We start from the raw sequence: 57,465 nt of genomic DNA on the forward strand, positions 1-57,465 counted from the left end.
CGATGACGACGGCTCGCGGCCCCCGCTCGAGCGCCGCAACTCCCCCGCCCGGCCGACCACCGACCACCTCGGCGATCCCACCGCCTTGGCCGCGACGCCGGTCCCGCGCACCGAGACGGCGGCATCCTTCGGCCAACCGGCCTCGTTCGACAGTGATCCGGTCGTCGCGGCCGGCGGCAACGGCGCGGGTGGCGAACCGCCGAGTCGGCGGCCTGCGCCCACGCGGCTCAGCGGGGCAGCGTCGACCGGCAGCGCGTCCGTCGAGAGGGTAGCGGCCGCCTCGGTCGGCAACAGGACGCCGACCAACGGGACCAACGGCGCCGCCCGCGGTGTGGCCGGTGACATCGCGTCGCCACGCAACGGCACCCCGGTGCCCGCGGTGATCGGAACGGTCTTGACGGCACCGGCTGTCGAGCGCACACCCGGACCGAGCGCGCCTGCCTCGACGAGGGCAACCGCAACGGCGCTCTCCGAGGATCGCACGCCCACGTCGGGCCCCGATGACGCCGACAACGGCGCGGCGTCGGGGAGCGACACCGCGGCGATCGCGACCCTGCCGGGAAGCGCGGATGTGAGCACCGTCGTACGCGAGGGTGACGTGACGATCGGCGGCGCCAACGGGTTCGGCCTCGGTTCCGGCGCGATGAAGGACGTTTCGGGCTCACCGGTCGAAGCACAGTCGGCGCGGACCGAGGCTGGAGACCCGCTGACGGGGGAAATCAGCTCCGATGCCGGTATCGAGCGGGCCCGCCCGGCTAAGAAGCCGACCGAGGACGAAGCCACCCGAGGCGACCGACTAGGCGTCCCGTCGCCGGACAGACTGTCCAGCAACGGGAATGGTGTCACCTCAGCGCAGGCCGGGTCCGGGGGCAACACCGCCAATGGCATCCACTGGTCCTTCACCGAGGAACCCACGCCGACGATCCCGGACCGAAACGACCACGCCCGCAACGGCTTCACCACCGGATCCACACGCCGGGCCGAATCCCTGTTCGAGGATTTCACCCCGCACGACCGCCTGACCACCGGCGAGACCCCCGAGCCGCAGATCGTCTCGGGCCCGCCTCCACGTCTCACTCCACCGACTGAACTCACCACCCAGCCGAACCACGTCTCGGTGGATCCGCCGCGCGTCGGTAGCTCCTCACACGTCAGCGGCACACCGGATATCAGTGACAGCCCGGCCTCCCCGAGTCGACCGGCGAACACCGGCGAGCTGCCCGGCCACAACGGCCGACCGGACCACGCACCGCTCACGAGTCACGCGGCGCCCACGAATCACGATCACCCCGCCGACGACCCGGCCGTCGCCGATCCCCCGACCCTCGGCCTGCCGACCGGCCGCGGCCTGTCGACGAGCCCGTCCGATCCCCTCGAACGCCCTGTGGCCGACCCGATTCCGCCGACCGCCACCGACTCGGCCGGGATCACCGTCACCGGCACCTACCGCGCCTTCGACATCGAACGCGCCCACGTCGACAAGCTGCAGGCCATGCTCGACGAGCTGAAACGCTCGGCCGGTCTCCCGCCGGGCCGCCGCGACGTCTTCGGACCGCCGACCCCGGACCTCGGCTGAGCCGGCTTCCGGCCACACCAGATCGACGAGAGCTCCGCGACAGCGAGAACTTCCGACTCAGCCTCGCGCGAACGGCTGACGAGCGCGCCGCGTGCGTCAGGCGGGCTTCGCCAGCGGGACGAGGCCCGGGTCCACGTCCGGCTTCGGGGCTTCGTGCGCGACGGCGCCGATGAGGTCGCGCAGGGCGCGATGGCCCGCGTCGGCGGTATTGCGCGGATGCCAGGCCATGGCGACGACGGGGGCCGGTAGCGGCAGCGGGATCTCGAACATCGCCAGGCCGAGCGCGGTGCGTGCGGCGCGGGACAGTAGTTCCGGTGCTGGGCAGACCAATTCGGTCGAGGCGAGGGTGAGCAGCGCGGTAGGCAGGTCGGCGACGGTGGCGACCACTCGGCGGGTGCGCCCGTGCAGGGCCAGTCGGTCGTCGATCGGGCCGTGCGTGCGACCGGTGGGGGAAACCTCCAGATGGCGCGCCGAGGCGTAAGCGGCGACGGTGGGGCGGTCGGTGGCGAACGGGTGGTCGGGAGCGGCGACGCCGATCCATCGATCGGTGAACAGACGCTTGACCACCGTTTCCGGATCGGTCTGCCCGATCATGCCGACTTCGACGTCGACCCGGCCGTCGCGCAGCGCCACCGCGCCGTCGGCGGCGTCGGCCGCGAGCAGCCGCACCGTCACCCCCGGCAGCTGGGCGTGAACCGCTGCCAGCAGTGGACCGGACAGGTGGGCGCCCACCGAATCACCCACGCGGACAACGAAGTCGCGGTGCCTGCCTGGTCCGTGTCCGTCGCGGGCGGTGAGCAACATCCGTCCCTGATCGACCAGGCTCGCCACATCGTGGCGCAGTTCCAGCGCTCGTGGCGTCGGCACCATCTGTCTGCCGGAGCGAACGAGCAGCGGATCGCCGAGCACCTCGCGCAGTCGGGTGAGGGTGCGACTCATCGCCGAGGTCGAGGTGTGCAGTCGCCGGGCCGCCTCGGTCACGCTGTTGGTGTCGAGCAGCGCGTCGAGAGCGAGCAGTAGGTTCAGATCCAGCGCGTCCACGCGAGGATTATCACCAACGCACCGATCGCCGTCGGCGTTGCCGACGGCGATCCGGCGTGTCGGCTACCGCTCGGCTACGGGCGCCGGCGTTGGCGCCGCGGGAGCTGCCACCGCGCGAGTGCGCAGCACCTCGCGGTAGGACGACGGCCGCACGGGTCGCACCCACTGTGCCAGCCTCGACATCAACGGCAGCGGCGTGCCGAGATCGTCGAGCATCTCGTCGATATTGGCCAGCGAGAACGGGACCACCGAGGCACCGTGCGCGTGGTTTCCGTCGCTGCGCTCGCGCGACCACTCCAGGCGCGCGTCGATGTCGTTGTTCATCAGCTCGGCCATCGGCGGCACGAACCTGCCCGTGAGCAGGCCGGCGATCCAGTGCGCGCCCACCTCGGCGCTGAGCGCGCTCACGTGGGAGCTGTTGTAGCCGGCGAAACTCAGGTTGGGGATCTCCACCGGCAGAATGTGGCGGTAGAGCCGGAAATCGCTCGTCTCGTCAGTGAGGGCGCGCCGCACGAACGGGGTGAGGAACGGCACCTCCTGCCGGTATCCGGTGGCGCAGACGACGATCTCGGCCAATTTCAGGCTGCCGTCGGCCAGGCGCACCGCGGGACCGTGTCGCCCACCGATCAGTTCGGTGATCTCGGTGTCGCGGTGCACGCCGATCCGGCCCGCCTCGATCTGCTCGGTGAAGCCTTCGGTGGCCAAGCTCGCGCTGCTGGTGCCGATCTCGGAGATCGGGCCCGTCGGCACCAGATCGAGCTCACGCAGCCGCAGCTTGCGCGTCACCCGCTCTTGCAGCAGGTCCATGTTCGCCTGGCGCAGTGCGAGCCGGTCGAGTAGTCGTTCGGCGCGGTGCGGGAAGCGGGAGGGGAAGTGCGCCTCACCCGCGCGGGTCAGCAGCAGGCGCTCGTAGTCGGCGCCGAAGCCGAGTTTGCGCGGCATCTTCCAGGTGAGTCTGCGCGCCACCACGGTGGTTTCGTCGGCGATATGGCTGACGGCCTCGGCCACGTCACAGGCGGACTTGCCGTAGCCGAGCACGACCACCGAGCGGTCGCGCGCCTGCTCGACATCGTGGAACTCCGAGACATGGCACAGTCGCCCGCCCGCGGCACGGAAAGCCGCGGCGCCCGGCAGGTCGGGCAGCACCGGGTCGCTGTAGACGCCGTTGGCGACGATCAGGTGATCGCAGGTGGTGCGGTGCCCGCCCATCTGGTCGCGGATCTCGAGCAACCAGCCGCTGTCGACCGGGTCGGCCGCCACCACCTCGGTGCCGAGGCGCAGGTGCGGGCCGAGGCCGAACTCCTGCACGTATCCGGCCAGGTAGGCCTGCATCTGCTGACCGTCGGGCCAGCGGGGGAAATCTTCGGGCATCGGGTGATCGCTGAACGCGTACGTGGCCTTGCTGTTCTGCGCGCGAAGTCCCGGATACCGGCGGGTGGCACTCCACACACCGCCGACGTCGGGAGCCCGGTCGAAGACTTCGACCGGGAAACCCGCCTGACTCAATACCTTCGCGCAGGCCAAACCCGCCACTCCCGCACCGACGATCCCGATGCGGCTACCGCTCGTCATGCGCAGGACAGTACTCGGCAAAGTAGGCCCGGTGCCACCGCACTGTATCGGCCCACAGTCCCGTCGCAGCTGAGGCGAGCCATGCTGTACTGGAAGGATGACCAACAGTTCCGTCGTCGTCGACCGGGCCGGGCTCTGGGACGCCGAGGCGCTCAGCGATGTCGCGGCCGCGACCTTTCCGCTGGCCTGCCCGCCCGAGGCCACCGCGGCTGACATCGAGATCTTCCTCGAGCAGATGCTCTCCGGCGAACGTTTCGGCGAATACCTGTCCGACCCGGACAGGACAGTGCTCAAGGCCGTGGAGGGCGACGAGATCGTCGGCTACGCCATGCTCGTCGCGGGCAGGCCGAGTGACCCCGAGGTCGCCGCGCGGGTGCACGCCGGGTCGGTGGTCGAGCTGAGCAAGATGTACGTGCTGCCAGGACACCACGGCAGCGGCGTCGCCGGGGCGATGATGGAGGCCGCGGTCGACACCGCGCGGCTGGCGGGCGCGGACGCGGTCTGGCTCGGGGTCAACCAGGCCAACGAACGCGCCCAGAAGTTCTACGCCAAGCACGGCTTTCGGCAGGTGGGCACCAAGACCTTCATGGTCGGCAGCCAGCTGCATTCCGATTTCGTCTTCGAACGCGTGCTGTAGCCCTGCACTGCGGCACCAGCCGCTAGACGACACCAGCCTCGAAACGCGACAGCGCGAGCAGACGCGAGATCGCGCGCAAGTACTTCTTGCGGTAGCCGCCGTCGAGCATCTCCTTGGAGAAGATCTCGTCGAGTTTGACGCCCGAGACCGTCACCGGGATGCTCGCGTCGTAGAGACGGTCGGCCAGCACGACCACGCGCAGCGCGACGGCCTGATCGGTCACGGTGTGCACATCGGAGATGAACACCGAGGCCACGCCCTGGATCAGCGCACCGAACTTGGACGGGTGCAGGGTGCTCAGATGCTTCAGCAGCACGTCGAATTCGTCGAGCGTGGACCCCGGGGTGGTCGCGGCACGCTCGACGAGCAACTCGTTCGAGGTGGGTTCCGGGGCGGGCGGCAGGTCGCGGTGGCGGTAGTCGGGCCCGTCGACGCGGACCGGATCGAAGATCGAGCCGAGCTTCTTGATCTCGCGCAGGAAGTCCGAGGCCGCGAAACGGCCCTCGCCCAGCTGGCCGGGCAGCGTGTTCGACGTCGCCACGATGGAGACGCCACGGGCCGACAACTCGGTGAGCAGTCGCGAGACCAGCATCGTGTCGCCCGGATCGTCGAGTTCGAACTCGTCGATGCACAGCACGCTGTTGGCGGAGAGCCGTTCGACGGCGTTGTTGAAGCCCAGCGCGCCGACCAGGTTGGTGACCTCGCCGAAGGTGCCGAACGACTTCGGCGCCGGGGAGCTGTGGAAGATCGAGGCGAGCAGGTGGGTCTTGCCCACACCGAAGCCGCCGTCGAGATACAGGCCTGCGCCCGACACGGCCTTCTTCTTGCCGAAGAGACTCTTCTTCGAGCCGGCCTTGTGGATTTTCGCCACCTGACCTGCGAATTCCTCCGCCTTGGCTACCGCGGCCGCTTGGCTCGGTTCCTGGGGGTCGGGGATGTAGGAGGCGAAGCTGACCTCGTCGAACATGGGCGGGGGCACCATCTGCGCGACGAGTTGGTCGGCCGGGACCTCCGGATGGCGATCGACAAGGCGTTCTTGCATGGACAAATGGTACGGACGTGGTTGCATCGATCCCTATGCAGCGTATCCACAATGTGACCCAGCTCGCAGACCTCGACCCCGACGCACTGGCCAGGTGCTATGCCTATCCGCGGCATCTGGACGGTCCTTGGGTGCGGGCGAACTTCGTGAGCAGCATCGACGGCGCGTTCACCGTCGACGGTGTTTCCGAAGGGCTGGGCACCGAAGCCGACAAGACAGTGTTCACGGTCCTGCGCGAGCTGGCCGATGTGGTCGTCATCGGGGCGGGCACACTGCGCGCCGAGAACTACGGCGGCGCGCACACGGACCCGCAACGCCGCATGGCGCACCACCGGCACGGCATCGGCGGTCACCCCGAGGGCACCCCGCCACCGATCGCGGTGGTCACCGCCTCCGCCAAGCTCGATCCCGGTTCGAAATTCTTCACCGACGCCGAGGTGCCACCGCTGATCATCACCACGAGGCATGCGGACCCGGCGCAGGTCAGCGCCCTCGAGGACGCGGGCGCGCAGGTGGTGGTCGCCGGTGAGGCCGCGATCATGCCCGCCGCGCTGATCCGGGTGTTCGCCGAACGCGGTCTGCACCGGGTGCTGTGTGAAGGCGGACCACATTTGTTCGGGCAGCTGGCCGAGGCAGGTCTGGTCGACGAACTGTGCCTGACCACCGCCCCGATGCTGGTCGGGGGCGCGGGCGGGCGAATCTCGCTGTCGGCGAGCTCATTCGACCTGCCGATGGCCCGCAAGCAGTTGGTGCTCGCCGAGGACGGCACCGTCCTGGCCCGCTGGGCCCGTCGATGAAACCTGGCGCCGAACCTGGCAGTGTGTAGCGCATGCGTTGGACTCGGGCCGCGGCAACGGCCGCGACACTGTCGATCATGCTCGCGGGTTGTGGGGCCGGACCGTCTGATCGGCCTGTCGTCGCCGTCGAGCGCCCGGGGGCCGGTGGCGCCCAGACCGAAGCGCCCGCGCCACAGGACCTGGCCAAGGCGGAGGTGCCCAAGACCGATCTGGCTTGGCGTGACTGCACCGCGGCCACCCTGAGCTCGCTCGACTTCGGCGCCGCCCCCGCGGGGCTGATCCTCGACTGCGCCGAGTTCTCGACGCCGATCGACACCGCGGGCACCGTGCTCGGCACCTTCCGCGCGGGTGCCCTGCGGGCCCGGCTGCCGCAGACCCCCGCCGACGCCGCCCCGCTGGTGCTCACCTCCGGTTCGGACCGTTCGTCGGCGTCGACGCTGGCCGGTCTGGCGATCGGGCCCAACAGCGCGTTACTGGCCGCGCAACCGATCGTCGCGGTGGACCGGCGTGGCATCGGCGCCTCCCAGCCCATCGACTGCATTCCGGCGCAGCTACGCGCGGTGATGACCGACCTCGGCCAGACCGGGGTGGGCAACGCCGATCAGGTCGGCGCCGTCGCGGGCTTCAGCCAGGACGCCACCATCGCCTGCCGGGATTTCCTGCAGCCCTACGAGGGCACGTTCGACGCACCGCACGCCGCCGACGACATCGAACAGCTGCGCAAGCAGTGGCAGGTCGACAAGATCAATCTGCTCGGCGCGGGCAACGGCGCCAAGGTGGCCCTGAGCTACGGCCGCCGCTACGGCGACCACCTGGCCCGACTCGTGCTCGACGCCCCCGAGCCGGTCGGCGCCGACGCCACCACCATGGCCGAGGCGCGCGTCACCGGCGCCGAAGCGGCGCTTACAGCCTTCGCGCAGCGCTGCAAGGCCGCCAACTGCGCACTCGGGGCCGATCCGCGCGCCGCGGTCGTGGCGCTGATGAACAAGGCGACCAGCGGCGGGCTCGGCGAGATCTCGGCCGCGGATCTGTCGACAGCGCTCACCGGTTTCCTGTCCAGTCCCCGTGGCGACCAGGCGAATCGGGTCACCGCACTGGCCGATGTCCTGGCCGCCGCCGACCGTGGCGATCGCGGACCGCTGTCGGCCATGATCGTGCGCGAGGCCGCCGCGATCACCTCCGACGGCGAGTTCGTCAACCGGTGCACCGACAGCCAGCAGCCCCCGACCGCGGACAAGGCCCGTGAACTCTCCCAGACATGGGCGAGCAAATATCCGGTATTCGGGCGTAATGCCGCCATCGGGCTGATGGTCTGCTCGGCCTGGCCGGTCTCCACCGCGGCGCCGCTGCCGACGAAACTCGACTTGCCGGTGCTGGTGTTCGCCGGTGCCGCCGATCCGATCGTCGGCGGGGCCGCCGCCTCGGTGACCGGCGCGCTCGGCTCGGCGGGCGCCCGGCACGCCACGATGACCTGGCAGGGTTGGGGGCATCCGGTCGTCACCCACTCCGGGTGCGCGCAGAAGGCCGTCACCGACTACCTCGCGGAGGCGAAACTGCCTGCCGACGGCGGCGCCTGCCCGGCCTGATCCGTTCGGGGCAACCGCCGGGTTCCGGCGCGTCATCCGGGTCCGGCGACACCATCGCAACCCGATCCGGTGTACCGTGCCCCAGTGTTGTTCCGACAGCTCGAGCCCCGTACCGCTCGCACCTCCGCCGAGGTGATCAAGTTCGCGCTCTGGCCCTTCGCGGTCATGATGGTGCTGAACCGCGTCTTCATCAAGGCGATCAACGGCTTCGTCACCGATGACTACCGGCCTGTGTACAACGCCTCGTTCGAGTTCCTGAACGGCAGGCCGCTGTACACCGCCGACTTCTCGTCGGTCGATCCGCACTATCTCTACTATCCGAGCGGAACGCTGCTGATCGCGCCGGTGGCGATCATCGACTACGAGCTGTCGCGCTGGCTGTTCATCGGGCTCAACGCCGTCGCGATCCTGCTCGCCTGGTATCTGCTGCTTCGCCTGTTCAAGTTCGGCCTCGGCTCCATCGCCGCGCCCGCGCTGCTGCTGGCGATGTTCGCCTCCGAGACGGTGACCAATACGTTGGTCTTCACCAACGTCAACGGCTGCCTGCTGCTGGCCGAGCTGGTGTTCATCACGCTGCTGCTGGCGCGTCGGGACCTCTGGGCCGGTGTGGCGCTCGGTTTGAGCATCGCGGTGAAGCCGACATTGGCGCCGTTGCTGCTGGTGGCGGCCGTTCGCGGCCAGTGGAAGGTGTTCATCACCGCGCTCGGTGTGCCGTTGACGCTCACCGCGATCGCCTGGCCGCTCTCGGCGGACCCCGAGAAATTCTTCACCCGAGTTCTGCCGTATCTGGCGGAGACGCGCGACTACTTCAACAGCTCGGTCGGTGGCAACGGGCTCTACTACGGCTTGCCGGACTGGCTGATCCTGCTGGTCAAGGTACTGATGGCCGGTGTGGTGGCGGTGTCGCTGTGGCTGCTGTGGCGCTACTACCGCCACGACGAGCTGTTCTTCGTCACCACGTTCTCCGGCGTGCTGCTCACCGCCTGGTTCCTGCTGCCCTCGCTGGGCCAGATGTACTACTCGATGATGGTTTTCCCGTTCCTGATGACGGTGGTGCTGCGCAATTCCGTGCTGCGCAACTGGCCCGCGTGGCTGGCGATCTTCGGGTTCATGACCTACGACAAGTGGCTCTCCGATCGCTGGCAGGGCGTCGGCCGCAACCTCGAATACCTGCGGGTGACCTTCGGCTGGGGGCTGCTGCTCATCGTCGTGTTCTGTGTGCTCGGCGACCGGTATCTGGCGGCGCGTCGCGAGGGCAGGCTGCAGTTCGGGATCGACCCGACCTGGATCGCGAACGCGCCCGATTCACGCGACGGCACCGACGAACCGGCGCCCGTCGCACCGGTCGCCGACATCCCGCCGCACCGCGATGATCCTGTGGCGCCGGTCGAGGACCGCGAGCCCGCGCTCAAGTAGTTATCGGCCGGTGACGCACCGCTCACGGCGCGCACCGGCCGAAACCATTAGCGTGGAGCCATGAGTTCTGATACTTCGTTGCCCACGCCGCGCATCCAGCTGACGCCGCAGCAATGGCGGGCGAAACTGGACCCCGAGGAATACGCCGTTCTGCGCGAGGCCGCCACCGAGCGCCCGTTCATCGGCGAATACACCGACACCAAGACCGAGGGCGTCTACACCTGTCGTGCCTGCGACGCCGAATTGTTCCGCAGCACAGAGAAGTTCGAATCCCACTGCGGGTGGCCGTCGTTCTTCGATCCCGCCGATTCCGACGCGGTGATCCTCAAGCCCGACGACACCCTGGGTATGCGCCGGGTCGAGGTGGTGTGCGCGAACTGCCACAGCCACCTCGGGCACGTGTTCGAGGGCGAGGGCTACCCCACCCCCACCGACCAGCGCTACTGCATCAACTCGATCTCGCTGCGCTTGCGCCCCGCCGAGGAATCGACCAGCTGAAACGCTGAGGATCAGCTGCGGGTGCGCGCGGTGCGCGCGGGGTAGACACCGTGGCCGACCTGCAAGTAGGACAGCCGATCGGCCAGTCGGGTGCTGAGCCGCAGAACAGCGTCGTAGACGTGGGCGTCCTTGCCGATCACGACACGGCCCTTACCCTTCGCGGTCGTATCCACGATGCGGCGCGCCACCTGCTCGGGCTGGGCGGAGAATCCCTTGGCGAGCCACTCGGGCGCACCCATCTGCTGGGCTACCTTGCGCACCAGGTCGGTCCAGACCGAACCCGGAAGCACCGTGGTCACCGTGACATTCGAGCGGCCACGCAAATCCTGCGCCAACCCGTAGCTGAACAGGGCGAGCGCGGCCTTCGACGCGCCGTACACCGCTGATCCGGGCACCGGAACGATCGCCGACAGGCTCGAGGTGTTCATGATGACGCCACGGGGGCGTTGCAGCAGGTGCGGGAGGAAGGCCCGCGACATCCACACCGCGCCGAAGAAGTTCACCTGCATCAGCGTCTCGATCCGGGCGTCGCTGAGGTCTGCCACGGTCTGCAGTTCCTGGGCGATTCCCGCGATGTTGAACAGGCCGTCGACTCGCCCGTGGACGGCGATCACCCTGCCGGGGAACGCGGCCACGGCGGCGCGGTCGCAAATATCGAGCGGGTAGACGGTGAAGCGCTCGCGGTCCGCGACCAGTGCGGCGGTGGCGGCCAACGCCCGCTCGTCACGATCAGCGCCGACCACGATCGCACCGCGGGCGACCAGCTCCGATGCGACGCATCGTCCGATGCCGTTCCCGGCTCCGGTGACGACGAAGACGCTGCCCTCGATCTGCATGCACGATCTCCCAATTGTTCGCTGTATGGCGGGCACGGTATGCCTCCTCCGTCGGGTGTGTTCAGCCGAGTGTCAGCTGGATCGGCTCGCGCGACAGGGTGGGGCGGTACACGCAGCGCGTGCCCGAGTAGATGGTGGGCATGCATTCGTTGCAGTGCACGCATGCCGAGCGCGTCGATTCGTCGGATTGAATGCGGCGCAACAGATTCGGTTCGCGCAGCAGGGCCCGGCCCATGGCGACGAATTCGAAGCCCTCGGTCCTGGCCAGGCGCATGGTGTCGAGATCGGTGATGCCGCCCAACAGGATCAGCGGCATCGACAGTGCGCGCCGGAAGTGGCGGGCCCGCTCGAGCAGGTACGCCTCCTGGTACGGGTACTCCTTCAGGAAGGACTTCCCGACCAGGCGGAACCCCAGGCGGGCCGGGTTGGGCAGGGTTTTCGCGAAGGAGCGGCGCGGGGGTGTGCCGTGGAACAACATCATCGGGTTCAATAGCGAACTGCCCGCGGTCAATTCGAGGGCGTCGAGCGCGCCGTCGGCCTCGAGCCAGGCGGCCACCTGCAGCGATTGGGGAACGGTGAGGCCACCGGCCTGGCCGTCCTCCATATTGATCTTGGCCGTGACCGCGATCCGATCACCCACGGCATCCTTGACCGCACAGGCGATTTCACGCGCCATTCGAGCCCGATTGAGCAGAGATCCGCCGTAGGCGTCCTTGCGCCGGTTCAGCAGCGGGCTCAGGAACGCGCTGGCCAGATAGTTGTGGCCGAAATGAATCTCCACCGCGTCGAATCCGGCCTGCTCGGCCAGGCGTGCGGCATCGGCGTGCGCGGCCACGGTTTCGGCGATCTCGGCGATGGTGGGAGTCTTGGTGAATCTCATGCCGAGCGGGTTGAACATCCGGCTCGGCGCGAGCGCGGGCACTCGATTGGAGGCCGCGTTGGCCACCGGTCCGGCATGACCGATCTGCGCGCTGGCCGCGGCGCCCTCCGCGTGCACGGCATCGGTCAGCTTCCGCAGTCCCGCAACGGCTTCCGGGCGCATCCAGATCTGATGCCGATCGGTGCGACCGCCGGGCGCGACCGCGCAGTACGCGACGGTGGTCATGCCGACACCGCCGGCGGCGACCTCCCGATGGAAGTCGATCAGTTCGTCGGTGACCAGGGCGTCCGGCGTGCGGCCTTCGAAGGTCGCGGCCTTGATCACCCTGTTGCGCAAGGTGATCGGACCCAGCTGGGCCGGTGCGAAGATGTCGTTCATAGCTGTTCTCCCGTCGGCGCGGTCAAACCGGCCACCACGAAATCTCGCAGGGTCGCCAGGTCCGGCTGCGCCATGCCGTGTTCCTCGATTTCGGGGCTGCCGAAACGCATGATGATCAGATCGAAGGCGAGCATCCACCGACGCCGGCTCTCCCGGTCACTCACCTCCGGAAGGAGCGTGACCCACGTGCCCATCCGAAACCACGGACCCCGCCACGTCGTGAGATGGCGTCCGAGCACGAACCTGGACAGCAGTCGAAGGTGCAAGCGACCCATGGGGTCGCCGGCGAGCTGGACGAAGGGGGCCAGGATCGTGTCGACGACGGCGGGTAGCGAGTCACGTCCGGCGCTCGCGCGGGCAAGACCATCGGCCCACAGTGGTCCCAGCCGGTCTTCGATCAGTGCACCGACCAGGGCTTCCTTCGATCCGAAGTGGTAGTGCACCGCAGCGGCGTTCGCACCGGCTGCGACACAGATGCCGCGCACGGAGACCTCGTCGTACGGCTCGGTCAGCAGCAATGTTTCGGCGGCGATCAGCAGTCGCTGCCGCGTCCCCGTCTTGACCTCATCGACCATACCCAGAAGTGAAACACGTTTCAATCGGTATTTCAATCACTGATTGAATGATGGCTGGATGGTCAAACGAGACCGCGCACGTCCCACACCCACACGCCGTCCACCTGCTCGGACGGGATGCCGAGCAGGTCATCCACGGTGCGACGCAGGGCGTCGGCACTCTGCGACGGCGGCAGCACCACTACATCGGCGCGCCAGTAACGCAGATCCGCGAGGGCCTGCTCGCGCAGAGCTCGATCGACGACCGGAGCCGTATCGAACATCCGGACCAGCATGAGCAGAACCGCGGTGGGCCGTGGGTCGGCGCCGTAACCGGCCCCGCGGTCCGCGCCACTCGGGCCGACGAAGTAGCCGCCGACGAGCGGGAAGGCGAAGTCGGCGTCGACCTGCCACCGCAGCGCGATGGCGTCCGCCGAGGTGGGCGGCGGCACGATCACCACCGAGCCGTCCGAGACGTACTGCCGCACAGTGCCGTCGGCGAAAAATGTGGGCGTCGCGGGGCGTTCCTCGACGGGCAGCACGGTCGGCGCGATGGGCAGCAACGCGAAGGTCAGGGCGCCGAACCAGGCAACGGGCCGCCGCATCGAGGCAGCGGCACGCCACGATTCGATCGCCCGCTGGGTGCCGATGGCCAGGATTATCGCGATGACCGGAATGGCCGCCATGGCGAACCGTGATTCGATGATCCCGTTCAGCGGCGGAATCCACCCGAAAGCCAGCCACGGCATCGGCACCATGGCGAGGTCACCGTCGCCGAAGCGCACCACGCCGTCGAACGACAGCACGATGCCGAGCGACAGCGTCGTGAACACCACGATGACGATCCCGGCGGCCCGCACGATGCGCTCGCGCCGCAGGAAGAACCCGGCCACGGCGACGAGCAGAAGTAGTGGCCAGCCGAAGTAGGCGTTGTCCTCGGTCGGATTGATGCTCACATCGGGGCCGAACGAGAACATGCTGCCCGCCGATTCCGGCGAGAACTGGAACAGCGACAGAACATCGTTGCCGACCCGGCCGATCCCGATGAATCGGTACGACTGCGGGCCGGCGAACTGCCATCACAGCCCGAAACCGGTGAGCGTCAGCGTGATCAGCGCCGCGAGCAGTACCGACGGGGCCGTCGCGCGCAGCGCGAGCACGATGGCGCGCCGGGTGCGCAGGTAGGCCAAGGCGAAGACCGCGAAGCCGAGCGCGAAGATCAGCAGCGGCTCCTCACCCAACGTGAGCTGCAGAGCGACAAGCAGTCCGAGCACGACGGCGGCGCGCGGTTGCCACACGGGTCGTGCCCCGACAGCGTTCTCCGCGTGCCGCGCCATTTTGATGACCTGCACAGCGATGATCGGAAGCAACACCAGGACAACGAAATTCGCGTGCCCATTGGTGTGCGCGATCATCGCGGGTGCGAAGCCGCAGAACACACCGCCAACGGCCGCGGCGAATTTCGAGGCCACCAGCTCGCGCGAAAATACCCAGTACCAGGCGAACGCCGTGCCGGACAGGCCGAACGTGAGCGCCGACACGAAAGTGACGGTCGGCCCGAAAAGCAGGGTGACAGGCGTGAACGGTACCCCCCAGCCGTACATGAGGGTATTGGCCATCATGTTCACGCCGTCGGGATAATTCTGCAGCTGCGTGCTGAGCGGACTCCCCAGGTGGGTGATATTTCGCGCCGTGATGGCATTGAACCACTCGAACAGCGTCTGGTCCTGATCGCTCTTGCTCAGGTACCCACTACGCGGGTTCGACCACAGCCCGGCGAGTACGAAAACCGCGAGCGACAGGTAGCAACCGGCGACGAACAGGTCGGTGCGCGCCGAGCGCAGCCACTGCGCCGGAGTGCGGCGCGACTCAGCCGTTTCCGGTGCGTTTCGATCGATAGCCGCTACAGCGGATCGGTCCTCTTCGGTCCGGTCCGTTCCCCACCCTGGTACCACGCGCGAATCTCTCTCACCCTCATAGCCACAATCGGCCCGCTCACGATACGTGAGCGCGAGACCGCTGCTACATCAGGCCGATGAGAAAGGCCCGCTTGATAATCGGGCCTTCGGTGTCCGCGTTGCTACGGCAGTGCGGTGATCAGCTGTTCGATCTCGACGCGCGGTCCGGTGAAGAACGGCACCTCTTCGCGCACGTGCAGCCGCGCCTCGGTGGCCCGCAGGTCGCGCATCAGATCGACGATCCGGTGCAACTCGGGGGCCTCGAACGCGAGAAGCCACTCGTAGTCGCCCAGCGCCATCGAAGTAACCGTGTTGGCCCGCACATCCGGGTACCCACGTGCGGCCTTGCCGTGGTCGGCGAGCATCTTGCGCCGCTCCTCGTCGGGGAGCAGGTACCACTCGTAGGACCGCACGAACGGGTACACGCAGATGTAGTTCCCCGCGTCCTCCCCTGCCAGGAACGCCGGAATGTGGCTCTTGTTGAACTCCGCGGGCCGGTGCACCGCCACGTTGCTCCAGACCGGCGCACTCGCCCTGCCCAGCTCGGTGGTCCGCCGGAAGTCGGAGTACGCGGCCTGCAAGTCCTCGACCCGCTCGGCATGGGTCCACAGCATGAAATCGGCGTCGGCCCGCAGCCCCGCCACGTCGTAGATCCCGCGCAGGACCACACCCTTGTCGGCGAGTCCGTCGAAGAACTCCTGCGCCTCCTCGGTCGCCCCGGCTCGGTCCTCACCGAGCACACCTGGCTGAATCTGGAACACCGAGAACATCAGGTAGCGAATGGAGGAGTTGAGAGCCTGGAAGTCGAGTCGCGCCATGGATCTATGGTGCCACTGCGGCGTTTTTGCCCGCCGCTGGGGCTCAGTCCGCCACCGGCCTGCTCGCCCGCCACGGCGAGGACTCGTCACTGCCGAACACCGAGGTCACCGTCGTCACTTCACCGTCGTGAAGTTCGACAGGCCCGAGGTCGGGATCGAGGATCAGGCTCCGCGCGCTGCGCTGCTCACCGGCAATGGTCACAGCGGGCGATCATGCAGCATCGCTATCACCGATGTCCGATGACACGCCGCTGGTCAGCCGGAGAAGCCGTCGAGTCCGGTGAGCTCGCTGGACAGAGTCCACAGACGCGCGGCGGAAGCGGCATCGACGGCCCACGGCTTCACGCCGCCGACGAGCATGTCGTCACCGATGGCGAGTTCGGCGACATCGCAATCCTGGCAATACGCACCGCCGTATGTGGCGAGCGGTGCAGCGGTTGCCGCCCAGACTGCTGTCGCCGCACCTTGCGCCGGGGTCTTGAAACCCACGGCCTGGCGGCCGTCCCTGCCGATCCAACCCTGCGCGATCTGTTCCGCGCGGGCGATATTGCGTTGCAGCGGCGTGAGAATGCTGCCCGGGTGCACGGAGTACGCGTGGATCCCTGTCGCCGCACCGACCACGTCGAGGTGGGTGGCGAACAGCGCGTTGGCGGTTTTGGACTGACCATAGGCCCGCCAGATGTCGTAGTCGCGGCTGAAGTGCAGGTCGTTCCAGCGGATATCGGACAGGAAGTGCCCGGACGACGCCACCGTCACCACGCGAGCCCCACTCCGGGCCAGCGCCGGTCGCAACCGGTTGACCAGTGCGAAGTGCCCGAGATGATTGATCGCGAAATGCGCTTCCCAGCCCGGCCCGACATGCTGCTGCCCGTAGGCCATGACCCCCGCGTTCGCGATGATGACGTCGATGGTCCGGCCGGTATCGAGAAACCGTTCACCGAACGTCCGGACACTCTCGAGATCGGCCAGATCGAGTTCAGCCACTTGCACATTCTCGTTGTCGCACAGTGCTTTTCGAGCAGCCTCGACGCGGCGGGCCGGCACGACCACGTGCGCCCCGGCCCGCACCAACGCCAGGGTGGCTTCTTTACCGAGACCGGAGTAGCCGCCGGTGACGAGAACCGTCTTCCCCGTCAGGTCGACGCCCTCGACGACCTCGTCGGCCGTGCTACGCGGGCCGAACCCGCTACCGATGCTGCGCTGCTGATTGATCGCCATGTGCTGACGGTAAAATCTAGAGTGCGATCTAGGTCAAGATGTGAGGACGTGCAACCGCCTCCGCGAGTCCGGAATGCCCATCGCGACCTTGCGGACCTTCGCCGGGCTCGTTCGCTCGGGGCCGGGAAACGAGCGGGAGAGGCTGGCCTTGCTCGAGGCGCACGAGCAGTCTGTTCGTGACAGGCTGGCCGACCTGACGGCCGATCTCGCGGTGATCCACAACAAGGTCGTCACCTATCGCAGGCATGTCGAAGAGGGAACCGCGGTCGGAGTCTGGTCCCCCGAGCCACCGACCTGACGACGAGTTCAGGCGTTCGCGCCGATTACTCGCCGCGTAGCTCTGCGGACTATCTCGGGCTCGGGGATGAGGAGTTCAATTCGGGATGGGTGGCGCGCTACTCGTCACCAGCGACCGGGGCGAACATCCAACTCGTCACCCAGGACGCGACCGCCCCGGAAAATCCTGTTGTTTCGGTCAAGGTCGACGATGTCGAGGCGGCGCTGGCCGCGGTGCAGCAGCGGGGATACGAGATCGTCTACCCGCTGACCACCGAGCCGTGGGGCATCACCCGATTCTTCAACCGCGCCCCTGATGGAAATGTCTTCAATATCGCCCAGCATCGGGATTAGCGCTGCGTGCTCTCGATGTACGCGGTAGCCACGCGTTCCGCGGCGGCGGTGCCCGAGGCGACGCAGGCGGGGACACCGACGCCATGGAGGTAGGCGCCCGCGACCGCGATGCCGTCGAGGGGAGCGATGGCGGATTCGAGTGTCGCAATCCGTTCGGTGTGGCCGGGAGCGTACTGCGGAAGGCCGCCGGGCCAGCGTTGGACGACCGCTTCGAGCGGGGTGATCGGAATGCCGGTGACGGTGGACAGGTCGGTGACCGCCGCTGCAACGAGGTCGTCGTCGGTCCACGACAGCGACTTGTCGTCGCCGAGGCGGCCGAAGGAGGCGCGGACCAGGGCGACGTCGCGCTCGGCCAGATGGGGCCATTTGCGGCTGGACAGGGTGAACGCCTTGGCGCGCAAGGGTTCTCCGGTGGCGACGAGGATGCCGGAGTTGTCCGGCAGTGGCGTGTCGCGCGGGAGGGCCATGGCGACGAGCGCCGAGGAGGACAGCTCGATACCGGCGGCGGCCTGGGCTGCTTCGGGCGCTAAGTAGTGCAGGAGGCGGGCAGCGACCGGAGCCGGCGTCGCGATGACCACCGCGTCGACGGCTCCGAGTGGGTCCACCACCCAGCCGCGCGGTGCGCGGGCTACGCGCGTCGCGGCCGTGGTCGTGACGAAACGGGCCCCCGAAGCATCGGCCAGCGCGGCGAGCAGCGCTCCGTAGCCATCGCGCAGACCACCGAACACCGGGGCCGAACTGGGGGCGGGCATGGCCGCGCGGACGGCTTCGGTGAGACTCGAAGCACCGTGGTCGAGCGCCTCGGCAAGGGTGGGTAGCGCGGCGCGGACGCCGATGGAAGCACTGATCCCCGCATAGACCCCACCCAGCAAGGGATCGACGCTCCGCTCGACGACCTGCCTGCCGAAACGGTCACCCACCAGGGTCTGCACGTCGACATCCGAGCGTGGCTCCCAGTGCAGCGGACGCTGCGCCTCGGCGGCGACCCGATCCAGCGTCGCATCGTCGACCAGCCCACGCAGCGACTCGGCATCGGACGGAATCCCCATCAGGGTGCGCCCCGGCAGCGGATGCGCCGACCCCTGCGCCCAGATCAGCGGCCGTTTTCCGGCAGGCCGCACCAGCTGGTCGGCCAGGCCGAGTTCGTTCATCAACTCGATCACCTCGGGCCTGCGCCCCACGAACGCCTCGGCACCGAGATCGACTGGCTCCCCGGCCAATTCGCGGGTGTGCAGCACCCCGCCGACCCGCCCGCCCTGCTCGAGCACGACGATATCGACGCTGTCTCCCAGCCGCTGCCGCAACCGATAGGCCGCGACGAGCCCGCTGATTCCGCCACCGACGACCGCGATCCTCATGACACGACCGTAGCCGCGACGTGCCCCGCCGACGACGCGCACCCTGACCGACGTCGGCCGGGCATCGACCTCTACAGCGAGTGCACCAGCTCGACCAGCGCCGTCAACACGCCGGGATCGGTATCGGGCAGCACGCCGTGGCCGAGATTGAAGATGTGCCCGGTCGCGCCGAGCGTGATCGCCTCGTCGGCTTCGCGCACGATCCGCCGCGTCTCGGCCTCGACCGCGTCGAATCCGGCGAACAGGATCGCGGGATCCAGGTTGCCCTGCAAGCCTTTTCCGGCGCCGACCCGACGCACCGCGTCGGTGAGCGGCACTCGCCAGTCCACGCCGACCACGTCGGCGCCTGCCTCACCCATGGCGCCGAGCAGCTCGCCCGTGCCGACACCGAAGTGGATACGCGGCACTCCGGCGGAGGCGACCTCCGCGAACACCCGCTCCGAATGCGGCAGCACGAACTCACGGTAATCGGCCAGCGACAGCGCGCCCGCCCAGGAATCGAACAGCTGCACCGCGTCGACCCCGGCCGACAACTGGGCCTGCAGGAAGGCGATGGTGATGTCGGTGAGGGCGCCGAGGAGGGCATGCCAGGTCTTCGGATCGGCGTGCATCATCGCCTTGGTGCGCTCGTGCTGCTTGCTCGGCCCACCTTCCACCAGGTAGGAGGCGAGGGTGAACGGTGCGCCCGCGAAACCGATGAGCGGGGTGTCGCCGAGCGCCGCGGTGAGCAGTCGCACGCCTTCGGTGACCGCACCGACCTCTTCGGGGCGCAGTCGCGGCAGCGCGCGCACGTCGGCTTCGGTGCGCACCGGCGAGGCGATGACCGGACCGACGCCGGGCACGATGTCGAGGTCGATGCCCGCGGCCTTGAGCGGAACGACGATGTCGGAGAACAGGATTGCCGCGTCGACGCCGTGACGGCGGATCGGCTGCATGGTGATCTCACACACCAGCTCCGGGTCGAAGCACGACTCGAGCATGCCGACGCCCTTGCGTAGTTCGCGGTACTCCGGCAGCGATCGGCCGGCTTGACGCATGAACCACACCGGGCGCCTGCTGGGCGTCGCACCGGTGGCGGCGGCCAGGAAAGGGGCATCGGTCAACCGGCGGCGGGTGTAAGTGCTCATCGCCGTTCATCCTAAGCATCGATCCCCGACCAACCGCACGCCCAGTCGAGGTGTGGGACCAACCACACGTTCGGTCCGCCGGATACCCGACACCCACCGGACCCGTTCGCGTCGCACATCGCGCATCACATCGCCGCCGAGAATGCACCCTCCGCAACACAGACCGCACGCAACGCGCAAGGCGGCGCGCCTCCGACGGCACCGGGCACCCACCGTCTACCGTTCCTCCTCGTGACACCGCTCGACATCCGCGACGGCGCCGCACCGACCGGGGGAACGCCCCGTGAGCCTGCTTCTTTTCGGGCGGCGGTCGATGCGATGGGCACCGCAACAGTGCACCCACAAATCGAGCTGGCGCCTATCCGGCCTCCGCAACGGTTGGCGCCGTTCTCCTATGCGCTCGGAGCGGAGGTCATCCACCCCGAGGGCCCGGTGGTGCCCATCGACTCCGAGGGCGACGCGTTCGGCAGGCTGATCCTGCTACACGACCCCGACGGCGATGAGGCCTGGAACGGCGTGTTCCGGCTCGTCGCCTACATCCAGGCCGATATCGACGCCGCGCTCGCCGCCGACCCGCTCTTACCCGAGGTCGCGTGGAGCTGGCTGGTCGACTCCCTGGAATCGCGCGGCGAACCGTTCACCGCACTCGGCGGCACGGTCACCGCGACCAGCTCGGTCCGCTACGGCGATATCGCGGGCCCACCGCGCGCCCACCAGCTCGAACTGCGCGCGTCGTGGACGGCGACGACCACCGAGATGCGCCGACACGTCGAGGCGTTCTGCGAAGTGCTGGCCTTCGCCGCCGGGCTGCCGCCCGCCGGGATCACCCATTTACGACCGGAGTCCTATACCCGCACCGATCGCCCTTGATCGCCACGTAGAGTTCACGTTTATGTCGGTCGCCGAGGAACCCACCGCAGCAGAGCCCCTGCTCGTCCCTGCCGAGGGCGTTCCACCTGTGCTGGCGACCGCCGACGAGGTCGCCGCGGCCGCCAAAACCCTCGCCGCGGGCACCGGTCCCCTGGCCGTCGACGCCGAACGCGCGTCCGGCTTCCGCTATTCGGCACGGGCGTACCTGATCCAGCTCCGCCGCGAAGGCGCTGGCTCGTTCCTCATCGATCCGATTCCCGTCACCGACGCGCTGACCCCCTTGGCCGAGGCGATCAACGACCTCGAATGGGTCCTGCACTCCGCCGACCAAGACCTGCCCGGCCTCGCCGAACTGGGTTTGCGTCCCGCCCGCCTCTTCGACACCGAACTCGGCGGCCGCATCGCCGGCTACGAACGCGTCGGCCTGGCCGCGATGGTCGAAAACCTCCTCGGCCGCTCCCTGCGCAAGGGTCACGGCGCCGCCGACTGGTCGAGCCGCCCGCTGCCCGACGAATGGCTAAACTACGCCGCCCTCGACGTGGAACTGCTCCTCGAACTGCGCGACACCGTCGCCGCCGACCTCACCGCCCAGGGCAAACTCGACTGGGCCGCAGAGGAATTCGAGCACGTCCGCACCATGGACCCGCCCTCCCCCAAAGCCGACCGCTGGCGCCGAACCTCCGGCATCCACACCCTGCGCCGCACCCGCCAACTGGCGATCGTGCGCGAACTGTGGACCACCCGCGACGAACTCGCCCGCGCCCGCGACGTCGCCCCCGCCCGCATCCTGCCCGACTCGGCCATCGTCGCCGCCGCCACCGGCGAACCCCGCTCGATCGCCCAACTGCGCACCCTCCCCGTCTTCGGCGGCCCCCGCCAACGCCGCTACTCGCGCGACTGGCTGGCCGCCGTCGAACGAGGCCGCACCCTCCCCGACAAACAACTCCCCCCACTGACCCTCCCCTTCGACGGCCCACCGCCGGTCAACCGCTGGGAACGCCGCGACCCCGTCGCCGCCGCCCGCCTCACCACCGCCCGCGGCGCCATGGGCGAACTCTCCACCGAACACTCCATCCCGGTCGAGAACCTGCTTTCCCCTGACCTGGTCCGCCGCCTGTGCTGGGATGGACTTCCGGATTACAAGAACGTCGGCACACCCGCGGAGTTGTCCGCGAGGATCGAGGCATTTCTCCTCGCAGGTGGAGCGCGCCTATGGCAGCGCACCCTCGCCGTCCCCGCGCTGACCAAGGCCCTAACGCCTACGTCCGAATAGGCCGACCACGACGCGCCGTCAGGCGCTCAGAGATCGGTACTCGCCCCCCGTCACGGCGCCGAATTGGTGTACGGGTTGCCGAGGGCGTTCCGAGAGGTCAAGCAGCACAAAATAGATCGACCCGATGTGTACTCGACGCTAGCGTTGATTCTCGCCATCACGCCGCCGTCGAAAGGTCATGCCGTGCTCGAAGCCGAAGCGATCGCCGCCAATCGGGCGAATTGGGACGACCGGGCCGACGTGCACGCGCGGTCGCGGATGTACGACGTCGACGCCTTCCTGGCCGATCCGGACGATATTTCCTCGGTGGTGCGCAACGATCTCGCGGTGCTGGCGCCGCATCTCCCGGCATCCGGGATCCGGGGGCTGTCGCTGCTGCATCTGCAGTGTCACATCGGTACCGACACCGTGTCCTGGGCTCGGCTGGGCGCGGTGGAGGTACACGGGCTGGATCTGTCGCCGAACTCGCTGCGGCACGCGGCGCGGATCGCCGAGGCCGACGGTCGCGACATCACCTGGGTCGAGGGGGACGCGCGGTTCGCCTCGGCAGTGCTCGATCAGCGCTTCGATACCATCGTGACCAGTGCGGGCACCATCGTCTGGCTGCCGGAGCTCACCGCATGGGCGCGGTCGATCCATGATCTGCTCGAACCGGGTGGGGTGTTCGTGATCCGCGACGATCATCCGATTCTGGGTGCGATGCAGTTCGAACCGTGGGAGATCGACGACGATTACCTCGGTGGCGGCGGCGCTCGGAGCTACTCGGACTCGGGTACCTACACCGAGGAGTCGGACGGACAGATCGCCCACACCACCAATCACGAGTGGCGCCACGATCTGGGCGAGATCGTCGGAGCGCTGCTGGGTGCCGGGCTCGTCATCGAAGCGTTGACGGAGCTGCCCTACATGGATTGGCCCGCGTTTTCCGATCTCGTACCCTGCGAGCAAGGGTGGACGCTGCTCGACGGCGCACCACGCATCCCGTTGAACTTCGCGGTAGTCGCTCGGCGGCCTCACCACTGAGCGAACTCGGGCCGAGAACGTCTCAGGAATCCTCGCCGAGGGCGTGCAGGATCGTGTGGGTCCCGTCGGCGCGGGCCGTCACGCCCTGGGCGATCTCGGTCGGCAGCACACGAACTCCCCTACCGATCGGACATCCCGAGTGGACCGCTCGGCAGCGAGGTACGCGGCGCCTGAGCGGGTACGGCACCCGCCACGCGGCGGGTGCCGTACCGCCCTGATCAGCGGGATTGCAGCCAGCCACCGATCCGCTGGGCGATGGCGTCGGGGGTGAGGCCGAGCTCTTCGAGTATCTCGTTGCGGGAGGCATGGTCCAGGAACTGTTGCGGCACACCGAGATCACGGGTGGGGACATCGAGGCCCGCGTCGCGCAGGCGCGCGGAGACGGTGGAACCGATCCCGCCGTGCAGGCCGCCGTCTTCGACGGTGACGACGAGGCGGTAGTTCTCGGCGAGCTTGACCAGGGTGTCGGAGACCGGGATGACCCAGCGCGGGTCGACAACGGTGACCGAAATCCCTTGCGGTTCCAGCAGTTCGGCGACCTTCATGGCGGTGTCGGCGAAGGGGCCGACGGCGACGATCAGGACGTCACCGTGCTGGGACTGCGCGGACCCCGCGCTGGGGACGGCCAGTCGCAGCACGTCCAGACCGTCGAGACGTTCTACGGCCGTGATGTCTTCGGCGACACTGCCTTTCGGGAAACGCAACACGGTCGGACCGTCGGAGACGGCGAGCGCTTCGGCCAGTTCCTCACGCAGGGTGGCGCCGTCGCGGGGGGCCGCGACACGGATGCCGGGGACGATGCCGAGCAGCGAGAGGTCCCACATGCCGTTGTGGCTGGCACCGTCGGGGCCGGTGACGCCCGCGCGGTCCAGCACGACCGTGACAGGCTGCTTGAGCAGCGCCACGTCCATCAAGAGCTGGTCGAACGCACGGTTGAGGAAGGTGGCGTAGATGGCGACCACCGGGTGCATGCCGCCCAGCGCCAGACCGGCGGCCGAGGCCATGCCGTGCTGTTCGGCGATGCCGACGTCGAACATGCGCTCGGGGAAGCGTTCACCGAACGCGGCCAGACCGGTGGGGCCCGGCATGGCGGCGGTGATGGCGACGATGTCGTCGCGACGCGCGCCGTGTTCGATGAGCTCCTCGGAGAACACCGCGGTCCAGCCCTTGGCCTTCTTGCCGGCGAGGGGGCGGCCGGTGAGCGGGTCGATCGGGTCGCAGGCGTGCATCTGGTCGGCGACGTGGTTCTCGGCGTGCTCGTAACCGTTGCCCTTGCGGGTGACCACGTGCACCACGACCGGACCACCGAAGTCCTTGGCGCGCCGCATGGCTGCCTCGAGCGCGACGAGATCGTGACCGTCGACCGGGCCCACGTACTTCATGCCCAGATCGGAGAACAGCTCCTGCGGACTCACCGCGTCTTTGATCCCGGCCTTGAGCGCGTGGACCATCGAATACGCCGAATCCCCTACGGCGGGAATGCTTTTCAGAATACGTTTCCCGGCGACCAGTGCGTGCTCGTAGGCGGGCTGGGTGCGCAGGGCGGTCAAGCGGTCGGCGAGGCCACCGATCGTGGGGGCGTAGGAACGACCGTTGTCGTTGACGACCACCACCACCGGACGATCGGGGGCGCCCGCGATGTTGTTGAGCGCCTCCCAGCACATGCCGCCGGTGAGCGCGCCGTCACCGACGACCGCCACCACGGTGCGGTCCTGGTCGGTGAGCGCGAACGCCTTGGCCAGACCGTCGGCGTAAGACAACGCGGCCGACGCGTGCGAGGACTCGACCCAGTCGTGTTCGCTCTCGGCGCGGCTCGGGTAGCCCGACAGGCCGTCGCGGCTGCGCAGCGAGTCGAAGCGGTCCTTGCGGCCGGTGAGGATCTTGTGCACGTAGGCCTGATGGCCGGTGTCGAAGATCAACGGGTCGGCCGGCGAATCGAAAATCCGGTGCAGGGCGATGGTCAGTTCGACCACCCCTAGATTGGGGCCGAGATGGCCTCCGGTGGCGGCGACCTTCTGCACCAGGAACTCGCGGATCTCGTCCGCCAGATCCCGCAGTTGCGGCACGCTCAGCCGGCGCAGATCTTCGGGTGAATCCACCCGCGACAGCACTCCCACCTGAACTCGCTCCCTCCGGACTACATTGTGATCAGCCCAGTGTATTTGCCCGCGTGACGGGCACAGGCTCGCGGGCCCTACCCAGCACGGGCACAGCGAGGTCTACGGTCGCGACGACGATACCGCCCCATGGCCGCTGAACAGGACGCGCAAGCGGAAATCGGGTTCTACAAAGGCTTACCTCACTGCGTTCTCGGCTGTGAGGACAATCTCCCGCGCGTCCCCGCCCGCACCCGGTGACGGCGCGACCTACAGTGACGCTGTGACCCGAAGCCACGGCGCGACGCGCACGATCGACCCGGGTGTGGTGGCAGGCATGCTCGACGAGGTGTACGCCGCCTGCCGCGAGGACACCTCCGGCGCGCCCGCCGACTACATCCCCGAGCTCGCCGCGGTCGCACCGGATTCGTTCGGCTTGTGCCTGGCCACCGCCGACGGGCTGGTCTACGAAGTCGGCGACACCGATATCGGGTTCACCATCCAGTCGATCTCCAAGCCGTTCACCTATGCGCTGGCGCTGGCCGATCGCGGGCTCGACGGGGTGGCCGAGCACATCGATGTGGAGCCGTCCGGCGAGCCGTTCAACGAGATCAGCCTCGAACCGGAGACCCAGCGGCCGAGCAATCCGATGATCAACTCCGGGGCCATCACCGCGGCCTCGCTGATCAACGGCCGCGACGCCGCCGACAAGTTCGAGCGGGTTCGTCGCTGCTACTCCCGCTTCGCCGGGCGCGAGTTGACGATGGACCAGGCGGTCTACGAATCCGAGGCCCGCACCGGGTTCCGCAATCGGGCGATCGGGTACATGCTGCGCTCGGTCGGCATCATCGACGACGACCCCGACGATGCGGTCGACCGCTACTTCCGGCAGTGCTCGATCGAGATCACCTGCGCCGATCTGGCCATGATGGCGGCGACGCTGGCCGACAATGGCGTCAATCCGAAGACACACGAACGGGCGCTGTCGACCTCGCTCACCGAACGGGTGCTCAGCGTGATGACCACCTGCGGCATGTACAACGCCGCCGGTGACTGGGTGACCACGGTCGGGCTGCCGGCCAAGAGCGGGGTCGGCGGCGGGATCATCGCGGTGCTGCCAGGTCAGCTCGGGATCTCGGTGTATTCGCCGAGGCTGGACGGGCACGGCAACAGTGTGCGCGGGGCCGCGGCGTGCCGGGAGCTGTCGCGGCGGCTCGAATTGCACTTCTGTCACGTGACCCGGTCCGCGCGCACCGCGATCCGCGCCGACTACTCGGTGGCGCAGCTGCCGTCGCGATTGCGCCGCACGCCCGAGGACGCCGAGGTGCTGGCCGCCCACGGTGACCGGGCGCGGGTCTACGAGCTGCACGGCGACTTGTTGTTCGCGGGCGCCGAGCGGGCGGTTCGGGCGATCGAGGCCAACGCCGACGAGCTCGACGCGCTGGTGATCGACCTGCGGCGGGTCGGCGAGGTGAGTCAGGTGGCTCGCGGCATGGTCGAGCAGTTGCAGACCGACCTGGTACGCCGGGGCAGCCGAGTGGCGCTGGTCGATCCCGATGCCAAGCTCGGGCACGAGGCGTCGAGTCTGGATCCCGACGATCCGCGGGGGCGGGTGTTCATCGACCGGGATACCGCCACCGAATGGTGCGAGGACATCGTGCTCGATCGGCGTCGACCGGCCGGGACGAGCGCCCGCACGTCGATCGACCTCGATGAGCATCCGTTGCTGGTGGGGCTGGACCCCGCCGACCGGGACCGGCTGTGCGCGGAGTTCGTCGTCCGCACGTTCGCCCGAGGTGAGGTGATCGCCGAACGCGGTGAACCACGTTCCGGGCTGTATCTGATTCTCGACGGGCGGGTGCGGGGGACGTTTCCCGGCACCGACGGGCGGGTGCACCGGTTGGTGACGTTTTCGGCGGGGATGTCGTTCGGCGAGATCCCGATGTTGATCGGTGAGAGGTTCGTCAACGACATCGTCGCCGAGACCGGGGTCCGCGTGGCGGTGATGAGTCCCGCCGTATTCGACGAGCTCGCCGAGCAGCACCCGCAACTGAAACTCGCTCTGCTTCAACGACTCGCGGCCGGGGCATACGCGCAGATGGACGCAGCTGTACGCACAGTATCGGCGAACTCCGAGAACTACTGACCATTTCCGAACGCAGCTGTACGCACAGTATCGGCGAACTCCGAGAACTACTGATCCGGGCAGCGGAACTCGGTCCGGACGCGAGACGTTGAGCAGCACAGCAGCCTTCGACCGACAGGAGTACCGCGGTGAGCAAGAAATCCTGGCAGGCGAGCACGACCACCTTCGGGCGCGGCGTGGTGCGCGCGGTCCCCGACCTCATCCGGTTGACGTTGTCGGTGGAATCGCGCGCCGACACGGTCGCCGGGGCCTACGGGCGCGCCGGTGACCAGGTGAGCGCGGTCGTCGCGGCACTGCGGGCTGCCGGAGTGAGTGACGCCGATATGGCGACCAGCGGCTTGAGCGTGCGCACCGAGACCGTCTACACCGACAACGGCCGCACCGAGATCGCCGGATATCTGGCATCCACCGGCCTCACCGTGTCGCTTCGCGAAGGAACCGGCACCGAGCCCGCCGAAACAGTTGCCGCCGCGGTGAACGCGGGCGGCGACGACGTGCGCCTCGGCGGTCTGACCCGCGGCGTCGCCGACCCCGCGCCGCTGCTCGAACAAGCCCGCGACGCGGCATTCGACGACGCGAAGGCCAAGGCCGAGCAGTACGCGGCCCGCGCCGGGGTATCCCTCGGCGCTGTCCTCCTGATCACCGAGGACACCGCTCCCCCCTCCAGCCGGGCCTACGACATCAGCGCGGAGATGGACTCGTCCCCCATGCTGATGGCACGCGCCAGCTCCCCCGTCCCCGTTGTCCCCGGCGAAACCGAAGTCGGCGCGAGCGTCCGAGTGACCTGGGCCCTCGACTGACTCCGCTGTTGCCCGAACCCAGCCGGGCACCAGCACTCGTCAGCGATCGAGCAACGCCACACACTCCACGTGATGGGTAGCCGGGAACGCATCGAACGCCCGCAACTCCGCGAGGTGATACCCGGCGTCGAGGTACAACCCGAGGTCACGAGCGAAAGCCGCAGGGTCACAACCGATATGAACGATCCGACGCGGATCTGCGTCGGTGACGGCAGCGACGACATCCTTACCGGCACCAGCCCGCGGCGGATCGAGCACCACGACATCCGGCCGACCGGAAGCACTGCGAGCCCACCGCTCGACCCGATCGCTGTGCAATTCCAGCCACGGCAGATCGCCCAACGCCGCCACCCCGTCGACCACCGCCGAACGAGCCGATTCGACGCCGACCACCGCGCCGGTCTGCCCCGTCTGCTCGGCAAGCCGGGCAGCGAAGACACCGACACCGCTGTAGAGATCCCAACCGGACCCACCGGGAGCAAGCCCCGACCATTCAGCGATCAGATCCGAATAACACTGCGCCGCACCACGATGCGCCTGCCAGAACCCCGTCGCCGACAGTTCCCACCGGCGCCCCGCCACATACTCCACGACACGACCCGAACCTTCGACCACACACTCCTCGCGAGGTGCGTTCATGGCCGATTTGCGCGAAGCCGCCCGGTCCCGGATCGCACCACGCTCATCACCCGCGGGCGGCACCGACTCACGACGGCGCCCCGGCCGCTGACCACGACCGCGACTGCCGCCACGCGGAGTCTCGGGACGACCGGCCGGGCCCGAGGCCGGAGTCTCGGCCAGTTCCACGATATGACGCACACCGTCACCGTCGATCGCGACAACCAGATCGGCACCCGGGGTCCACAACCGATCCGCGACACCGTCGAGCGCGCCGGCGACAGGCTGCGGACAGCGCAGATCCGCGATCACCTCGGTGCTGCGGTAGCGATGCACGCCAGCGTGCCCCGCACCGTCGACGACCAACCGCACCCGCGTGCGCCAACCGCCGGTGTCGGCACCGGAATCACCGGCGATCGGTTCGACCGTCACCGCATGCTCGATCTTGGCCAGCCGCCGCAGCTGCTCTTCCACCACCGTGGCTTTGAGCGCACGTTGCGCCGTGGGCGTGGCGAAGGAGAAATCACAGCACCCCGCACCACCGGGTCCCGAGACGGGACAGGTGGCGGGCACCCGGTCCGCGGACGCCTCGATGATCTCGACGGCATCGGCGCGGCAGAACGAACCGCCGCGATCCTCGGTCACCCGAGCGCGCACCAGCTCACCGGGCAGCCCGTGTCGCACGAACACGACCCGGCCCTCGTGGCGAGCGACGATGAAACCGCCGTGCCCCGGCGCCCCGAGACGTACCTCGAATTCTTGTCCGCTCCAATCACTCACGGCCACACCCACTCTCACCCTCGACCGGCGCGCCGCTCATTCGCGACGTCCTGGTCGTTCGAAACCTCGACGCACCGAACCCGGTGCGTTCACTTCGCCTGCCTGCTTGGCCCTGGTGGAGGAACTGAGCTGCCACGGCACGCTCGTCACCATCACACCCGGCTCGAACAGCAATCTGCCCTTCAAACGCAGCGCGGACTGGTTGTGCAGCACCTGCTCCCACCAGTGTCCGACCACATATTCGGGGATGAACACGGTGACCACGTCGCGCGGTGCGTTCTTGCGCACCCGCTTGACGTATTCGAGCACCGGCTTGGTGATCTCGCGGTAGGGCGATTCGATCACCTTCAGCGGCACGTTGATCTCGCTGTTCTCCCATTCGCGCACCAGCTTGCGGGTGTCGGCGTCGTCGACGTTGACCGTTACCGCCTCCAGTGTGTCCGGGCGGGTGGCGCGCGCGAACGCCAGCGCACGGCGCGTGGGCAGGTGCAGCTTGGAGACCAGGACCAGCGAGTGGGTGCGGCTGGGCAGCACGCCGTCCCAGTCGGATTCGTCGAGTTCGCGCGAGACGGAGTCGTAGTGCTTACGGATCAGCTTCATCACCCCGAAGATCGCCACCATCGTGAGGATCGCGATCCAGGCACCGGCGAAGAACTTGGTGACCAGCACGATCATCAGCACGGCGCCCGTCGCGGTCAGACCGATCGCGTTGATCACCCGGGAACGCATCATGTGCCTGCGCTGCGCCGGGTCGGTCTCGGTGCGCAGCAGGCGCGTCCAGTGCCGCAGCATGCCGGTCTGGCTCAGCACGAACGAGACGAACACACCCACGATGTAGAGCTGGATCAGCTTGGTCACCTCGGCGCCGAAGACCACCACGAACGCGATCGCCGCACCCGAGAGGAAGAGGATGCCGTTGGAGAACGCGAGCCGGTCGCCGCGAGTATGCAGCTGACGGGGCAGGTAGCGGTCCTGGGCCAGAATCGAACCGAGTACGGGGAAACCGTTGAACGCGGTGTTGGCGGCCAGCACCAGGATCAGCGCGGTGACGATGGTGATGAAGAAGAAACCGATCGGGAAGCCGTGGAACACCGCTTCGGCGATCTGCGCGATCAGGGTCTTCTGGTGATAATCGGCGGGCGCGCCGATCAGGTGCGCGGGGTCGTGCGCGTACACGACGCGGATCTTCTGGGCCAGAATGATGATGCCCATCAGCAGCACGATCGCGATGGAACCCAGCAGCAGCAGGGTGGTCGCGGCATTGCGCGACTTGGGTTTACGGAAAGCGGGGACACCGTTGCTGATGGCCTCGACACCGGTGAGCGCCGCACAGCCGGAGGAGAAGGCGCGCGCGATCAGGAAGGCGAAGGCCACGCCGTAGAGGTGCTCGTCTTCGGCGTTGAGCCCGAAACCGGCGGACTCGGCCTGGATGTCGTCGCCGAGCACATAGGTACGGAACAGGCCCCAGGCCAGCATCACGACCATGCCGACGATGAACGCGTAGGTCGGAATCGCGAACGCCGTACCGGATTCGCGCACGCCTCGCAGGTTGATCGCGGTGAGGATCGCGATCGCCACCACCGCGAACAACACCTTGTGCGTGGCCACGAACGGAATGGCGGAACCGATGTTCGACGCCGCCGAGGAGATCGACACCGCGACGGTGAGCACGTAGTCGACCAGCAGCGCGCTGCCGACCGTCAGACCGGCGTTGGGTCCGATGTTCTTGGTCGCGACCTCGTAGTCACCACCGCCCGACGGGTAGGCGTGCACGTTCTGCCGGTAGCTGGCGACGACCACCGCCATCACCAGGGCTACGGCAAGACCGACCCACGGCGCGTACACGTAAGCCGAGATGCCCGCCGCCGACAGCACCAGGAAGATTTCCTCCGGGGCATAGGCGACCGACGACATCGCATCGGAGGCGAAGACCGGAAGAGCGATACGCTTGGGCAATAACGTGTGGCCGAGCGAATCGCTACGGAACGGCCTGCCCAGCAGCACACGCTTGGCTGCCGTCGTCAACTTGGACACCGGGCTGAGCATAGAGGAGTTCACCAGCACCTTCGCGCGCACGTTCATCGGCGTCACGGTGATGTCTGGATTGTTTGCCCCGCGTCGGCGCGGGGAAAATGGGCGATGGGAGCATCCGGCGGGTACGGTCCTTGCCGGACGCCACGGGTAGGCAAGGAACGAGGGTGCACGGTGTACGTAGTGATCATGGGGTGCGGGCGTGTCGGCTCGTCACTGGCGCGTGCGCTGACCAGGGTGGGTCACGAGGTCACGGTCATCGACCGCGATCCCACCGCCTTCCGCCGCCTCGGTGAGGGCTTCACCGGGCAGGAGGTGATCGGCGTCGGCTTCGACCGTGAGGTGCTGACCCGCGCGGGGATCGAGCGCGCCGACGCCTTCGCCGCGGTGAGCTCCGGTGACAACTCCAACATCATCTCGGCGCGAGTGGCCAGAGAGATGTTCGGCGTCGAACGTGTCGTCGCCCGCATCTACGACGCCAAGCGCGCCGAGGTGTACGAACGACTCGGGATCCCGACCATCGCGACCGTGCCGTGGACCACCGATCGGTTCCTGCGCACCCTCATCGGCGACAACTCGACCACCACCTGGCGCGACCCCACCGGCGCCGTCGCGGTGACCCAGCTGACCCTGCACGAGGATTGGTCCGGTCGCACCGTGCGCGATCTGGAACGCGACCTGCAGGTGCGGGTGGCGTTCATCCTGCGCTTCGGCCAGGGTCTGCTGCCCGAATCCAAGACGATCGTCCAGGCCGACGACGTCGTCTACGTCGCGGCCACGTCCGGCACAGTCGGCGAGGCGATAGCCCTGGCCGCCAAGGCCCCACTGAGCGAGGACTGAACACATGAAGGTCGCCATCGCCGGAGCGGGCGCGGTCGGGCGCTCGATCGCCAGGGAACTCCTACGCGGCGGACACCGCGTGATGCTGCTCGAACGCCAGCTCGACCACATCGACCCGCCCGCCATCCCCGACGCCGTCTGGGTGCACGCCGACGCCTGTGAGCTGTCGTTGTTGGAGAACGCCGATCTCGAGACCTACGAGGTGGTGATCGCGGCCACCGGCGACGACAAGGCGAACCTCGTGCACGCCCTGCTCGCCAAGACCGAGTTCGGGGTGCGCCGGGTGGTGGCGCGGGTCAACGATCCGCGCAACGAATGGCTGTTCAACGAGTCGTGGGGCGTCGACGTGGCGGTGTCGACGCCGCGGCTGCTCGCCTCACTCGTCGAGGAGGCCGTGTCGGTGGGTGATCTGGTGCGGCTGATGACGTTGCGGCAGGGACAGGCCAATCTGGTGGAGATCACCCTGCCCTCCGACACCCAGCTGGCAGGCAAGCCGGTGCGAACATTGAAGATGCCGCGCGATACCGCGCTGGTGACGATCCTGCGCGGTGGCCGGGTGATCGTGCCGCAGCCCGACGATCCCTTCGAGGGCGACGACGAACTGCTGTTCGTCACCTCGGTGGAGGCCGAAGAGGATCTGCGGCTGACCCTGGCGACCCACGGCGTGAAGCCCTGAGTCCTTACGCCACTTTCAGTTCCGCGCGCAGCTTGTTGAGCGCGCGGTGCTGCATCACCCGGACGACACCGGGGCTGGTGCCGATGGCCTCGGCGGTCTGAGCCGCGCTCCAGCCGAGCACGATGCGCATGTGCAGCACCTCGCGGTGATTCGGCGCGAGCACCTTCATCAGTTCATGGGTGGCGGCGCGGCGCTCGAACGCCAGGACCCAGTCCTCCGGACCCGCGGAGGCACTCGCGGTGTCGGGGAGCTCGGCCGTCGGGTAGGCGGTGTGCTTGCCGCGACGGAAGGCGTCGGAGACTTTGTTGGCGGCGATGCCGTAGACGAAGGCCAGAAACGACTTGCCCTGATCGCGGTAGCGCGGAATGGCCGTGACGGTGGCGATGAGAACTTCCTGGGTGACATCGTCGGCGGTGACGGTGAGATGGCCGGTGGAGCCCATGCGTGCCGAGCAGTACCGGCGGACCAGCGGGTGCACCAGGCGCAGGATCTCCGCGACGGCCTCGCGGTCACCACGGGCGGCCGGGCCGATCAGCGCGTCGAGTTCGGCGCCGATGCGCTTGCTCTCCGACAGGACCGGCGCCGGGGTCTTGGTGGCGTCGCGGCGGGCGGTGGTGGCCGGTCGCTCGTTTCGGTGCTCGGTTGCCATCATGGTCGCCGGTCCTCTCACGATCATCGCGTATTTTTCGGTACGCATTGATCGTGCGACGAACGGCCGGTCGCAACCAGATACCCCAGGGTGGGTACTTCCCCACCTCCGGCGTCCCGCAACCCACCCTATGCGCGCACGGATTCCGTTCCGGCCCCGGACTTGTCGGTTTTCTCGGCGGGCAGGTGCCCGGCGCGGCGCACCGCCCAGACGGTGACGACCAGGGCCACCGCGGTGAGCGGCCAGCCCATGCCGATCCGCGCCACGGCCAGCCAGGTGGTGTGGTCGGTGTCGTAGAGCTGTGACTGCACCAGGTAGCGGGCGCCGAATACGACCACCCAGACAACGGTGGCCAGGTCGTAGAGCTTGCGGATGCGCTTGTCGGTACGCCAGTGGGAACCGTGGCCGTTGAGCGCGCCCCAGATCACCCCGACCAGTGGTCGGCGCAGCAGGATCGACACCGCGAACACGCCCGCGTACACGAGGCTGGTGTAGATCCCGAACAGGAAGAAGCCCTTGGCCTCGCCCACCCGCTGGGCGATGAGCGCGCACAGGCCGACGCCGAGGAAGCCGGAGACGGCCGGCTGGATGGGACTGCGCTGGACCAGCCGCCAGATGAGGATGGCGGCGGCGACGCCGAGGGCGGCCCAGATGGCCACGGTGAGGCCCGCGAAGGTGTTCACCGGGACGAAGACCAGAACGGGGAGGGTGGAATAGATCAGGCCGCTGAAACCGCCGAGCTGCTCGAGCAAGGTTTGTTCGGCCTTGTCGACCTCGGTGTCGATCTCCGGGTCCACCGTTTCATCGGTGACCACGGGCAACGCCACAGTGGCTTCGGGGTCCGCGGCAGTGCGGTACTCGTCGCTGGAGGGCATACGTCAGCTGTTCCCGCGCAATTCGTAGTAGGGGTTGAAGATCACTTTGCGGCCGTCGCGGTCGCCGACGCGGCCACGGACCAGAATGCGCCTGCCCGGTTCGATCCCGGGAATGCGCCTACGCCCGATCCACACCAGGGTGATGGCATCGGTGCCGTCGAAGAACTCGGCCTGCACGGTGGCACCCGCGGCCTTCGGACACGCCTCGACACTGCGGAGTCGGCCCAGAATCGTCGCCTCTTCACCACGACAACAGTCCTTGGCCCGCCGGGCACCGGAGGCTTCGACCGTCTCGGCCAATTCCTCGGCGTCGAGCTGGTCGATATCTGCGGTGAGACGACGACCGAGTCGACGAAAATATCCCGAGTCCGGACCCGATCCCGACTTGTGTCCGCCCGTGGATGACGACATGTCACGCTTCTCCCGCTAGTTGGCCGTACACCGCCACTGTAGATGGGCAAACGCCCGGCCGCTACGCTCGGTCGGTGTTGCGCACCCCACCCCAGGTCACCGTGGTCGCCCTGCCGGGGACCGGCTCCGACGCCGATTTCGCGGCCCGCGCGTTCGGGCCTGCCGCCCATGCGCGCGGACTCGCCTTCCACGCCGTCGAACCGGACCCGCAGGCCGTGATCGGGAGCTGTACCGCGGCTTTGGACGCTGCCGCGGCGCGCGGTCCGGTCCTGGCCGCTGGCATCTCCCTCGGCGCCGCGATCGCGCTCGACTGGGCAGCCGAGCACCCGAACGCGGTAGTCGGTGTCATCACAGCATTACCCGCCTGGACGGGTGCCGAAACCGCCACGTGCCCCGCCGCTTCGAGCGCTTCGGTTACCGCCGAGCAACTGCGAGCCGACGGCCTGGAGGCGGTGATCGAGCGGATGCGGGCGTCGAGTCCGCGATGGTTGGCCGACGCGTTGACCCAGTCGTGGCGCGGGCAGTGGCCCCATCTGCCCGCCGCGCTGGACGAGGCCGCGGGGTACGCGTGGCCAGCACTGGAGCAGTTGGCCGCCATTGATGTGCCGGTCGCGGTGGTCGGCGCGACCGACGACCCGGTCCACCCGATCGCGGTCGCGGAAGAATGGGCGGCAGCCTTGCCGTCGTCCCGACTGCACAGAGTGACGCTCACCGAGCTGGGCGCCGACCCGGCAATACTCGGACATGCCGGATTCGCGCAGTTGAGCACGTTGCTCCCAGCGACGCACAGGCAACGAAAAGCTTTGCAGGACAACCGATTTCGCGAGTACATGGGTAACTCGCCGGGAACCCCCGACACAAGACCCGCCACCGACCGCCGGCCCGGCAGCTGACTGATCCGCCTCCCCACGACCGGCAAAAGTCGCGGGGAGGCGGACGAGCACCTAGTTCAGGCCCAGTTGCTGCATGGCTAGTTCAGGCCCAGTTGCTGCATGGCTAGTTCAGGCCCAGTTGCTGCATGGCCGAACCGTCGGCGCCACGACGTGGCTCGTCGGGCAGTTTCGGCGGGAGGGCCGACGGCGGCGGGGCGGCGGCCGCGGCAGCCTGGGCCTCCAGGGCGTCTTGCTGGGCCTGGATCTGCTGCTGGTGGGCGGCGGCCAGCTGTTCGGCCAGCTCCTGGGGCAGGACCACCGGGAGCGGGTCGCGCACGGGGAGCGGTTCGGTGCCGCGGCGGACCACGGCGTCGGCCAGGACCGCGCGGGCGGCGGTGATCAGTGGACTGCGATCGTCGACGGCGCCCTTGGGACCGGCGGCGACGAGTCGGATCATCCAGCGCGGGCCGTCGACGCCGATGAAGCGCAGGTCGGCGCCCTCGGTGATCGCCTTGACCTCGCGGCCCCACGGACCCTTCTCGACGGCCACGCTCGCGCCGTCACCGCGCAACGACTCGGCCAGATCCGCGGCGACCGTGCGCCACTGGCCCGCCGACTTCGGCGCGGCGTAGGCGGCGACCGTGAGCCTGCCGTGCTCGGTGGCCAGGTGCACCGCCTGCGGGGTGCCGTCGGGGCTCATCTCCACCTGCAACTGCCCGCCCTGGGGCACCGGAATGAGCACCGAGCCGAGGTCGAGGCGCCGCGAGATCGCTTCGTCGGAGACCTCGCTGATGTCGTAGGGGCCCGCGGCGGCATCGGGGGCGTGGTCGAAATTGCCGTAGATGCGCTCGTCGGTCGGCGCGTCGTCGAAGTCCAGGCGCGCGAAGTCGGGGCGCTGGAACTCGTCGGTGTCGTACTCGTCGGAGTCAGCGTCCAGGTCGTAGTCCGCCTCGTCGTACTCGACTTCGTCGTATTCGACGTAGTCGGCCTCGTCGTCGCGCGCGCGCTTCTTCTTTCCGAACAGACCCATCACGCCTCCTTGTCGGCCAGGCTGGCATGCCCGCCGCTCGACCCGTATCCGCCGGTGCCACGGGCGGTGTCGTCGAGATCGTCGACCTCGGCGAAATCGACCAACTCGACCCGTTGCACCAGCAACTGCGCGATGCGGTCACCGCGACGCAGCTCGATGGCGGTGCGCGGGTCGTGATTGATCAGGCACACCTTGATCTCACCGCGGTAGCCCGCGTCGACCGTGCCGGGCGTGTTGACCACCGACAGACCGGCCTTCGCAGCCAAGCCCGAACGAGGGTGGATCAAGCCGACGGTGCCCACCGGCAACGCGATCGCGATCCCGGTGCCGACCAGCACCCGCTCGCCCGGTTCGATGATCACATCCTCGGTGGTACAGAGGTCGACGCCCGCGTCACCCGGATGGGCACGCGTCGGCACAGGGATGCCGGGATCGAGCCGCCGCAGCGGAATCGGTGCAAGTGCGTTCACATCGGTCGAGACTACGCGGTCGAGGCCGGACCTTCTCGTCGCAGCCCTGGTGCGGTGACCTAGTGTTGAGGGGTGCCCGACCAGCCCCATTCCCCGACGACCGCGACCACAGACGCCGACCACCGCGCGCCGAGCGCGCAGGGTCCGTCGCCCTACTCCGAGCGCCTGTGGGTGCCGCTGTGGTGGTGGCCGGTCGGCTTCGCGATCGCGGGCCTGCTCGCGGCCGAGATCCATATGGGCGCGCCGGGGCTGCGGGCCTGGCTGCCGTATGTGCTGCTGGCGCCGGTCCCGGTCTGGATTCTGTTGTGGATGAGCAGGCATCGCCTGGATGTCACCGTGGCCGGCGATGGTACGGCGGAATTGCGCGTCGACCGGGCCCACCTACCGGTGAGCTTCGTCGCGCGTGGCGCGGCCGTCGCGTCGACGGCCAAGAGTGCGGCGCTGGGCCGACAACTCGACCCCGCCGCCTATGTGCAGCACCGGGCCTGGATCGGCCCGATGGCATTGCTGGTGCTGAACGACCCGGACGACCCGACGCCGTACTGGTTGGTCAGTACGCGGAGGCCGGACCGGGTCTTGACCGCGCTCGGACTCCCGAGCGCGGGCTGACCCTTCCTCGCTGATCCCCTCTGGATCAGTAGTACGCAGTCCGTGCGGATCGACTGTCCACACGGTGATGCGTACTGCCTGCTTCTAGAGCGCGCAGTCCATGCAGATGAGCTGTCCACCCTTCTCCGTGGCCAGTCGGCTGCGGTGATGCACGAGAAAACAGCTCGAGCAGGTGAACTCGTCCGCCTGCTTCGGGACCACCCGAACGCTGAGTACCTCGTCGGACAAGTCCGCGCCGGGAAGCTCGAACGATTCCGCTGTATCGGATTCGTCGATGTCCACGACGGCGGACTGCGCCTCGTTGCGGCGGGCCTTCAGCTCCTCGAGCGAATCCTCCGACACCTCGTCGGATTCGGTGCGCCGCGGTGCGTCATAGTCGGTTGCCATGTCGTCTTCCCCTCAGTCCTTACTCCGTATATCCCGGATCAGTCGATTGCCGTAACCCCGCAGGGGTCCGGCGTTCGTACCGCCCCGCCGGTGGTACACCTCACACGTGCACCGGTCGTCTATCAGGTTCGACCAGCTAGCGATCTACTCCGACAGCGTTCGGTAAACGCAGGACATGCCCTTGTTGTTCCCGCGACCGACCACCGTTTCACCGGTAAATATTCGATCTGGGCGGGCAGACAATAGCGGACCAATGGGCGAAAGTCGCAATCAAACCCCCGCCGAGCCGAAACCGACGACGAATCGTCACCTGCTGGGAAACTCGCCGAGACCTCCCCGACTCGCGCACCGCCGCGGGACTCGTAGAGTGAGCGCGTGGTTTCACTGATCACCGAAGGCAGCGCGACTGATCGCGACGGCAAACCCTTTCCGCGGCGGCGGCCCGAGCTCTGGCTCGCGCTCGTCCTCGTGCTGGCTCTGGTGAGCCTGTTCGTCTGGATTACGGCGTTCCGTACCCGTGACGACAGCAACGAACCGATGGCGTGCAACGCGCCGAGCACGCCGACCGCCACCAACGCCCCGCAGCCCGCGGCACTGGGCTCACGCGTGGGCCCGACACGGCTGGAGGCGGTCGATCCGGCGGCGCTGTCGGAGTCGAAGGTGCGGGTGTTCAACGCCAACGGCAAGAGCGGACAGGCCGGTCACATCGCCTCCGCTCTCGGCGACCTCGGGTTCGCCGGCGCGCCGGGGACACAGGTCGGTAACGATCCGGTCTATGTCAGCGGGGACCTCACCTGCACCGGGCAGATCCGGTTCGGCGTGAACGGCCGACCGGCTGCCGCCTCGGTGCAGCTCGTCGCTCCCTGCGCCGAGCTGATCGAGGACCCGCGCACCGACGACACCGTCGATCTGGTCCTCGGCCAGGCGTTCGGCGAATCGCTTCGCCCCGGCGCCGACGCCGAGGCCGTGCTCCGTTCGCTGAAGAACCTCGCCCCCGGCGCGAGCTCGTCCTCGATCGACCCCGACCTCCTCGACGCGGCGCGCGACGTCAAGTGCTGAGCTGATTCCTCGGCGGCCCCGCCGTTGACGTCAGTCCGGCAGGGCGGTCGGGGCGCCGACGCGGTCGAGCAGGTCGTCGAGGTCCTTCGCGATGCCGGGGGCGGCCACGACCGTCAGTTCGCCCGCGGCACCGCCGACGGTGACCGGGGGGACATGGACGACCGCGCCCGCTTCGGCGGCGATGAGGGCGCCCGCGGCCCAGTCCCAGGCATTGAGGCCGTGCTCGTAGTAGGCCTCGAGCCGGCCCGCGGCGACATGGCACAGATCCATGGCGGCGGCGCCGAGGCGGCGGATGTCGCGAATCTGCGGCAGGATCTCGGTGAGCAGCTGCGCCTGACGGGCACGGCGCGCGCTGCCGTAGGCGAAACCGGTGGCTACAAGGGCCACCGAGAGCGAATCCTCGCTACTGCAGCGCAGTGGCACCCGGGTGCCGTCCGGGCGCACAGCGTGCGATCCAGCGCCCAGTGCGGCGCTGTAGGTGGTCGCGGCGGCCACGTCGACCACGGCGCCTGCCACGGGCTTGCCATCGACCACCGCACCCACCGACACGGCGTAGCCGGGCAGCCCGTAGAGGAAGTTCACGGTGCCGTCGATCGGGTCGACGACCCAGGTGACAGTGCCCGGCGCGGTGGCGCCGACATCGCCGCCGCCCTCCTCCCCCAGAATCGCGTCGTCGGGCCTGCGCTCGGCGAGCAGCCCACGGATCAGCTGTTCGGATTCGGTGTCGACGATGGTGACCGGATCGGTGACGTGACCCTTGGTTGCCACCGCTCCGGCCACGGGTCCACCGTCGGCGAACACCTCGGGCCTGCGGGCACGCACATGCGCGGCGGCCGCTTCGGCCAGCTCGACGGCGAGGCGGCGCAACGGCTCGTAATCGGTGGATGTGATGGGGGCGGTTGGGGTCTCGGGCTCGGTGTATTCGGGCACCGCTCCATCGCATCACATGTCGTGGCGTCTCGCGCGAGGGGTGACTACCGCTACTCTGCTTGCTGGTGTCTGTCAGGCACATCGACCGCGTCAGCAAGGGGTTGAACCATGTCCACTCGGGGGCACGCATTCGGGATCGATATCGGCGGTAGCGGGGTGAAGGGCGCCGAGGTCGATCTGGCCACCGGTCTGCTCGCCCATGACCGCATCAAGATCGCGACACCGCAGCCGTCAACGCCCGCGGCCGTCGCCGCGGCGGTCGCCGAACTGGTGGCCCAGGCAGGGTGGGAGGGTCCGGTCGGCATCACCATGCCGTGCGTGGTACTCGACGGCCACGCCAGAACCGCGGCCAACATCGACCAGGCCTGGATCGGCACCGACGCCCACGCGCTGTTCGCCGAGGCACTGGGTGGGCGAACCGTCACCGTGCTCAACGACGCCGACGCCGCCGGCCTGGCCGAGGACTCCTACGGCACCGCGCGCGACCTCGACGGCCTGACCCTGCTGCTCACCTTCGGCACCGGTATCGGCTCCGCGCTGCTCTACAACGGCGTGCTGGTCCCCAACTCCGAACTCGGCCATCTCAAGATCGAGGGCGTCGACGCCGAGGATCTGGCCGCGGCCTCGGTCAAGGACAACGAGAACCTCACCTACCCCGAGTGGGCGCAGCGGGTGAGTCGCGTGTTGCGCCACATCGAGGATCTGTTCTGGCCGAAGGTGATCGTGGCGGGCGGCGGCATCAGCCGTGATCACGAGCAGTGGATCCCCTTGCTCACCAACCGAACTCCCGTGATTCCGGCCGTATTGAAGAACACCGCGGGTATCGTCGGCGCGGCGATGGCCATCGATGCGGGCATCGCGCCGTAGCCCGGCGCGGCCTGCGACGCAACGCCTGGATGGCATCGTGCCATGAGTACCCTGGTTGGATCGTTACAATGGAACACGTCCGGCGGTGAGCCGGTGAAACCTTCCGGCCGCGGCCGGTCGCGAGAAGGTCGGTGAACGAGCGCCGACTTCACCCGGCCGACGCATCGCCGGTGCAACCCGACCGACCGCTCCGCCGGAAAACCACTCTGGCGTGACGCCGCACGAGACCGTCACGAAAGGGCGTACGTGGTAGCCACGAATACCCGTCAGACCGCCGACTCGGCCTCCGACGCCGATGCCGACGACGCCGTAACCCCGGCCAAGAAAGCGCCGGCCAAAAAGGCCGCCGCCAAAAAGGCGCCGGCCAAGAAGGCCGTAGCCAAGAAGGCGCCGGCGAAGAAGGCTGCCGCCAAGAAGGCTCCGGCCAAGAAAACCGCCGCGAAGAAGGCGACCTCGGGCGAGGGCGGTGAAGAGCAGCTCGACGACGAGTCGGTCGAGGTCGACGATCTCGGTGATCTCGAAGTCGCCGAGGACGAACTCGTCGGCGAGGAGGTCGTCGTCGAAGACGTCGCCGAGGACACCGCCGAAGTCGCCGAGACCGCGGAGCCGTCCGAGAAGGACAAGGCTTCCGGCGATTTCGTCTGGGACGAGGAGGAGTCCGAAGCGCTGCGTCAAGCACGCAAGGACGCCGAACTCACCGCCTCCGCCGACTCGGTACGCGCCTACCTCAAGCAGATCGGCAAGGTCGCGCTGCTCAACGCGGAAGAGGAGGTCGAACTCGCCAAGCGGATCGAGGCCGGCCTGTTCGCCGCGGAGAAGATGCGCGAGTTCGCCGAGGCGGGCGAGAAGCTCTCGGTGACGACGCGCCGCGACTTCAACTGGATCGTGCGCGACGGCAACCGAGCGAAGAACCATCTACTCGAGGCCAACCTGCGGCTGGTCGTCTCGCTGGCCAAGCGCTACACCGGCCGCGGCATGGCGTTCCTGGATCTCATCCAGGAAGGCAACCTGGGTCTGATCCGTGCGGTCGAGAAGTTCGACTACACCAAGGGTTACAAGTTCTCGACCTACGCGACGTGGTGGATCCGTCAGGCCATCACCCGCGCCATGGCCGATCAGGCCCGCACCATCCGCATTCCGGTGCACATGGTCGAAGTGATCAACAAGCTCGGCCGCATCCAGCGCGAGCTGCTCCAGGACCTGGGCCGTGAGCCCACGCCGGAGGAGCTCGCCAAGGAAATGGACATCACGCCGGAGAAGGTGCTGGAGATCCAGCAGTACGCGCGTGAACCGATCTCGCTCGACCAGACCATCGGCGACGAGGGCGACAGCCAGCTCGGTGACTTCATCGAGGACTCCGAGGCGGTCGTCGCGGTCGACGCGGTGAGCTTCACCCTGCTGCAGGATCAGCTGCAGTCGGTGCTGGAGACGCTGTCCGAGCGCGAGGCGGGCGTGGTGCGGTTGCGCTTCGGCCTCACCGACGGTCAGCCGCGCACCCTCGACGAGATCGGTCAGGTCTACGGCGTCACGCGTGAGCGCATCCGCCAGATCGAATCGAAGACGATGAGCAAGCTGCGCCACCCGAGCCGTTCGCAGGTTCTGCGCGACTACCTCGACTAGCAGTTCTACGAAGAAAGGCCCGCACCACCGATTCGGTGGTGCGGGCCTTTCTTCGTTTCAGTAACTACATTCCCAGCGGTCTGTTTTATCCAGAAGACCGACCGGTTAATCGTTTCGTGATCAACCCCACACTGATGGATTGCACTGCGGAGGACACGAATTGGCGATCTTCACCGTATGGTCACACTCAGCTTTTCGTTCTACCGCCTCAAGTCTGCGGTATCGGCATTGAGGGTTTTTCGCGCGTGCTCGACATTTATCACTTCAGCTACGGCTGGATCACCCCTGTTCTCGCCTACTTCATGTCCGTCACGGGCTGCCTGCTCGGGCTGCAGTGCGCGGCTCGCGGTCGCAACGCTCCCGAGGGGCGGGCCGGCTGGCTCATCGGCGCCGCGATCGCGATCGGCGGAACCGGCATCTGGGTCATGCATTTCATCGCCATGCTCGGCTTCACCATCCGCGGCGCCGACATTCGTTACGACGTCCCGCTGACACTGTTCAGCGCGCTCACCGCGATGGTGGTGGTCGGGATCGGGCTGTTCATGGTCAACAAGCCGCAGCCGACACTGCGCTCGTTGCTCGCCGGTGGCACCATCACCGGCCTCGGCGTCGGGACCATGCACTACACCGGCATGTTCGCGATGAAATCCAGCGCGACCGTGCGATACGACCCGGCGATCGTGGCGCTGTCGATGCTGATCGCGGTGGTGGCTTCGGTCGTGGCGCTGTGGTTCACGTTGCGCGTCAAGGGTTTTCTCGCCACCGTGGGTGCCGCGCTGATCATGGGTGTGGCCGTATGCGGCATGCACTACACCGGGATGGCGTCGATGCACGCGCACACCGATCATCAGGCCGCGCCCGGCGACGGCGCCCAGGCGATGCAACTGCTGGCTCCGCTGATCGGGGTGAGCAGCATCGTCACCATGCTCGTGTTGATCAGTGTGAGCCTCACCGAGATCGAGAACGAGGAAGCGCTGCCGCGCATGTGGCTCACCTCGCGGCACCGCCCGGGGCCGCGACCGGCCAAGCCGGCCAGACCCGCGGCACCGGTCCCGCAGTTCGCGCCGCCTGTCCAGCATGAGTACCGCACCGAGGAATTGAGTTATGACGGCGCGGGCGCGTGGCCACGCCGCGTCATCGACTGATCAATTCGTCGCGACACCCGTACGGCGCCGGACGAATTCGACGACCGGCTCGACGACCCGCGCCGCGATCGGCCCGAGAATCGCCATCAGTAGGACATAGGCCGAGGCCAACGCGGCCAGTTTCGCGTCGACCTTGCCGTAGGCGACCGCCAATCCGGCGATGACGATGGAGAATTCGCCGCGCGCCACCAGCGCCGCGCCTGCCCGCGCGCGGCCCATCTGCCGGATTCCCTGTTTGCCCGCGGCCCACCAGCCGACCGCAATCTTGGTGCCGGTGGTCACCACCGCCAACGCGACCGCCCAGGCGAACACCGGCGGAATCGCGGCCGGGTCGATCGACAGACCGAACGCCACGAAGAAGATGGCGGCGAACAGATCACGCAGCGGCTCCAGCAGTTTCACCGCTTCGTGCGCGGTGGAGCCCGAGATGGCGATGCCGAGCAGGAACGCGCCGACCGCGGCCGAGACATTGAGCGCCGAGGCCACACCGGCCACGAGCAGTGCCGCACCGAGCAGTTGCAGCAGGAACACTTCGCGATCGGCGCTGTCGACCACCGCCGAGACCACCCGCCCGAATCGCAGCGCGACCACGAGCACCACCGTGATGGTCGCCAGCGCGATCGCGAGGGAGATCAGTCCGTTCAGCAGGCTCAACCCCGCCAGCATCATGGTCAGGATCGGCAGGTACACCGCCATCGCGAGGTCTTCGAGCACCAGGATCGACAGCACCACCGGGGTCTCGCGGTTGCCGAGGCGGCCCAGATCGTCGAGCACCTTCGCCACGATCCCCGACGACGAGATGTAGGTGACCCCGCCGAGCACGACGGCGCCGAGCACGCCCCAGCCCAGGATCAGCGCCACCGCCACGCCGGGGAGCGCGTTGGCCACCAGGTCGAGCACTCCGGCCCCCCAGGAGCGCCGCAAACCGGTCATCAGCTCGGGAGCCGTGTACTCGAGCCCGAGCAGCAACAGCAGCAGCACGACGCCGATCTCGCTCGCCATGTGCCCGAACTCGGTGGCGGCGCCGAGGTCGATGAACCCGCCGCGACCGAACGCCAGCCCGCCGAGCAGGTACAGCGGAATCGGTGACATCCCGAACCGGCCCGCCACTCTCCCGCAGACCCCCAGCGCGAACAAGATCACGCCGAGCTCGAGCAGAGCCAAGGCCTGCGAGGTCACGGGCGCTCAGCCGTGCACGAGAATCTTCGCGGCCGCTTCCAGGCCGTCCGGGGTTCCGACGACCACGAGCAGATCACCCTCGGTGAAGGTGAAATCCGGGCCGGGTGACGGGTGGAGCTGACCGGCGCGCATGACCGCGACGATCGAGGTCTTGGTGCGGGTGCGCATGCCGGTCTCGCCGAGGGTTCTTCCCGCATAGGGTGACTCGTCGGCGATAGCGAGTTGCCGGGTGGTGATGCCCGGCAGATCGCGGTGGTCGTCGTTGAGTCTGGCGACCAGTTGCGGCGCGCCGAGCAGGTTCGCCAGCACCGACGCCTCGTCGGTGGACAGTGGCACCTGGGCGGCGATGGCGTCCGGGTCGTCGGGTTTGGACACGATCAGGTCGATATCGCCGTCGCGGTGGGCGACCACCCCGACGCGGCGCCCCGACCTGACTTCGAAATCCTTACGCACTCCGATGCCCGGTAGCGCTGTGACGTCGACGTTCACATCGTCAACAGTAGACGCGCCCGGCCTCGATTGTGGTCTACGCCACTCCCTCCCGGCGCGGTGTGGTGAACACGCCGTCGGAGCCGGGCAGATACGGCTGCGCGGCGAGCACCGCGGCGACCGGCAGCGGGGCATAGAGATGCGGGAAGAGCATCGACGACGGGTCGCTGGGGACGCCCGGCTCCCACTTCACCTCACCGGTGAACGCCGTGGGGTCCAGCCACAGCACGAGCATATCGGCGCGCCCGGCGAAAAGTCGGTTGGCGGGCAGGTGGACCTGTTCCGGGGTGGACAGGTGCACGAAACCGGCGTCGGCCAGCGACGGCGGCCTGCGCTCGCCCGCGTTACGAGCTTGTGCCCATTCTTGGGAAGAACACAGGTGAACAAGGGTGTGAGTGTCGGATATCACGGGTAATCTCCGGGTAGACAACAGGTTCGGACGGTCAAGACCCTGTCACAACACGATGGTGTTCGTCCCGGTTCGGTGGTTGCGCCCCGCGTAACGAGCAACACCGCAGCGAGCGACCTATCGGTGCGTTACAGGATCGAGGGGGAGGTGGCATCAGCGCTTCGCGGGTGATCGGTGGGTGCTCGAAACCGACGATCGGCGGATGTTCGCTTTCAGCGAAACCGCAGGTCTGTTATCGAAAACACAAAGATTCACTTCCGGGAACAAAGCCTGAACCCCGAACGTCTGACAGAGTAGTCGTACCACTGCTGGGAAGTAGCGGATGCGAGCCGCGTGGAGTGACCACGAGGCCCACACCTAGGCGAACGGCCACGCAGAGCCGGGAGCCGGGACGGAGGAGTCATGCCAGGAACCCTGACCAGCACCCCACTGACCGCACTCGATCGTTGCGATCGTTGCGGGGCGGCTGCCCGAGTGCGTGCCGTGCTTCCCGCGGGTGGCGAGTTGCTCTTCTGCCAGCACCACGCGAACGAACACATGGACCGCTTGCGCGAACTCGAAGCCGTGATCAACACGGACGAAGCTCCCGCGATCTGACCACTCCTCGCGTCCGAAACAACCACATCTGACAACAGAAAACTCCCGACAGCGGGCGACCCGAACAGGGCGCCCGCTGTTGCTGTATCAAGCGTCGGCGAGCAGACCGTCGACGAGGGTGGCCACCCCGTAGTCGAACGCGCCGTCCGGGTCGGCGGGGGCCTGATAGTGCTCGCCGACAGCGGTGCCGACCCGCCCGGCGAGCGGGAATTCGTCGGCGGGCATCACCCGAGCCAGCAAGGGGCCGTTGACCTCCCACCACTGCGCGTCGCTCAGTTGCGCGGCGGCTCCCGCGGCCGCGACGGCGAGGCGGGCATTGCCGGTGGCGAAGTCGGTGAGGACCGCGATCGCGCGGTCTACGGCCAGATCACCCAGGCCGATGCCGTCGATCGCCGCCAGTTGGCGTTCGTAGCGACGCATCCTCCCCGGGCCGAGTACCTGGCGCCACGGGGACACTTCCAGGAGCCAGGGGTGCTCGATCAGTTCGGCCCTGATCTGGGTGGCGATGGCGATCATGCGGTCTCTGACCGGCAGGTCGGCCGAGATCGGGGTGTCGGCGGCGGCGACGGCGTCGACCATGAGCACGATCAGGGCGTCCTTGCTGGGGACGTAGGTGTAGAGGCTCATCGCGCGTAGGCCGAGCTCGGCGGCGACCGCCCGGATCGTCAGCTTGTCGAGACCGTCGCGGTCGGCCAGGGCGATGCCCGCCGAGACCACGTCGTCGACGGTGAGGCCCGGTTTCGGGCCGCGCGCGCCCGGCTTGGACGGCAGGGCGTGGCGCCACAGCAGTTCGAGGATCTGGGTGGCCTGTGCGATGGATTTCGCATCCTCGTCGGCGGGCACCAGCCCTCCTCTCGGGAACTCGTTCGGGCGTTCGGGAACAAACTCAGTACAGTGTACGTTGTTCGGTTGTTCGTGCTGCCCGATCAGAGGAGATTGTTCTGCCCGCCACCCAGGCCACCTACCTCCCCGACCGTCACCTGTTCGCGTTGTGGACGTGGACCGGGCACGACGCCGGTGCCGCGCCGACGGGAATCGGTGATCCGGAAAGGCTCACCCTCGCGCTGCCCGTCGGAGAGCGCGGCGCGATCGAACCCGTCGAGGTGGCGACCGCCGTGGTGACGCCCACCGAACTGGCCGATGTCGTCCTCGACGACCTCGCCCCCTCCGCATTGGCCTGGCGGGCCTTGCTGACCGACGAACGGCCGGCCGAACTACCAGCCGCCGCGCACGCGGTACCCGATGCGGTCGGCACCGCGATCGTCTCCGCCGAGCGCGCGGCGCGGGTGCTCCGCGAGACGCAGGCGCTCGACGAGGAGCTCGCCGGGGTCCTCGATGCCACGCTGCGGCCCTATCAGGTGCGCGGGGTCGGGTGGTTGCGCGAGACCGTATCGGCGTACGGCGGGGCCGTACTGGCCGACGAGATGGGCCTCGGCAAAACGGTGCAGACGATCGGGTTCCTCCAGGGGCGCGCCGACGGGCCGCAGCTGGTTGTGTGCCCGACCTCGCTGGTGGGCAACTGGGTGCACGAGATCGAGCGGTTCGCGCCGGGGTTGAAGCCGGTGTCGTGGCGTGGCGGTGCGGTGCCCGCCGGGGCGGGAACGGTTGTCGTGACCGGGTATCCGACCCTGCGGCTGCACGGGGCGGCGCTGACCGGCGAGCAGTGGGCGACCGTGGTGTTCGACGAGGCGCAGGCGCTGAAGAATCCACGCACACAGGTGTCGCGGGCGGCGCGAGGGTTGACCGCCGACGCGAAGGTCGCGCTGACCGGCACGCCGGTGGAGAACCACCTGGACGAACTGTTCGCCCTGCTCAATCTCACCGTGCCGCGACTGTTCGCGCATCGAACGCAGTTCCGGCGCAGGTTCGTCAAACCGATCGAGGAGGGTTCGGCCACGGCGGCGGCCCGGCTGCGAGACGCGGTCGAACCGGTTGTCCTGGGACGCAAGAAGCTTCAGGTGGCGGCGTCGCTGCCGGCGAAGATCCACAGCGATCTGCTGTGCGATCTCACCGCCGAGCAGGAACGGGTGTACGACGCGGTCCTCGCCGAAGCCCTGGACGAGGGTTTCGGCTCCGGCTTGCAACGACAGGGACGAGTTCTGGCCGCGCTGACCCACCTCAAGCAGGTGTGTAACCACCCCGGACTGGTCTCCGGTGACCTGGACGAACTCGCGGGCCGCTCCGGAAAACTCGACCTGTGCACCGACATCGTCGCCACCAACCTCGACACCGATGACCCCACCCTGATCTTCACCCAGTACCGCAAGACCGGCGAACTGCTGGTGCGTCACCTGGCCGAACAGTTCGGGGTCGCGGCGCCGTTCTTCCACGGCGGGCTCGACGCCACCCAGCGCGGCGAGCTGGTCACCCGCTTCCAGGCGCCGGACGGACCGCCGGTGCTGATCCTGAGCCTGCGCGCCGCCGGCACCGGCCTCACGCTCACCCGCGCGGCCGATGTGATCCATTTCGATCGCTGGTGGAATCCGGCGGTGGAGGCGCAGGCGTCGGACCGGGCACACCGGATCGGGCAGACCCGCACCGTCACCATCACCACCCTCACCAGCGCGACGACGGTGGAGGAACATATCGCGGCGATGCATACCCGCAAGTCCGCGCTGACGGATCTGTCCGATACCGCGGGCATCGCCGAGCTGGCCCGCCTCGACGACGACGCCCTCGTCGACATCCTGCGCCGGAAGCGAGAGAACTGATGGCCGACAACGAATTCGGTTACACCCTCTGGGGACGGGACTGGGTGCGGCTGGCCGAACCGCTGCGCCAGACCCGCCCGGAGCCACTGCTGCCCCGCGCCCGCAGCATCGCCCGCAACGACGGGGTGGGCATCGAGATCGGGGGGCGCACCGTGCGCGCGCATCTGCATCGCGGCGGTCAGGCCTCGATCGCGCACGTCGAGGTGGCACCGCTGACCCGAGCGGCGGTGACCGCGATCGGTCACACGATCACCGACCCGACCATCCTCACCGACGAGATGCACCGGGCCCTGCTCGACGCGGGTCACTCCCCCGCGCCGAGCCTGGTGAGCACCGACTGTTCCTGCTCGGCGCGGACCGCGCGCTGCGTGCACGTGTTCGCGATGCTGTACACGATCGCGCGCAAGGTCGACGAGAATCCGCGCCTCGCACTGGAATTGCAGGGCTACTTCGACGCCACCACCGACTCCGATATCCCCACCCAGGAGCCGCGCTGGACCAGCATCAACAGTCTCGACCCGACCCGGTTCTTCGCACCCGCCTCCTGAGCGGCCGGCTCAGGCGTTGGTGCCGCCGTCCACGGTGAGGATCGCGCCGGTGATCGACCGGCCGGACGGACCGGCGAGGAAGGTAACCAGATCGGCGACGTCGGCGGCGGCGCCGAACCGGCCGAGGGCATTGAACTCTCGTTGGGTCGGGGCGTGATCGCTGTTCGCCGGGTTCATATCGGTATCGGTGGGACCCGGCTGCACGAGGTTGACGGTGATGCCGCGCGGACCCAGTTCACGCGCAAGAGCTTTGGTGAAGCCGTTGAGCGCCGACTTGCTCAGGTTGTACAGCGACAACCCGCCGAAGAGCGCCCGTTCGGACAGGTTGGAGCCGATGGAGATGATCCGGCCGCCGTCGCCGAGGTGCGGTAGGGCGGCCTGGCCCGCGACGAAGGCGGCGCGGGCGTGGATGTTCAGCGCGCGGTCGATTTCGTCGAGGGTGAACTCCTCGTAGGGCTTGGCCGGGAAGATGCCCGCGTTGTTCACGAGCACGTCGAGGCCGCCCAGGTCGCGCGCGGTCTGTTCGACGGCGGCGACGACCTGCGCGGCGTCGGCGCTGTCGGCCTTGATCGGCAGCGCCCGCCTGCCCAGCGCCTCGATATCGGCGGCCACCGCCTTCGCGGCGACTTCGTCGCGCTGGTAGGTGAACGCCACATCGGTGCCTGCGGCGGCCAGGGCGCGGGCGATGGCCGCGCCGATCCCACGGCTCGCGCCGGTCACCAAAGCCACGGTGTTACTACTCGTCATCAGGCTCGCTCCAATTTTGTAGTGGTCGATACACAAATAGACAAGCGCACGCGCACCCCGGCCGTCAAGAGTTTCTTATCGATCGACACAGAATTCGCGGGCCGGTGCCGAGCCCCTCGCCGAGAGCGGTATATTTACCGATCGGCACAGAAAGGTTTCGCATGGCAGAACGCGGGCGCCCCCGAGGCTTCGACCGTGAGGTCGCGCTGCGCCGTGCCATGGAGGTGTTCTGGGAACGCGGCTACGACGGCGCCTCGATGAGCGACCTCACCACCGCCATGGGCATCAACTCCCCCAGCCTCTACGCCGCCTTCGGCGACAAGGAAGCCCTGTTCCGCGCCGCTGTCGAGCTCTACGGCCGCAGCGAGGGTTCCCACACGGCCAGGGCGCTGCGCGAGCAACCCACCGCCTACGCCGCGATCGAGGCGATGCTGCGCGACAACATCCCCTTCTACACCGACCCAGGCCTTCCGCACGGCTGCATGGTGGTCCTCGCCGGCGCGACCTACACCACCCGCAATGCCGCGGTCCACGAATTCCTCGTCGAAGCCCGCCGCCGCACCACGGCCGACATCCGCGCCAGGCTCGACCGTGGCGTCACCGAAGGCGACCTCGCCCCCGATACCGACACCGCTTCGCTCGCCATGCTTTTCAGCACCGTGCTCTACGGCCTGTCGATCCAGGCCAGAGACGGCGTCGGGCCCGACGAACTGAGCATCGCCGTCGACAGCGCCATGCAGACACTGGCGGCCGCGACACGCTAGGCGAGGCCGCACCATCGGCCGGACGGGGAAACTGCGACGAGGGCGACCCGCAGATCGGATCTCTCAGAGTCGACGCAGGGCCGCGATACGCTCGCCCAATTGATCGACACTGGCCAATGCCGTTGGCGGACCACCACATTCGCGGCGCAGTTCGCCATGGATCACGCCGTGGGGTTTGCCGGTGCGGTGGTGGTGCATGGCCACCAGACTGTTGAGTTCGCGGCGCAGCTCGCCCAGTTTGTCGGAGGTGGCGACGCGTTCGGCGACGGCCGCGGGTTGCGGCGCGGATTCCGCGGCGCTCCGGTCGGCGAGTTGGCGGGTCTGCCGGTCGCGTAGCAGTGCGCGCATCTGGTCGGCGTCGAGCAGACCGGGGATACCGAGGTAGTCGGCTTCCTCGTCGCTGCCCGCGATGGTGGCGGTGCCGAAGGAGGATCCGTCGTAGATCACCTGGTCGAGTTCGGCGTCGGCGGCGAGCGCGACGAAGGACTTCTCGTCCTCGCCGGGCTCGTCCTCGGCCTTGTTCGCGTCCATCAGCAGCTCGTCGTCGAGGCCGTCCTTCTCGCGATGCGGCTTGCCGATGACGTGATCGCGCTGCAGCTCGAGCTGCGCGGCCAGATCCAGCAGCACCGGCACCGACGGCAGGAACACGCTCGCGGTCTCCCCCGGCTTGCGGGCACGCACGAAACGCCCGATGGCCTGCGCGAAGTACAGCGGCGTCGACGCACTGGTGGCATACACGCCGACGGCCAACCGGGGCACGTCGACGCCTTCGGACACCATGCGCACCGCCACCATCCACGGCTGGGTGCCCTTGCCGAACTCACCGATGCGCTGCGAGGACTGCGGGTCGTCGGAGAGCACCACCGTCGGCCGCTCGCCGCAGATGTGCTCGAGCAGTTCGGCGTAGTCGCGGGCCCGTTCCTGATCGGTGGCGATCACCAGACCGCCCGCGTCGGGCATGCCGGAGGCGCGCAACTGACGCAGGCGCATGTCGGCCGCGCGCAGCACCGACGAGATCCAGTCGCCCGCCGGGTCGAGCGCGGTGCGCCAGGCCCGCGCGGTGTGCTCGGCGCTGAGCGGTTCGCCGAGCCGGGCGGTGTGCTCCTCGCCCGCGCTGTCGCGCCAGTGCGCGTCGCCGGAGTAGGCCAGGAACACCACCGGACGCACGACGCCGTCGGCGAGCGCGTCGGCGTAGCCGTAGGAATGGTCGGCGCGCGAGCGCGGGAAGCCGCCTTCGTCGGGTTCGTAGGTGACGAACGGGATCTTCGAATCGTCACTGCGGAACGGAGTTCCGGTCAGCGCGAGACGGCGCGTCGCGTCGCCGAACGCCTCTTCGGTCGCCTCGCCCCAGGTCTTGGCGTCGCCCGCGTGGTGGATCTCGTCGAGAATCACCAGGGTGCGCCGGTTCTCGGTGCGCACCCGGTGCCGCGTGGGGTGCGCGGCGACCTGGGCATAGGTCACCACCACGCCGTGATAGTCGCCCGAGGTCGCGCCGGTGGAGTTGGAGAACCGCGAATCCAGCTGGATTCCGGTCCGCGCGGCCGCGGCCGACCACTGGTGCTTGAGGTGTTCGGTCGGGGCGACGACGGTGATCTGGTCCACCGTGCGATCGGCCAGCAACTCCGCGGCAACCCGCAGCGCGAAGGTGGTCTTACCGGCGCCGGGTGTCGCGACCGCGAGGAAGTCACGCGGCTTGGTGGCCAGGTATTTCGTCAAAGCGCGCCGCTGCCAGGCACGCAACGAGCCGGACGGGGCACCTCCCGCGGCAGTATCGCCCGGTGTCCCCACTTGCTTCGCCGTAGCGGCACCACCCGACCCAGTCACGCAGACGACCCTAGCCGCCCGATGCGGCGTGTCGCCAAACCGACGCGGGGTGGGCGACAGGCATCACAACCGCGCCCGTGGTCACCGGCCATTTACCTGTTACCCGCCGACACGATGCCTCGCCCGCACCACACAGACCCCCATCGTGCGGGATGCTTGACACTGAGATGAGCAACGACCAGGTTTCGGCTGCCGACGCGGGGCACCCGCCGCAGGCGCTCCCGCCCCGCGACGCGCCCGCGCGCCCCGCGGCCGGCGCGCAGGCAGCCCCGCAACGTCACAGCGATCGCGCGCGCTGGGTGCGCTGGCTGACCACGGCGTGGCGGCTGGTGGTCCGGGTCGCGGTCAAGTCCTGGGACAACTCGATTTTCGCCAAGTCAGCTGCCGCGGCGTTCTGGCAAACGCTGTCGCTGGCACCGCTGCTGCTCGGCCTACTCGGCAGCCTCGGCTATGTGGGCGGGTTGTTCGGGCCCGACACCGTGCTGATCGTGGAGAGCAAGATCATCGCGTTCAGCCGCGATTTCTTCAGTCCGTCGGTGGTCTCGGATCTGATCGAACCCACCGTCGACGACGTGCTCGGCAAGGGACGCGGCGCGTTGGTGTCGGTGGGTTTCGTGCTGTCGCTGTGGGCCGGATCCTCGGCGATGGCTACCTTCGTCGACGCCATCGTGGAGGCGCACGGGCAGCAGGACGCGCGTCATCCGGTCTGGCAGCGGATCTTCGCGCTGCTGCTGTACGTGCAGTTCCTGGTGGCCGCGGTGCTGATCTTGCCGGTGATCGCGCTGGGTCCCACCCGGATCGGGCGGGTGCTGCCCGAGGCGTGGCGTGAACCAGGGTTGCGTCTGATCGACACGTTCTACTACCCGATCGTCGGTGTGCTGCTGATAGTCGGGCTGACCACGCTCTACAAATTGGCCCTGCACAAATCGCTGCCGTGGCATCGGCTCTTCGGCGGTGCGCTGGTGGCCGGTGTCTTCTTCCTGGCGGCCAGCGACCTGTTGCGCCGGTACCTGTCGTGGATCACCGCCACCGGGGTGAGTTACGGCGCGCTGGCCACCCCCATCGCGTTTCTGCTGTTCACGTACTTCCTCGGCTTCGCGGTGATTCTTGGCGCGGAGTTCAACGCCGCCGTTCAGGAGTTCTGGCCTGCCCGGGCCACCAGGATGGAGCAGGTCAAGGAGTGGATCACCAGCCAGGTGCGCGGCGACGACGAAGAGGGCGACGAGCACGACGAAGGCGCCGACGCCCCACCTGAGGCACCGGCGTCACCGACCGAGCACTCCGCTCAGTCGCCGTCCTTGCGCAAGCCCTCGTAGACCTTCTTGCAGTCCGGGCACACGGGCGAGCCGGGCTTGGCCGAACGCGTCACCGGGAAAACCTCGCCGCACAGCGCGACGACCATCGTGCCCATCACGGCACTTTCGGCGATCCGGTCCTTCTTCACGTAATGGAAGAATTTGGGGGTGTCGTCGCTGGTCGTCTCGTCGGTCGTGGTTTCCGGGCGTACCAGAGTGTCTGTACTCACGCCTTCCATGATGCCGCATCCGGCGCCCGCACCGCTGACCAGCCGCGTGTGCGCTCGGCGACGCCGAGTGGAAGACTCGGGGTATGCAGTCCTACGGCGATGACCCAGGCGCCGACGAATCGAAGCCGGACCCGGAAGTGACGATGCCCACCGAGCCCAAGTCCTCGCGTGGGTTCTTCCGTCCTGCCCCCGCCGAACATGCCGTGCTGATCACCGAGGCCGCGCCCTCGCTCGACGAGCAGCATCGCGCCAGGGTGCGCCGCTACACCTTCATCATGGCCTTCCGGATCCCGTGCCTGATCCTCGCCGCGATCGCCTACAGCGCGTTCGAGAATCCGCTGCTGTCGATTCTGATCATCGCCGCGTCGGTGCCGCTGCCGTGGATCGCGGTGCTGATCGCCAACGATCGGCCGCCGCGCACCAAGGACGAACCCAGTCGCTGGGACGGCCGCAACAATCAGATCGCCCTCGAATCCCGACACCACAAGACGCTGGAATAGGCGCCACGGGATTTTCGGCTAACCGGCCGTCTTCGGTCGGCGGACCAGCATCGACATGACGGCCGCGATGCCACAGAGAGCGCCCGCGAGATACCACGCGAGGCTGTAGGAGCCCTGCAGGTCGCGGATGAGACCGGCACCGGTGGCGGCGATCGCGGCACCGACCTGGTGGGCGGCGAAGACCCAGCCGAACGCGATCGGGCCGTCCGCGCCGAAGAGTTCACGGCACAGCAGCACCGTCGGCGGAACCGTGGCGATCCAGTCCAAGCCGTAGAACACGATGAACACCCACATACTCGGCTGGGTGTGCGGGCCGAGCAGTGACGGCAGGATCAGCAGCGACAGACCGCGCAGCGAGTAATAGCCGAGCAACAGGTAGCGCGGGTCGATGCGGTCGGAGAGCCAGCCCGAGGCGATGGTGCCTGCCACATCGAAGATGCCGACCAGTGCCAGCAGTCCGGCCGCGGTGGTCGGTGGCATGCCGTGGTCGTGGGCGGCGGTGACGAAATGGGTGCCGACCAGGCCGTTCGTGGAGGCGCCGCAGATCGCGAATCCGCCCGCCAGCAGCCAGAATCCGGGCCTGCGCGCGGCCGAGGCCAACACCTTCAGCGCCCGGTTCGCGCCGCCGACGATCGGTACCCGCGCTCCCGCGTCCGAACCGGCGGGCGCCCCATAGGCACGCACACCCACATCGCTGGGATAGTCGCGCACGAACAACCACACCAGTGGCACCACCGACAGCGCCACCGCCGCCACGAGCAGTGACGGCAGTCGCCAGCCGTGCTCGGTGGCGAGCATCGACACCAGGGGCAGGAACACCAGCTGCCCGGTGGCGCCCGCGGCGGTGAGCACCCCGGTGACCAGACCACGACTCCGGACGAACCAGCGTCCGGTGATCGTCGCGACGAACGGCATGGACATCGACCCGACGCCGACGCCCACCAGCAGTCCCCACGTCGCCACCAGCTGCCAGGCCTGAGTCATGAACACCGTCAGCCCGCTGCCCGCGGCGATCAGCACCAGTGCCGAACACACCACCTTGCGGATGCCGAATCGGTCCATCAGCGCGGCGGCGAACGGCGAGATCAGGCCGTAGAGCAGCATATTCAGCGAGATGGCGGTGGAGATCGTGGCGTGTGACCAGCCGAATTCGGTGTGCAGCGGTTCGATGAGGACGCTGGGCACCGAGCGGAAAGCAGCCGCGCCGAGCAGAGCGACGAATCCGACGCTCGCCACGATCCACGCGGGGTGGAGTCGGTGACGATCGTCGGTGACCGATGCCGGTGCGAGGGTGAGGTTATCGGCCGGGCTGTCGCCGGCGGGCGGTGCAGGCGCACGTAAATCGGTCACTCGGTCAGCGTGCCGGATCAGCGCCGAGCGAGCGAGTGGCCGGTGTGACATGTTTCGTTAATATCCTGCCACCGCGTGTTGGGCAGACGCGCCGCGCGCGAAGCGCGGTGACAGCGGCGCACCTCGAGGCTGTCGACAGCGGAGCCAGGGCCGCCTACCGTTCGGACAGGACCTTCTGCACCGCCCGACAGGGCAACCGAATTCGGCTGACGGCTTTGCGAGTGTCCTCATATCGAAAGGGAGACAGCATGATTCGCTGGACCTGGGCGTTTCTCGATCGGCCCGTCGATACCTTCGCCGACTGTGCGCGATTCTGGGCGAAGGTCACCGATTCCACTGTGTCGGCGCCACGTGGCGAGCACGACGAATTCGTCACGCTGCTGCCCGCCACCGGACCCGCGTGGATCAAGGTGCAAGCGGTCGACGGCGACGGTGGCATCCATCTCGACCTCGACGTCGACGACATCCCCGCGGCGGTAGCGATCGCGACCGGACTCGGCGCCCGCGTCGTTGCCGAGCTGCCCGACTACACCGTGCTGCGATCGCCTGCCGGACAGACGTTCTGCCTCACTCCGGCCGCCGACTCGGCGGATCTCGGGCCCGCACCGGTGACGGTGTCGACCGCACCCGACGGCACAGTGACGCGCCTCGACCAGATCTGTCTCGACCTGTCTCCCCACGACATCGACGCCGATACCGCCTTCTGGCGGGCACTCACCGACTGGACGCACAAGCCCGGCCGCCGCCCGGAGTTCTCCCGCCTCCGCGGCCCCGACCAGCCACTGCACTTTCTGCTCCAACGCCTCGACGACCCCGGACCCGC

The 57,465-nt window shown here is 68.3% G+C and carries 59 protein-coding genes (1 of these 59 only partly in view); 28 read left to right on the top strand and 31 right to left on the bottom strand.

Annotation, left to right across the window (positions count from 1 at the left end; translation table 11 throughout):
- On the top strand, positions 1-1,576 hold a 1,576-nt coding region (locus NS1_RS40920), incomplete at its 5' end, for a hypothetical protein (protein WP_169812823.1).
- A 96-nt stretch (positions 1,577-1,672) separates the two neighbouring features.
- On the opposite strand, the gene NS1_RS23665 is transcribed toward NS1_RS40920, so the two are convergent.
- Both NS1_RS23665 and NS1_RS23670 read right to left on the bottom strand, forming a co-directional pair.
- Positions 1,673-2,617 (bottom strand): LysR family transcriptional regulator, encoded by a 945-nt coding sequence (locus NS1_RS23665; protein ID WP_062987876.1) that lies wholly within the window; start codon positions 2,615-2,617, stop codon positions 1,673-1,675.
- Between the two features lie 63 nt (positions 2,618-2,680).
- Complete coding sequence (locus tag NS1_RS23670) at positions 2,681-4,189, bottom strand: flavin-containing monooxygenase (protein ID WP_063816245.1); 1,509 nt, start codon at positions 4,187-4,189, stop codon at positions 2,681-2,683.
- Between the two features lie 97 nt (positions 4,190-4,286).
- Between NS1_RS23670 and NS1_RS23675 the strand changes: the two genes are divergently transcribed.
- Entirely contained in the window at positions 4,287-4,826 is a 540-nt protein-coding gene (locus tag NS1_RS23675) for a GNAT family N-acetyltransferase (RefSeq protein WP_062987878.1), read from the top strand.
- Positions 4,827-4,848: 22 nt separating this feature from the next.
- On the opposite strand, the gene zapE is transcribed toward NS1_RS23675, so the two are convergent.
- Positions 4,849-5,868 (bottom strand): cell division protein ZapE, encoded by a 1,020-nt coding sequence (gene zapE / locus NS1_RS23680; protein ID WP_062987880.1) that lies wholly within the window; start codon positions 5,866-5,868, stop codon positions 4,849-4,851.
- 35 nt (positions 5,869-5,903) lie between these two features.
- Between zapE and NS1_RS23685 the strand changes: the two genes are divergently transcribed.
- The 4 genes from NS1_RS23685 to msrB all read left to right on the top strand — a co-directional run bounded on the left by NS1_RS23685 (position 5,904) and on the right by msrB (position 10,165).
- The gene (locus NS1_RS23685; protein WP_056811158.1) at positions 5,904-6,665 is read left to right on the top strand and encodes a pyrimidine reductase family protein; all 762 of its coding nucleotides are present in this window, start codon (positions 5,904-5,906) and stop codon (positions 6,663-6,665) included.
- A 32-nt stretch (positions 6,666-6,697) separates the two neighbouring features.
- A complete protein-coding gene (locus NS1_RS23690) occupies positions 6,698-8,251 on the top strand; it encodes an alpha/beta hydrolase (RefSeq protein WP_056811161.1) in 1,554 nt (517 codons plus the stop codon).
- Between the two features lie 84 nt (positions 8,252-8,335).
- Positions 8,336-9,667 carry a glycosyltransferase family 87 protein gene (locus tag NS1_RS23695; protein ID WP_218019968.1) on the top strand — a complete coding sequence of 444 codons (1,332 nt, stop codon included), beginning with the start codon at positions 8,336-8,338 and terminating at the stop codon, positions 9,665-9,667.
- 60 nt (positions 9,668-9,727) lie between these two features.
- Positions 9,728-10,165 (top strand): peptide-methionine (R)-S-oxide reductase MsrB, encoded by a 438-nt coding sequence (gene msrB, locus NS1_RS23700; protein WP_056811167.1) that lies wholly within the window; start codon positions 9,728-9,730, stop codon positions 10,163-10,165.
- 11 nt (positions 10,166-10,176) lie between these two features.
- On the opposite strand, the gene NS1_RS23705 is transcribed toward msrB, so the two are convergent.
- From NS1_RS23705 to NS1_RS23730, 8 genes are all read right to left on the bottom strand, one after another.
- A complete protein-coding gene (locus NS1_RS23705; RefSeq protein ID WP_062987882.1) occupies positions 10,177-11,001 on the bottom strand; it encodes an SDR family NAD(P)-dependent oxidoreductase in 825 nt (274 codons plus the stop codon).
- A gap of 61 nt (positions 11,002-11,062) precedes the next feature.
- On the bottom strand, positions 11,063-12,259 hold the full coding sequence (locus tag NS1_RS23710) for an NADH:flavin oxidoreductase (protein ID WP_062987883.1): 1,197 nt from the start codon (positions 12,257-12,259) through the stop codon (positions 11,063-11,065).
- Positions 12,256-12,834, bottom strand: coding sequence for a TetR/AcrR family transcriptional regulator (locus tag NS1_RS23715; protein WP_062987885.1), 579 nt, complete (start codon positions 12,832-12,834; stop codon positions 12,256-12,258). Before NS1_RS23715 ends, NS1_RS23710 begins: the two co-directional genes overlap by 4 nt.
- 62 nt (positions 12,835-12,896) lie before the next feature.
- Positions 12,897-13,790, bottom strand: coding sequence for a hypothetical protein (locus NS1_RS40215; RefSeq protein WP_157125362.1), 894 nt, complete (start codon positions 13,788-13,790; stop codon positions 12,897-12,899).
- A gap of 102 nt (positions 13,791-13,892) precedes the next feature.
- A complete protein-coding gene (locus NS1_RS40220; protein WP_157125363.1) occupies positions 13,893-14,768 on the bottom strand; it encodes a hypothetical protein in 876 nt (291 codons plus the stop codon).
- Between the two features lie 125 nt (positions 14,769-14,893).
- The gene (gene hemQ / locus NS1_RS23725; RefSeq protein ID WP_062987887.1) at positions 14,894-15,589 is read right to left on the bottom strand and encodes a hydrogen peroxide-dependent heme synthase; all 696 of its coding nucleotides are present in this window, start codon (positions 15,587-15,589) and stop codon (positions 14,894-14,896) included.
- A 43-nt stretch (positions 15,590-15,632) separates the two neighbouring features.
- Positions 15,633-15,791 (bottom strand): hypothetical protein, encoded by a 159-nt coding sequence (locus NS1_RS40225; RefSeq protein ID WP_156677388.1) that lies wholly within the window; start codon positions 15,789-15,791, stop codon positions 15,633-15,635.
- Between the two features lie 53 nt (positions 15,792-15,844).
- Positions 15,845-16,807 carry an oxidoreductase gene (locus NS1_RS23730; protein ID WP_062987889.1) on the bottom strand — a complete coding sequence of 321 codons (963 nt, stop codon included), beginning with the start codon at positions 16,805-16,807 and terminating at the stop codon, positions 15,845-15,847.
- 73 nt (positions 16,808-16,880) lie between these two features.
- Between NS1_RS23730 and NS1_RS23735 the strand changes: the two genes are divergently transcribed.
- Positions 16,881-17,105: a MerR family transcriptional regulator gene (locus NS1_RS23735; protein ID WP_218019969.1), complete on the top strand. Its 225-nt coding sequence runs from the start codon at positions 16,881-16,883 to the stop codon at positions 17,103-17,105.
- Complete coding sequence (locus NS1_RS23740; protein ID WP_255284669.1) at positions 17,102-17,437, top strand: VOC family protein; 336 nt, start codon at positions 17,102-17,104, stop codon at positions 17,435-17,437. Before NS1_RS23735 ends, NS1_RS23740 begins: the two co-directional genes overlap by 4 nt.
- Here the strand turns inward: NS1_RS23740 and NS1_RS23745 are convergent.
- Both NS1_RS23745 and hemE read right to left on the bottom strand, forming a co-directional pair.
- On the bottom strand, positions 17,434-18,795 hold the full coding sequence (locus tag NS1_RS23745; protein WP_062988011.1) for a protoporphyrinogen oxidase: 1,362 nt from the start codon (positions 18,793-18,795) through the stop codon (positions 17,434-17,436). The genes NS1_RS23740 and NS1_RS23745 overlap by 4 nt on opposite strands.
- A gap of 71 nt (positions 18,796-18,866) precedes the next feature.
- Entirely contained in the window at positions 18,867-19,922 is a 1,056-nt protein-coding gene (gene hemE, locus NS1_RS23750; RefSeq protein WP_062987893.1) for a uroporphyrinogen decarboxylase, read from the bottom strand.
- 318 nt (positions 19,923-20,240) lie between these two features.
- Here hemE and NS1_RS23755 point away from each other — a divergent pair, with 318 nt between their 5' ends.
- The 3 genes from NS1_RS23755 to NS1_RS23765 all read left to right on the top strand — a co-directional run bounded on the left by NS1_RS23755 (position 20,241) and on the right by NS1_RS23765 (position 23,088).
- A complete protein-coding gene (locus NS1_RS23755) occupies positions 20,241-20,792 on the top strand; it encodes a DUF3000 domain-containing protein (protein ID WP_056811191.1) in 552 nt (183 codons plus the stop codon).
- A 22-nt stretch (positions 20,793-20,814) separates the two neighbouring features.
- Positions 20,815-22,065 carry an HRDC domain-containing protein gene (locus NS1_RS23760; RefSeq protein WP_062987895.1) on the top strand — a complete coding sequence of 417 codons (1,251 nt, stop codon included), beginning with the start codon at positions 20,815-20,817 and terminating at the stop codon, positions 22,063-22,065.
- A gap of 183 nt (positions 22,066-22,248) precedes the next feature.
- Positions 22,249-23,088: a class I SAM-dependent methyltransferase gene (locus NS1_RS23765; RefSeq protein WP_062988013.1), complete on the top strand. Its 840-nt coding sequence runs from the start codon at positions 22,249-22,251 to the stop codon at positions 23,086-23,088.
- 218 nt (positions 23,089-23,306) lie between these two features.
- Here NS1_RS23765 and dxs read toward each other — a convergent pair whose 3' ends face one another.
- Complete coding sequence (dxs, locus tag NS1_RS23770; RefSeq protein WP_056811212.1) at positions 23,307-25,205, bottom strand: 1-deoxy-D-xylulose-5-phosphate synthase; 1,899 nt, start codon at positions 25,203-25,205, stop codon at positions 23,307-23,309.
- Between the two features lie 316 nt (positions 25,206-25,521).
- Between dxs and glsA the strand changes: the two genes are divergently transcribed.
- Both glsA and NS1_RS23780 read left to right on the top strand, forming a co-directional pair.
- A complete protein-coding gene (glsA, locus tag NS1_RS23775; protein ID WP_062987897.1) occupies positions 25,522-27,330 on the top strand; it encodes a glutaminase A in 1,809 nt (602 codons plus the stop codon).
- Between the two features lie 128 nt (positions 27,331-27,458).
- Positions 27,459-28,130, top strand: a complete 672-nt coding sequence (locus tag NS1_RS23780; RefSeq protein WP_062987899.1) for an SIMPL domain-containing protein — start codon at positions 27,459-27,461, stop codon at positions 28,128-28,130.
- A 39-nt stretch (positions 28,131-28,169) separates the two neighbouring features.
- Here the strand turns inward: NS1_RS23780 and NS1_RS23785 are convergent, their stop codons facing one another.
- Entirely contained in the window at positions 28,170-29,528 is a 1,359-nt protein-coding gene (locus NS1_RS23785) for a class I SAM-dependent RNA methyltransferase (protein ID WP_062988015.1), read from the bottom strand.
- 36 nt (positions 29,529-29,564) lie between these two features.
- A complete protein-coding gene (locus NS1_RS23790) occupies positions 29,565-31,562 on the bottom strand; it encodes an APC family permease (protein WP_062988017.1) in 1,998 nt (665 codons plus the stop codon).
- A 171-nt stretch (positions 31,563-31,733) separates the two neighbouring features.
- Here NS1_RS23790 and NS1_RS23795 point away from each other — a divergent pair, with 171 nt between their 5' ends.
- Both NS1_RS23795 and NS1_RS23800 read left to right on the top strand, forming a co-directional pair.
- Complete coding sequence (locus NS1_RS23795; protein ID WP_056811222.1) at positions 31,734-32,399, top strand: potassium channel family protein; 666 nt, start codon at positions 31,734-31,736, stop codon at positions 32,397-32,399.
- A gap of 4 nt (positions 32,400-32,403) precedes the next feature.
- Entirely contained in the window at positions 32,404-33,075 is a 672-nt protein-coding gene (locus tag NS1_RS23800; protein WP_062987901.1) for a potassium channel family protein, read from the top strand.
- A 4-nt stretch (positions 33,076-33,079) separates the two neighbouring features.
- On the opposite strand, the gene NS1_RS23805 is transcribed toward NS1_RS23800, so the two are convergent.
- From NS1_RS23805 to NS1_RS23815, 3 genes are all read right to left on the bottom strand, one after another.
- Positions 33,080-33,724, bottom strand: coding sequence for a sigma-70 family RNA polymerase sigma factor (locus NS1_RS23805; protein WP_255284662.1), 645 nt, complete (start codon positions 33,722-33,724; stop codon positions 33,080-33,082).
- 128 nt (positions 33,725-33,852) lie between these two features.
- Complete coding sequence (locus tag NS1_RS23810) at positions 33,853-34,599, bottom strand: DUF3159 domain-containing protein (RefSeq protein WP_062987903.1); 747 nt, start codon at positions 34,597-34,599, stop codon at positions 33,853-33,855.
- A gap of 3 nt (positions 34,600-34,602) precedes the next feature.
- Positions 34,603-35,010: an OB-fold nucleic acid binding domain-containing protein gene (locus tag NS1_RS23815; protein ID WP_056811231.1), complete on the bottom strand. Its 408-nt coding sequence runs from the start codon at positions 35,008-35,010 to the stop codon at positions 34,603-34,605.
- Positions 35,011-35,084: 74 nt separating this feature from the next.
- On the opposite strand from NS1_RS23815, the gene NS1_RS23820 reads away from it, so the two are divergent.
- Entirely contained in the window at positions 35,085-35,903 is an 819-nt protein-coding gene (locus tag NS1_RS23820; protein ID WP_255284663.1) for an alpha/beta fold hydrolase, read from the top strand.
- Between the two features lie 103 nt (positions 35,904-36,006).
- On the opposite strand, the gene NS1_RS23825 is transcribed toward NS1_RS23820, so the two are convergent.
- Positions 36,007-36,906: a DUF3710 domain-containing protein gene (locus tag NS1_RS23825; RefSeq protein WP_062988021.1), complete on the bottom strand. Its 900-nt coding sequence runs from the start codon at positions 36,904-36,906 to the stop codon at positions 36,007-36,009.
- Positions 36,907-36,911: 5 nt separating this feature from the next.
- Complete coding sequence (gene dut / locus NS1_RS23830) at positions 36,912-37,382, bottom strand: dUTP diphosphatase (RefSeq protein ID WP_056811235.1); 471 nt, start codon at positions 37,380-37,382, stop codon at positions 36,912-36,914.
- A 72-nt stretch (positions 37,383-37,454) separates the two neighbouring features.
- On the opposite strand from dut, the gene NS1_RS23835 reads away from it, so the two are divergent.
- A complete protein-coding gene (locus NS1_RS23835; RefSeq protein ID WP_084503950.1) occupies positions 37,455-37,991 on the top strand; it encodes a DUF3093 domain-containing protein in 537 nt (178 codons plus the stop codon).
- A gap of 84 nt (positions 37,992-38,075) precedes the next feature.
- On the opposite strand, the gene NS1_RS23840 is transcribed toward NS1_RS23835, so the two are convergent.
- Positions 38,076-38,378: a DUF4193 domain-containing protein gene (locus tag NS1_RS23840; RefSeq protein ID WP_056811237.1), complete on the bottom strand. Its 303-nt coding sequence runs from the start codon at positions 38,376-38,378 to the stop codon at positions 38,076-38,078.
- A 375-nt stretch (positions 38,379-38,753) separates the two neighbouring features.
- Here NS1_RS23840 and cei point away from each other — a divergent pair, with 375 nt between their 5' ends.
- Positions 38,754-39,437, top strand: coding sequence for an envelope integrity protein Cei (gene cei, locus NS1_RS23845; protein WP_062987905.1), 684 nt, complete (start codon positions 38,754-38,756; stop codon positions 39,435-39,437).
- A gap of 30 nt (positions 39,438-39,467) precedes the next feature.
- Here cei and NS1_RS23850 read toward each other — a convergent pair whose 3' ends face one another.
- Entirely contained in the window at positions 39,468-40,367 is a 900-nt protein-coding gene (locus tag NS1_RS23850; RefSeq protein WP_062987907.1) for an inositol monophosphatase family protein, read from the bottom strand.
- 108 nt (positions 40,368-40,475) lie between these two features.
- Here NS1_RS23850 and ppgK point away from each other — a divergent pair, with 108 nt between their 5' ends.
- From ppgK to NS1_RS23865, 3 genes are all read left to right on the top strand, one after another.
- The gene (ppgK, locus tag NS1_RS23855) at positions 40,476-41,234 is read left to right on the top strand and encodes a polyphosphate--glucose phosphotransferase (RefSeq protein ID WP_056811245.1); all 759 of its coding nucleotides are present in this window, start codon (positions 40,476-40,478) and stop codon (positions 41,232-41,234) included.
- 246 nt (positions 41,235-41,480) lie between these two features.
- A complete protein-coding gene (locus NS1_RS23860) occupies positions 41,481-42,854 on the top strand; it encodes an RNA polymerase sigma factor (protein ID WP_056811247.1) in 1,374 nt (457 codons plus the stop codon).
- A 245-nt stretch (positions 42,855-43,099) separates the two neighbouring features.
- Positions 43,100-43,999: an MHYT domain-containing protein gene (locus NS1_RS23865; RefSeq protein WP_084503951.1), complete on the top strand. Its 900-nt coding sequence runs from the start codon at positions 43,100-43,102 to the stop codon at positions 43,997-43,999.
- Here NS1_RS23865 and NS1_RS23870 read toward each other — a convergent pair whose 3' ends face one another.
- The 3 genes from NS1_RS23870 to NS1_RS23880 are packed head-to-tail and all read right to left on the bottom strand — an operon-like array spanning position 44,000 to position 46,076.
- Entirely contained in the window at positions 44,000-45,178 is a 1,179-nt protein-coding gene (locus NS1_RS23870; RefSeq protein WP_062987909.1) for a cation:proton antiporter, read from the bottom strand. It abuts the gene before it with no gap.
- Positions 45,179-45,184: 6 nt separating this feature from the next.
- Positions 45,185-45,667, bottom strand: a complete 483-nt coding sequence (locus tag NS1_RS23875) for a cation:proton antiporter regulatory subunit (protein WP_056811253.1) — start codon at positions 45,665-45,667, stop codon at positions 45,185-45,187.
- 37 nt (positions 45,668-45,704) lie between these two features.
- Entirely contained in the window at positions 45,705-46,076 is a 372-nt protein-coding gene (locus NS1_RS23880; RefSeq protein ID WP_131816621.1) for a DUF952 domain-containing protein, read from the bottom strand.
- Between the two features lie 402 nt (positions 46,077-46,478).
- On the opposite strand from NS1_RS23880, the gene NS1_RS23885 reads away from it, so the two are divergent.
- A complete protein-coding gene (locus tag NS1_RS23885) occupies positions 46,479-46,673 on the top strand; it encodes a DUF7455 domain-containing protein (RefSeq protein ID WP_056811260.1) in 195 nt (64 codons plus the stop codon).
- Between the two features lie 87 nt (positions 46,674-46,760).
- Here the strand turns inward: NS1_RS23885 and NS1_RS23890 are convergent, their stop codons facing one another.
- Positions 46,761-47,516, bottom strand: coding sequence for a TetR/AcrR family transcriptional regulator (locus NS1_RS23890; protein WP_062988028.1), 756 nt, complete (start codon positions 47,514-47,516; stop codon positions 46,761-46,763).
- 137 nt (positions 47,517-47,653) lie between these two features.
- Between NS1_RS23890 and NS1_RS23895 the strand changes: the two genes are divergently transcribed.
- Together NS1_RS23895 and NS1_RS23900 are read left to right on the top strand one after the other, a co-directional pair.
- Entirely contained in the window at positions 47,654-49,384 is a 1,731-nt protein-coding gene (locus tag NS1_RS23895) for a DEAD/DEAH box helicase (RefSeq protein ID WP_062988030.1), read from the top strand.
- Complete coding sequence (locus NS1_RS23900) at positions 49,384-49,932, top strand: hypothetical protein (RefSeq protein WP_062987911.1); 549 nt, start codon at positions 49,384-49,386, stop codon at positions 49,930-49,932. Before NS1_RS23895 ends, NS1_RS23900 begins: the two co-directional genes overlap by 1 nt.
- Positions 49,933-49,941: 9 nt before the next feature.
- On the opposite strand, the gene NS1_RS23905 is transcribed toward NS1_RS23900, so the two are convergent.
- Positions 49,942-50,679 (bottom strand): SDR family NAD(P)-dependent oxidoreductase, encoded by a 738-nt coding sequence (locus tag NS1_RS23905; RefSeq protein ID WP_062987912.1) that lies wholly within the window; start codon positions 50,677-50,679, stop codon positions 49,942-49,944.
- A 161-nt stretch (positions 50,680-50,840) separates the two neighbouring features.
- Between NS1_RS23905 and NS1_RS23910 the strand changes: the two genes are divergently transcribed.
- Positions 50,841-51,443 carry a TetR/AcrR family transcriptional regulator gene (locus NS1_RS23910; RefSeq protein WP_062987914.1) on the top strand — a complete coding sequence of 201 codons (603 nt, stop codon included), beginning with the start codon at positions 50,841-50,843 and terminating at the stop codon, positions 51,441-51,443.
- Between the two features lie 63 nt (positions 51,444-51,506).
- Here the strand turns inward: NS1_RS23910 and NS1_RS23915 are convergent, their stop codons facing one another.
- Positions 51,507-53,231 (bottom strand): DEAD/DEAH box helicase, encoded by a 1,725-nt coding sequence (locus NS1_RS23915; RefSeq protein WP_056811272.1) that lies wholly within the window; start codon positions 53,229-53,231, stop codon positions 51,507-51,509.
- Between the two features lie 362 nt (positions 53,232-53,593).
- Between NS1_RS23915 and NS1_RS23920 the strand changes: the two genes are divergently transcribed.
- Positions 53,594-54,583 (top strand): YihY/virulence factor BrkB family protein, encoded by a 990-nt coding sequence (locus tag NS1_RS23920; RefSeq protein ID WP_373864361.1) that lies wholly within the window; start codon positions 53,594-53,596, stop codon positions 54,581-54,583.
- Here NS1_RS23920 and NS1_RS23925 read toward each other — a convergent pair.
- The gene (locus tag NS1_RS23925; RefSeq protein ID WP_056815556.1) at positions 54,553-54,792 is read right to left on the bottom strand and encodes a DUF3039 domain-containing protein; all 240 of its coding nucleotides are present in this window, start codon (positions 54,790-54,792) and stop codon (positions 54,553-54,555) included. The two genes, NS1_RS23920 and NS1_RS23925, sit on opposite strands and share 31 nt — an antisense overlap.
- Before the next feature lie 143 nt (positions 54,793-54,935).
- On the opposite strand from NS1_RS23925, the gene NS1_RS23930 reads away from it, so the two are divergent.
- Positions 54,936-55,292, top strand: coding sequence for a DUF3099 domain-containing protein (locus tag NS1_RS23930; protein ID WP_056815558.1), 357 nt, complete (start codon positions 54,936-54,938; stop codon positions 55,290-55,292).
- Positions 55,293-55,310: 18 nt separating this feature from the next.
- Here NS1_RS23930 and NS1_RS23935 read toward each other — a convergent pair whose 3' ends face one another.
- Positions 55,311-56,693, bottom strand: coding sequence for an MFS transporter (locus NS1_RS23935; protein WP_062987916.1), 1,383 nt, complete (start codon positions 56,691-56,693; stop codon positions 55,311-55,313).
- Between the two features lie 197 nt (positions 56,694-56,890).
- On the opposite strand from NS1_RS23935, the gene NS1_RS23940 reads away from it, so the two are divergent.
- Positions 56,891-57,465 carry the 5' portion of a VOC family protein gene (locus NS1_RS23940; RefSeq protein ID WP_062987918.1) on the top strand. Its footprint extends 163 nt past the window's final position, so only the first 575 of its 738 coding nucleotides appear in the window; its start codon is at positions 56,891-56,893; the stop codon falls past the right edge of the window.

It is taken from the genome of Nocardia salmonicida NBRC 13393 (assembly GCF_001613085.1).
Taxonomy (GTDB): Bacteria; Actinomycetota; Actinomycetes; order Mycobacteriales; family Mycobacteriaceae; genus Nocardia; species Nocardia salmonicida.

Coding starts and splice junctions, on each gene's coding strand:
- NS1_RS23840 (WP_056811237.1), bottom strand. CDS start 38,378: ATGGCAACCGACTATGACGCACCGCGGCGCACCGAATCCGACGAGGTG.
- NS1_RS23745 (WP_062988011.1), bottom strand. CDS start 18,795: ATGAGGATCGCGGTCGTCGGTGGCGGAATCAGCGGGCTCGTCGCGGCC.
- msrB (WP_056811167.1), top strand. CDS start 9,728: ATGAGTTCTGATACTTCGTTGCCCACGCCGCGCATCCAGCTGACGCCG.
- NS1_RS23910 (WP_062987914.1), top strand. CDS start 50,841: ATGGCAGAACGCGGGCGCCCCCGAGGCTTCGACCGTGAGGTCGCGCTG.
- glsA (WP_062987897.1), top strand. CDS start 25,522: ATGCTCGACGAGGTGTACGCCGCCTGCCGCGAGGACACCTCCGGCGCG.
- NS1_RS23815 (WP_056811231.1), bottom strand. CDS start 35,010: ATGTCGTCATCCACGGGCGGACACAAGTCGGGATCGGGTCCGGACTCG.
- hemQ (WP_062987887.1), bottom strand. CDS start 15,589: ATGGCGCGACTCGACTTCCAGGCTCTCAACTCCTCCATTCGCTACCTG.
- NS1_RS40215 (WP_157125362.1), bottom strand. CDS start 13,790: ATGTTCTCGTTCGGCCCCGATGTGAGCATCAATCCGACCGAGGACAAC.
- NS1_RS23735 (WP_218019969.1), top strand. CDS start 16,881: ATGCCCATCGCGACCTTGCGGACCTTCGCCGGGCTCGTTCGCTCGGGG.
- zapE (WP_062987880.1), bottom strand. CDS start 5,868: ATGCAAGAACGCCTTGTCGATCGCCATCCGGAGGTCCCGGCCGACCAA.
- NS1_RS23670 (WP_063816245.1), bottom strand. CDS start 4,189: ATGACGAGCGGTAGCCGCATCGGGATCGTCGGTGCGGGAGTGGCGGGT.
- NS1_RS23675 (WP_062987878.1), top strand. CDS start 4,287: ATGACCAACAGTTCCGTCGTCGTCGACCGGGCCGGGCTCTGGGACGCC.
- ppgK (WP_056811245.1), top strand. CDS start 40,476: ATGTCCACTCGGGGGCACGCATTCGGGATCGATATCGGCGGTAGCGGG.
- NS1_RS23710 (WP_062987883.1), bottom strand. CDS start 12,259: ATGAACGACATCTTCGCACCGGCCCAGCTGGGTCCGATCACCTTGCGC.
- NS1_RS23900 (WP_062987911.1), top strand. CDS start 49,384: ATGGCCGACAACGAATTCGGTTACACCCTCTGGGGACGGGACTGGGTG.
- NS1_RS23935 (WP_062987916.1), bottom strand. CDS start 56,693: ATGTCACACCGGCCACTCGCTCGCTCGGCGCTGATCCGGCACGCTGAC.
- NS1_RS23800 (WP_062987901.1), top strand. CDS start 32,404: ATGAAGGTCGCCATCGCCGGAGCGGGCGCGGTCGGGCGCTCGATCGCC.
- NS1_RS23730 (WP_062987889.1), bottom strand. CDS start 16,807: ATGGCGATCAATCAGCAGCGCAGCATCGGTAGCGGGTTCGGCCCGCGT.
- NS1_RS23930 (WP_056815558.1), top strand. CDS start 54,936: ATGCCCACCGAGCCCAAGTCCTCGCGTGGGTTCTTCCGTCCTGCCCCC.
- NS1_RS23760 (WP_062987895.1), top strand. CDS start 20,815: ATGTCGGTCGCCGAGGAACCCACCGCAGCAGAGCCCCTGCTCGTCCCT.
- NS1_RS23755 (WP_056811191.1), top strand. CDS start 20,241: ATGGGCACCGCAACAGTGCACCCACAAATCGAGCTGGCGCCTATCCGG.
- NS1_RS23690 (WP_056811161.1), top strand. CDS start 6,698: ATGCGTTGGACTCGGGCCGCGGCAACGGCCGCGACACTGTCGATCATG.
- NS1_RS23705 (WP_062987882.1), bottom strand. CDS start 11,001: ATGCAGATCGAGGGCAGCGTCTTCGTCGTCACCGGAGCCGGGAACGGC.
- hemE (WP_062987893.1), bottom strand. CDS start 19,922: ATGAGCACTTACACCCGCCGCCGGTTGACCGATGCCCCTTTCCTGGCC.
- NS1_RS23805 (WP_255284662.1), bottom strand. CDS start 33,724: ATGGCAACCGAGCACCGAAACGAGCGACCGGCCACCACCGCCCGCCGC.
- NS1_RS23905 (WP_062987912.1), bottom strand. CDS start 50,679: ATGACGAGTAGTAACACCGTGGCTTTGGTGACCGGCGCGAGCCGTGGG.
- NS1_RS23685 (WP_056811158.1), top strand. CDS start 5,904: ATGCAGCGTATCCACAATGTGACCCAGCTCGCAGACCTCGACCCCGAC.
- NS1_RS23810 (WP_062987903.1), bottom strand. CDS start 34,599: ATGCCCTCCAGCGACGAGTACCGCACTGCCGCGGACCCCGAAGCCACT.
- NS1_RS23715 (WP_062987885.1), bottom strand. CDS start 12,834: ATGGTCGATGAGGTCAAGACGGGGACGCGGCAGCGACTGCTGATCGCC.
- NS1_RS23885 (WP_056811260.1), top strand. CDS start 46,479: ATGCCAGGAACCCTGACCAGCACCCCACTGACCGCACTCGATCGTTGC.